45 protein-coding genes (2 of these 45 running past the window's edge) are annotated in these 57,671 nt (G+C 62.3%); 14 read left to right on the top strand and 31 right to left on the bottom strand.

Features of this window, described 5'->3' with window-relative positions; genetic code table 11:
- The 3 genes from HX817_RS02195 to HX817_RS02205 all read left to right on the top strand — a co-directional run.
- Nucleotides 1–318, top strand: the final stretch of a protein-coding gene (locus HX817_RS02195; RefSeq protein ID WP_003217439.1) for an ABC transporter ATP-binding protein. 399 nt of this gene lie to the left of the window's left edge; 318 of the gene's 717 nt are visible here — the last part of the coding sequence; the start codon falls outside the window, past its left edge; it ends in the stop codon at nucleotides 316–318.
- 824 nt (nucleotides 319–1,142) lie between these two features.
- A complete protein-coding gene (locus HX817_RS02200) occupies nucleotides 1,143–1,910 on the top strand; it encodes an SDR family oxidoreductase (RefSeq protein ID WP_003217437.1) in 768 nt (255 codons plus the stop codon).
- A gap of 158 nt (nucleotides 1,911–2,068) precedes the next feature.
- Complete coding sequence (locus tag HX817_RS02205; RefSeq protein WP_177039708.1) at nucleotides 2,069–2,974, top strand: cation transporter; 906 nt, start codon at nucleotides 2,069–2,071, stop codon at nucleotides 2,972–2,974.
- On the opposite strand, the gene HX817_RS02210 is transcribed toward HX817_RS02205, so the two are convergent.
- The 5 genes from HX817_RS02210 to ureE form a co-directional block, all read right to left on the bottom strand.
- The gene (locus HX817_RS02210; protein WP_177039709.1) at nucleotides 2,946–4,076 is read right to left on the bottom strand and encodes an AGE family epimerase/isomerase; all 1,131 of its coding nucleotides are present in this window, start codon (nucleotides 4,074–4,076) and stop codon (nucleotides 2,946–2,948) included. The genes HX817_RS02205 and HX817_RS02210 overlap by 29 nt on opposite strands.
- A 184-nt stretch (nucleotides 4,077–4,260) precedes the next feature.
- Entirely contained in the window at nucleotides 4,261–4,833 is a 573-nt protein-coding gene (locus tag HX817_RS02215) for a HupE/UreJ family protein (protein ID WP_177039710.1), read from the bottom strand.
- A gap of 24 nt (nucleotides 4,834–4,857) precedes the next feature.
- Nucleotides 4,858–5,472 carry an urease accessory protein UreG gene (gene ureG / locus HX817_RS02220; protein ID WP_003217431.1) on the bottom strand — a complete coding sequence of 205 codons (615 nt, stop codon included), beginning with the start codon at nucleotides 5,470–5,472 and terminating at the stop codon, nucleotides 4,858–4,860.
- Nucleotides 5,473–5,495: 23 nt separating this feature from the next.
- Nucleotides 5,496–6,170, bottom strand: a complete 675-nt coding sequence (locus tag HX817_RS02225; protein WP_003217429.1) for an urease accessory protein UreF — start codon at nucleotides 6,168–6,170, stop codon at nucleotides 5,496–5,498.
- Nucleotides 6,167–6,667, bottom strand: a complete 501-nt coding sequence (ureE, locus tag HX817_RS02230; RefSeq protein ID WP_177039711.1) for an urease accessory protein UreE — start codon at nucleotides 6,665–6,667, stop codon at nucleotides 6,167–6,169. The genes HX817_RS02225 and ureE overlap by 4 nt, the downstream gene beginning before the upstream one ends.
- A 337-nt stretch (nucleotides 6,668–7,004) precedes the next feature.
- On the opposite strand from ureE, the gene HX817_RS02235 reads away from it, so the two are divergent.
- Nucleotides 7,005–7,493: a C40 family peptidase gene (locus tag HX817_RS02235; RefSeq protein WP_177039712.1), complete on the top strand. Its 489-nt coding sequence runs from the start codon at nucleotides 7,005–7,007 to the stop codon at nucleotides 7,491–7,493.
- 1 nt (nucleotide 7,494) lies between these two features.
- On the opposite strand, the gene HX817_RS02240 is transcribed toward HX817_RS02235, so the two are convergent.
- Both HX817_RS02240 and HX817_RS02245 read right to left on the bottom strand, forming a co-directional pair.
- Nucleotides 7,495–8,127, bottom strand: coding sequence for a TetR family transcriptional regulator (locus HX817_RS02240; protein ID WP_003217423.1), 633 nt, complete (start codon nucleotides 8,125–8,127; stop codon nucleotides 7,495–7,497).
- Between the two features lie 151 nt (nucleotides 8,128–8,278).
- Nucleotides 8,279–8,728 carry a hypothetical protein gene (locus HX817_RS02245; RefSeq protein ID WP_003217421.1) on the bottom strand — a complete coding sequence of 150 codons (450 nt, stop codon included), beginning with the start codon at nucleotides 8,726–8,728 and terminating at the stop codon, nucleotides 8,279–8,281.
- A 369-nt stretch (nucleotides 8,729–9,097) separates the two neighbouring features.
- Between HX817_RS02245 and HX817_RS02250 the strand changes: the two genes are divergently transcribed.
- Nucleotides 9,098–11,167 (top strand): AsmA family protein, encoded by a 2,070-nt coding sequence (locus HX817_RS02250; RefSeq protein ID WP_177039713.1) that lies wholly within the window; start codon nucleotides 9,098–9,100, stop codon nucleotides 11,165–11,167.
- Between the two features lie 137 nt (nucleotides 11,168–11,304).
- Here HX817_RS02250 and HX817_RS02255 read toward each other — a convergent pair whose 3' ends face one another.
- Nucleotides 11,305–11,835 carry a bacterioferritin gene (locus tag HX817_RS02255; RefSeq protein ID WP_003217418.1) on the bottom strand — a complete coding sequence of 177 codons (531 nt, stop codon included), beginning with the start codon at nucleotides 11,833–11,835 and terminating at the stop codon, nucleotides 11,305–11,307.
- Nucleotides 11,836–11,933: 98 nt separating this feature from the next.
- A complete protein-coding gene (locus tag HX817_RS02260) occupies nucleotides 11,934–12,845 on the bottom strand; it encodes a LysR substrate-binding domain-containing protein (protein ID WP_085984661.1) in 912 nt (303 codons plus the stop codon).
- A gap of 124 nt (nucleotides 12,846–12,969) precedes the next feature.
- Here HX817_RS02260 and HX817_RS02265 point away from each other — a divergent pair, with 124 nt between their 5' ends.
- Together HX817_RS02265 and HX817_RS02270 are read left to right on the top strand one after the other, a co-directional pair.
- Nucleotides 12,970–13,611, top strand: coding sequence for an FMN-dependent NADH-azoreductase (locus HX817_RS02265; RefSeq protein WP_087693121.1), 642 nt, complete (start codon nucleotides 12,970–12,972; stop codon nucleotides 13,609–13,611).
- 1 nt (nucleotide 13,612) lies between these two features.
- A complete protein-coding gene (locus HX817_RS02270) occupies nucleotides 13,613–13,918 on the top strand; it encodes a multidrug efflux SMR transporter (RefSeq protein ID WP_003217412.1) in 306 nt (101 codons plus the stop codon).
- Here the strand turns inward: HX817_RS02270 and HX817_RS02275 are convergent.
- On the bottom strand, nucleotides 13,911–14,807 hold the full coding sequence (locus HX817_RS02275) for a DMT family transporter (RefSeq protein ID WP_177028640.1): 897 nt from the start codon (nucleotides 14,805–14,807) through the stop codon (nucleotides 13,911–13,913). The genes HX817_RS02270 and HX817_RS02275 overlap by 8 nt on opposite strands.
- A gap of 97 nt (nucleotides 14,808–14,904) precedes the next feature.
- Between HX817_RS02275 and HX817_RS02280 the strand changes: the two genes are divergently transcribed.
- The 3 genes from HX817_RS02280 to HX817_RS02290 all read left to right on the top strand — a co-directional run bounded on the left by HX817_RS02280 (nucleotide 14,905) and on the right by HX817_RS02290 (nucleotide 17,278).
- Nucleotides 14,905–15,699: a helix-turn-helix transcriptional regulator gene (locus HX817_RS02280; RefSeq protein ID WP_177022487.1), complete on the top strand. Its 795-nt coding sequence runs from the start codon at nucleotides 14,905–14,907 to the stop codon at nucleotides 15,697–15,699.
- A gap of 63 nt (nucleotides 15,700–15,762) precedes the next feature.
- A complete protein-coding gene (locus tag HX817_RS02285; protein ID WP_003217404.1) occupies nucleotides 15,763–16,077 on the top strand; it encodes a PsiF family protein in 315 nt (104 codons plus the stop codon).
- Nucleotides 16,078–16,264: 187 nt separating this feature from the next.
- Nucleotides 16,265–17,278, top strand: coding sequence for an AI-2E family transporter (locus HX817_RS02290; RefSeq protein WP_003217402.1), 1,014 nt, complete (start codon nucleotides 16,265–16,267; stop codon nucleotides 17,276–17,278).
- Nucleotides 17,279–17,412: 134 nt separating this feature from the next.
- Here the strand turns inward: HX817_RS02290 and HX817_RS02295 are convergent, their stop codons facing one another.
- Nucleotides 17,413–18,681: an Hsp70 family protein gene (locus HX817_RS02295; protein ID WP_003217400.1), complete on the bottom strand. Its 1,269-nt coding sequence runs from the start codon at nucleotides 18,679–18,681 to the stop codon at nucleotides 17,413–17,415.
- A gap of 288 nt (nucleotides 18,682–18,969) precedes the next feature.
- Here HX817_RS02295 and HX817_RS02300 point away from each other — a divergent pair, with 288 nt between their 5' ends.
- Complete coding sequence (locus HX817_RS02300; protein ID WP_008439071.1) at nucleotides 18,970–19,917, top strand: DnaJ C-terminal domain-containing protein; 948 nt, start codon at nucleotides 18,970–18,972, stop codon at nucleotides 19,915–19,917.
- Between the two features lie 2 nt (nucleotides 19,918–19,919).
- On the top strand, nucleotides 19,920–20,228 hold the full coding sequence (locus HX817_RS02305; protein WP_003217397.1) for a chaperone modulator CbpM: 309 nt from the start codon (nucleotides 19,920–19,922) through the stop codon (nucleotides 20,226–20,228).
- A gap of 5 nt (nucleotides 20,229–20,233) precedes the next feature.
- On the opposite strand, the gene HX817_RS02310 is transcribed toward HX817_RS02305, so the two are convergent.
- Nucleotides 20,234–26,149: an NEL-type E3 ubiquitin ligase domain-containing protein gene (locus HX817_RS02310; RefSeq protein WP_177039714.1), complete on the bottom strand. Its 5,916-nt coding sequence runs from the start codon at nucleotides 26,147–26,149 to the stop codon at nucleotides 20,234–20,236.
- A 284-nt stretch (nucleotides 26,150–26,433) separates the two neighbouring features.
- On the opposite strand from HX817_RS02310, the gene HX817_RS02315 reads away from it, so the two are divergent.
- Nucleotides 26,434–31,593, top strand: coding sequence for a dermonecrotic toxin domain-containing protein (locus HX817_RS02315; RefSeq protein ID WP_177039715.1), 5,160 nt, complete (start codon nucleotides 26,434–26,436; stop codon nucleotides 31,591–31,593).
- Here the strand turns inward: HX817_RS02315 and ureC are convergent.
- The 11 genes from ureC to urtA all read right to left on the bottom strand — a co-directional run bounded on the left by ureC (nucleotide 31,590) and on the right by urtA (nucleotide 41,774).
- Entirely contained in the window at nucleotides 31,590–33,290 is a 1,701-nt protein-coding gene (gene ureC, locus HX817_RS02320) for an urease subunit alpha (RefSeq protein WP_003217391.1), read from the bottom strand. The genes HX817_RS02315 and ureC overlap by 4 nt on opposite strands.
- A 129-nt stretch (nucleotides 33,291–33,419) precedes the next feature.
- Nucleotides 33,420–33,725, bottom strand: coding sequence for an urease subunit beta (locus HX817_RS02325; RefSeq protein ID WP_177039716.1), 306 nt, complete (start codon nucleotides 33,723–33,725; stop codon nucleotides 33,420–33,422).
- Nucleotides 33,722–34,252 carry an N-acetyltransferase gene (locus HX817_RS02330; protein WP_177039717.1) on the bottom strand — a complete coding sequence of 177 codons (531 nt, stop codon included), beginning with the start codon at nucleotides 34,250–34,252 and terminating at the stop codon, nucleotides 33,722–33,724. Before HX817_RS02330 ends, HX817_RS02325 begins: the two co-directional genes overlap by 4 nt.
- Before the next feature lie 5 nt (nucleotides 34,253–34,257).
- Nucleotides 34,258–34,779 carry a GNAT family N-acetyltransferase gene (locus tag HX817_RS02335; protein WP_003217385.1) on the bottom strand — a complete coding sequence of 174 codons (522 nt, stop codon included), beginning with the start codon at nucleotides 34,777–34,779 and terminating at the stop codon, nucleotides 34,258–34,260.
- 9 nt (nucleotides 34,780–34,788) lie between these two features.
- Complete coding sequence (gene ureA, locus HX817_RS02340) at nucleotides 34,789–35,091, bottom strand: urease subunit gamma (protein ID WP_003217383.1); 303 nt, start codon at nucleotides 35,089–35,091, stop codon at nucleotides 34,789–34,791.
- Between the two features lie 148 nt (nucleotides 35,092–35,239).
- Nucleotides 35,240–36,079, bottom strand: coding sequence for an urease accessory protein UreD (locus tag HX817_RS02345; protein ID WP_003217381.1), 840 nt, complete (start codon nucleotides 36,077–36,079; stop codon nucleotides 35,240–35,242).
- A 30-nt stretch (nucleotides 36,080–36,109) separates the two neighbouring features.
- The gene (gene urtE, locus HX817_RS02350; RefSeq protein ID WP_003217380.1) at nucleotides 36,110–36,808 is read right to left on the bottom strand and encodes an urea ABC transporter ATP-binding subunit UrtE; all 699 of its coding nucleotides are present in this window, start codon (nucleotides 36,806–36,808) and stop codon (nucleotides 36,110–36,112) included.
- Nucleotides 36,809–36,935: 127 nt separating this feature from the next.
- On the bottom strand, nucleotides 36,936–37,796 hold the full coding sequence (gene urtD, locus HX817_RS02355) for an urea ABC transporter ATP-binding protein UrtD (RefSeq protein WP_003217378.1): 861 nt from the start codon (nucleotides 37,794–37,796) through the stop codon (nucleotides 36,936–36,938).
- Entirely contained in the window at nucleotides 37,793–38,872 is a 1,080-nt protein-coding gene (gene urtC, locus HX817_RS02360; RefSeq protein ID WP_008439056.1) for an urea ABC transporter permease subunit UrtC, read from the bottom strand. Before urtC ends, urtD begins: the two co-directional genes overlap by 4 nt.
- Nucleotides 38,872–40,374, bottom strand: a complete 1,503-nt coding sequence (gene urtB, locus HX817_RS02365; RefSeq protein ID WP_003217374.1) for an urea ABC transporter permease subunit UrtB — start codon at nucleotides 40,372–40,374, stop codon at nucleotides 38,872–38,874. The genes urtC and urtB overlap by 1 nt, the downstream gene beginning before the upstream one ends.
- A gap of 134 nt (nucleotides 40,375–40,508) precedes the next feature.
- Entirely contained in the window at nucleotides 40,509–41,774 is a 1,266-nt protein-coding gene (gene urtA / locus HX817_RS02370) for an urea ABC transporter substrate-binding protein (RefSeq protein WP_003217372.1), read from the bottom strand.
- 297 nt (nucleotides 41,775–42,071) lie between these two features.
- Between urtA and HX817_RS02375 the strand changes: the two genes are divergently transcribed.
- Nucleotides 42,072–47,993, top strand: coding sequence for a hypothetical protein (locus tag HX817_RS02375; RefSeq protein WP_177039718.1), 5,922 nt, complete (start codon nucleotides 42,072–42,074; stop codon nucleotides 47,991–47,993).
- Here HX817_RS02375 and HX817_RS02380 read toward each other — a convergent pair.
- From HX817_RS02380 to HX817_RS02415, 8 genes are all read right to left on the bottom strand, one after another.
- Nucleotides 47,990–49,000 (bottom strand): iron ABC transporter permease, encoded by a 1,011-nt coding sequence (locus HX817_RS02380; protein WP_177039719.1) that lies wholly within the window; start codon nucleotides 48,998–49,000, stop codon nucleotides 47,990–47,992. The two genes, HX817_RS02375 and HX817_RS02380, sit on opposite strands and share 4 nt — an antisense overlap.
- Complete coding sequence (locus tag HX817_RS02385; RefSeq protein WP_008439045.1) at nucleotides 48,997–49,944, bottom strand: ABC transporter substrate-binding protein; 948 nt, start codon at nucleotides 49,942–49,944, stop codon at nucleotides 48,997–48,999. Before HX817_RS02385 ends, HX817_RS02380 begins: the two co-directional genes overlap by 4 nt.
- Nucleotides 49,941–50,729, bottom strand: a complete 789-nt coding sequence (locus HX817_RS02390) for an ABC transporter ATP-binding protein (protein ID WP_102605722.1) — start codon at nucleotides 50,727–50,729, stop codon at nucleotides 49,941–49,943. Before HX817_RS02390 ends, HX817_RS02385 begins: the two co-directional genes overlap by 4 nt.
- Nucleotides 50,730–50,868: 139 nt before the next feature.
- Entirely contained in the window at nucleotides 50,869–52,974 is a 2,106-nt protein-coding gene (locus tag HX817_RS02395) for a TonB-dependent siderophore receptor (protein ID WP_177039720.1), read from the bottom strand.
- 152 nt (nucleotides 52,975–53,126) lie between these two features.
- The gene (locus HX817_RS02400; RefSeq protein WP_177039721.1) at nucleotides 53,127–54,509 is read right to left on the bottom strand and encodes a PepSY domain-containing protein; all 1,383 of its coding nucleotides are present in this window, start codon (nucleotides 54,507–54,509) and stop codon (nucleotides 53,127–53,129) included.
- Nucleotides 54,510–54,624: 115 nt separating this feature from the next.
- Complete coding sequence (locus HX817_RS02405; RefSeq protein WP_177039722.1) at nucleotides 54,625–56,697, bottom strand: TonB-dependent copper receptor; 2,073 nt, start codon at nucleotides 56,695–56,697, stop codon at nucleotides 54,625–54,627.
- Nucleotides 56,698–56,790: 93 nt separating this feature from the next.
- Nucleotides 56,791–57,162: a DUF2946 domain-containing protein gene (locus tag HX817_RS02410; protein ID WP_177039723.1), complete on the bottom strand. Its 372-nt coding sequence runs from the start codon at nucleotides 57,160–57,162 to the stop codon at nucleotides 56,791–56,793.
- 64 nt (nucleotides 57,163–57,226) lie between these two features.
- Nucleotides 57,227–57,671, bottom strand: partial view of a copper chaperone PCu(A)C gene (locus HX817_RS02415; protein WP_177020779.1) — the 3' portion only. Its footprint extends 38 nt past the window's final position; only the last 445 of its 483 coding nucleotides appear in the window; its start codon lies beyond the right edge, outside the window — the gene reads right to left on this strand; its stop codon occupies nucleotides 57,227–57,229.

The raw sequence follows: 57,671 nt of genomic DNA on the forward strand, positions 1-57,671 counted from the left end.
CGGGCGATGACCATGTCCGGTGGTGAACAGCAGATGCTTGCCATCGCCCGCGCACTGATGAGCAGGCCCAAGCTGTTGCTGCTGGACGAGCCGAGCCTGGGGCTGGCGCCGATCGTGGTGAAGCAGATCTTTTCCACGCTGCGGGAGCTGGCGTCTACCGGCATGACCATCTTCCTGGTGGAGCAGAACGCCAACCATGCGTTGCGCTTGTCGGACCGGGCATACGTGATGGTCAACGGCGAGATTCGCCTTACCGGCACCGGCAAGGAGCTGCTGGTGAATGAGGAGGTGCGCAACGCCTACCTCGGCGGGCATTAAGTCGTTCGCAGGTCCAATGTGGGAGCGGGCTTGTGTGGGAGCGGGCTTGCTCGCGAAGACGGTGGGTCAGTCACATGTGCATTGACTGATACGCCGCTTTCGCGAGCAAGCCCGCTCCCACACAAAGCCCGCTCCCACATTTTTTTGCGTCGCCTGCAGGCTTTCCTGAAATTGTGGACAACAAATCCGGGCACCTGCCAAAGCGCGACATATAGCCGCCGCAAATCCCTGTTTTGTCACAGTTTTGACTTGTCCCCAAGCACTGTGGAACCGGCTGTGGGTAACGTGGGAGTAGCTGGCTGGAGGCCTTTGTTTTCGTGGCTTGCAGCGTGGTGGTTGTTTATTGATCAGTGAGTTTTTCGTGACCACCCGAGGGGTTTGTCAACCTGTTTAAAGACACAGGTATATGACCGGAATATGTCACTCCGGCCTGTGGATAAGTCTGTGACTAAACTCTGGAAAGAGTGCCGCAGAGGCCGGAATGACTGGCCTGGAGCCATCGCCCTGGTTGCACCGTTTTGAACCGGGCTACATACGGGCTGCGCAAGGTCAAGCAAAAAACTTTTTGAATCGCGCTGAAAGCCTTGTGTAGCGCGGCTTTCAGCTTTTGTACTTGCCCCCAAAGACTGTGGACGGGGCTGTGGATAAGGTGCGCGCACATGGCTGCACGCCACGGCCTGTATGGCTTTCGGGCGATTGGTTGAATTTCGTACAGCATGAGCGGCATTCACCTGTGTCCACAGCGTGTATCAGTTGCCGCCAGCCCGGCAGCCGGGCATTCTGCTGGCTGATTTTTTACCTCGTAGCCCCGCAAGGAGAACACCATGTCCAATACGCTGTTTATTACTGGCGCGACCTCCGGTTTTGGCGAAGCCTGTGCCCGCCGTTTTGCCGAAGCCGGCTGGAAACTGGTGCTCACCGGCCGCCGCGCAGAGCGCTTGAACGCCCTGTGCGCCGAGCTTTCCAAGCAGACCGAAGTGCTCGGCCTGGTGGTGGACGTGCGTGACCGCAAGGCCATGGAAGAGGCGATCGCCAACCTGCCGCCGTCCTTTGCCACGCTGCGCGGGCTGATCAACAACGCCGGCCTGGCGGTGGGCACCGACCCTGCGCCGAAGTGCAGCCTCGACGATTGGGAAACCATGGTCGACACCAACATCAAGGGCCTGCTGACCACCACCAGCCTGCTGTTGCCGCGCTTGATCGCCCACGGCCGTGGCGCCGGCATCATCAACCTCGGTTCCATTGCCGGCAGCTACCCGTACCCGGGCAGCCACGTGTATGGCGGCACCAAGGCCTTCGTCAAACAGTTCTCGCTGAACCTGCGGTGCGACCTGCAGGGCACCGGCGTGCGCGTGACCAACATCGAGCCGGGCCTGTGTGAGAGTGAGTTCTCGCTGGTGCGCTTTGCCGGTGACCAGGCGCGTTATGACGCGACTTATGCCGGTGCCGAGCCGATCCAGCCGCAGGACATTGCGGATACGATCTTCTGGGTGCTTAACACCCCGGCACACGTGAACATCAACCGCCTGGAGCTGATGCCAGTGAGCCAGACCTGGGCCGGGTTTGCGATTGAGCGTGGCGCCAAGGCCTAAGTTCGTCGAGCTGTTGTGGCGAGGGAGCTTGCTCCCGCGCCACAGGGTTTTGTCAGGCTTGAATATGCGGCAAATCGGCCAAAACAGGACATAAGGTACACTCCACCCCTGAAAACCCCGCCGCGCTGTGCGGTTCAAAGGTTTTGACAGGAGGATATGTGAGTAACCGAGGTGAGCAGTCGCTGCTCAAACAATCGACCATCCTGATGTTCGCCGTGGCGATCGCCGGGATTGTCACAGGGGTGGTGTCGGGCGCCCAATCGATTTTATTCGACGGCTTTTTCTCGCTGATCGCCACCGCCATCAAGGTGCTGATGCTGATCACGGCCAAGCTGATCGCCAAGAAAAGCAACGAACGTTTCCAGTTCGGCTACTGGCACCTGGAGCCCATGGTGCTGCTGATCGAGGGCAGTTTCCTGCTGTTGATCGCCATCTACGCGTTTCTCAACGGCGTGTTCGGCATTATCAATGGCGGGCGCGATATCGAGTTGGGTCTGGTGATCATCTATGCGGCGGTGTTTACCGTCGTCGAGTTCGCCTATTTCTTCTACGTGCGTTACCGCAATCGCACGCTCAAGTCGTCGCTGATCCAGTTCGACAACATCAGCTGGCTGGTGGACGCGATGCTGTCGGTGGGGCTGCTGGTGAGCTTCCTGGCGGCGCTGTTGCTCAAGTCCCAGGGCTATGGGCAGTGGGCGGTGTATGTGGACCCGTTGATCCTGATCCTGCTGGCGTTGAGCATGCTGGCGCCGGCCTTCAAGATCCTGCGCCCGGCGCTACGCGACGTGTTGGGGATTGTGCCGGACCAACTGGACGGCAAAGTGCGCGAAGTGATGGAGGCGGTCGTGGCCAGGCATGGTTTCGATGATTACGTGTCCTACGTGCAGAAGCACGGGCGGGCGCGGTTTATCGAGATTCATGTGGTGCTGCCGGCGGATTACCCGGTGCATAACGTCGCCACCCTGGATGGGCTGCGCGAAGAAATATCCACAGGGCTGGGCAAGCCGGACGCGGCGCGCTGGCTGACGATCAGTTTTACCGGGGATCGCAAATGGATTGCGTAAGGCCCAGGTAGCACGTCGCCAAGTGGTAAGGCGTGGTTGACGGCATATCCCGTCGGCTCACTTGCCCCTTGGCATCCAGGCATTCATTCCAGCCTTTGTCGTGCAGGAAGCGCTGCTGCAACGCCAGCAATTGGCGGTGCAGCACGGCTTCACTGTCGGGCCGCAAGGTCAGCGCCCGCAGGTATTCGGCCTGGGCCCAGATGCGCTGGGTGCCGTCGCGCACGCTGCCGTCCAGGGCGAGCATGCCGCTGACCGCACCGGTCAGGTTATCCACACCCTTTTGCTCGGCATAGGTGAACGCTTTGTTCAGCGATGTGTGCAGCGGTGTGCCGCGCAACAGGTCCGAAGATTCCAGCAGGAAGAACCATTCGAACTGATGCCCCGGTTCAAACCAGTTATCCACAGCGCCCAGCGGTTTTTCCATCATCACCCCGTGTTGGCGGTCGATGAAGCGCTTCTGCATGGCGTTGGCCAGGTCCAGCAACGCGTCTTGGGTGACGGCGTCCTCCCGCACGGCCAGCGTGGCGAGGAAACCTTCGGCAAGGTGCATCAGCGGGTTTTGCAGAGGGCCAGACTTGAGGGATGACCAGTTACGTTCCAGCACCGCTTCGTACAGGCCGTCGCCGGTGGCGAAGCGTTCGGCGACCACTTCCAGGGCGGCGTCGAGTACCGATTCCACCAGCGATTCACGTACCTTGGCCCAATAGTGGGCGCAGGCGAAGATGATGAAGGCGTGTGTGTAGAGGTCCTTGCGCTTATCCAGCGGCTTGCCGTGGGCGTCGATGCTGTAGAACCAGCCGCCGTGCTCGGCGTCGTGGAAGTGCCGTTGCAGGGAACGGAACAGTGCGGCGGCGCGCTCCTCGGCAAAGACTGCGCCGGGCTCGCCGATCAGGCTGGCGAACAGGTACAACTGCCGTGCGCAGGCCATGGCGCGGTAGCGTTGCGGGGGCAACGGCCGATGGTCGGCGTCCAGGGCCTCATAGGGCAGCGCCAGGTCGGCATTCCAGCCCGGGCCATGCCAGAGCGGCACGATCAGGTCGTGGAAGTGCGTCAACACAGCGGTCAATTGAGGCTTGAGGGCGGAGCTTGGAGCGATGGGCATCGGCTGGCGTCGTCACGGCAGGGGTGTTTGCGCGACATGGTATCAGGCTTGGGATCGGTGTTGTCTTTACTGCCGCCTTCGCGAGCAAGCCCGCTCCCACATTCGATCGAGTTCCATTGTTGGAATGCAGTCGACTGTGGGAGCGGGCTTGCTCGCGAAGAGGCCCTCAGGAGCGCTGAAAATCTCAGGGAGCGAGCAACCAAACCCCAGTCGCTGCCGAAACCGCACCCGCCACCCGCACCAACGGCGCTGCCGCCGCCGGCAGGAAACGCACCACGGCATAACCCGCCGCATGCAAAACCGCCGTCGCACCCACAAACCCTATGGCATACGCCCAAGGGCTGGACATGTCCGGCAGCTCCAAACCATGGGCCACGCCATGGAACAGTGCAAACAGCGCCGTCGCCGCCACCGCCACGAACAACGGCGGCCGCACAGCCAGCGCTACCGCCAGGCCCAGCGCCAGCACCGACGCGGCAATCCCGCTTTCCAGCGCCGGCAGTTCCAGCCCTTCAAAGCCCAGCATCCCGCCGATCAGCATGGTGCCGACAAACGTGCACGGCAGCGCCCAGCGCGCCGAGCCTTTTTGTTGAGCGGCCCACAGGCCCACGGCGACCATTGCCAGCAAGTGGTCGATGCCGCCCAGCGGGTGGCTGATACCGGCCACCAGGCCGTTGTCGCCATGGCCGGGGTGGGCGAAGGCGAGGGCGGGGGTGAGCAGCAAGGCTGCGGCAGCGAGAAGTGTATTGAGGCGCATGGACAGGCTCCTTGTGGGGGTTGATCAGGCTGCGGTCAGCAAGCCCTGGCGTTCGATGAAGGCGACGATTTCTTCCAGGCCGACGCCGGTTTTCTGATTGCTGAAGACGAAAGGTTTACCGCCGCGCATGCGCTGGGTATCGCTGTTCATCAGCTCCAGGGATGCGCCTACCAGCGGCGCCAGGTCGATCTTGTTGATCACCAGCAGGTCGGATTTGCAGATTCCCGGCCCGCCTTTGCGCGGCAGCTTGTCGCCGGCCGACACATCGATCACGTAGATGGTCAGGTCCGACAGTTCCGGGCTGAAGGTGGCCGACAGGTTGTCGCCGCCGGATTCCACCAGGATCAGGTCCAGGCCGGGAAAGCGACGGTTCAACTGGTCTACTGCTTCGAGGTTGATGGAGGCGTCTTCGCGAATGGCGGTGTGGGGGCAGCCGCCGGTTTCCACACCGATGATGCGCTCGGGCGCCAGGGCCTGGTTGCGCACCAGGAAGTCGGCGTCTTCGCGGGTGTAGATATCGTTGGTGACCACCGCCAGGTTGTAGCGATCACGCAGGGCCAGGCACAGGGCCAGGGTCAGGGCGGTCTTGCCGGAGCCGACCGGGCCGCCGATGCCGACGCGCAGGGGTTGGGTGTTCATGTGATTCTCCAAGATAAAGTGCCCTAGGAACGGAACAGGCGGCTGTACTGGCGCTCATGGGCCATGCACGCCAGGGACAGGCCAAACGCGGCGCTGCCGTAGTGATTGGGGTCAAGCTGGCTGGCGTCCTGCTGGGCTTGTTGCAGCAGCGGCAGCAGTTCGCTGGTCAGGCGCTGGGCGGCTTGTTGGCCCAGAGGCAGCGTCTTCATCAGCACCGCCAATTGGTTTTCCAGCCAACTCCACAACCAGGCGGCCAGGGCGTCATCCGGGCTGATCTGCCAGGCGCGGGCGGCCAGGGCCCAGCCCAGGGCCAGGTGCGGTTCGGAGCGCTGTGCCAGGAACTCTCGGGCGGCGTCATCCAGCTCCGGTAAACCGTTCAATAGCTGGTGCAGGGAATAGCCCATCTGCCGGCTTTCCTGATAAAGCTCGCGGGTTTCACGGCTGGCGCGGTGTTCCTCGCACAACTGCGCGAGGCGTGGCCAGTCCTGTTCGGCGGCGGCCTGGCAGTGGGCGAGCAGCAGCGGCGCTTCGAAGCGCGCCAGGTTGAGCAACAGTTGATCGCTGATCCAGCGCCCGGCACTTGCCGGGTCGGTCACGCGGGCTTGCTCCACGGCCATTTCCAGGCCCTGGGAATAGCTGTAGCCACCAATCGGCAGCTGCGGACTGGCCAGACGCAACAGCGCCCAGGCTGGGTTCATAGGCGTACGCCGAACTGGTGCAGCTTGGGCGGGTAGTTGAAGTCGTCGTCGCCATGGCGGGAGTGGTGGTGGCCGCCGCCATAGGCGCCGTGTTCCGGCTGGAAGGGGGCCTCGATGGTCTCGGTCGTCGCGCCCAACTGATCGAGCATGGCCTTGAGCACGTAGTCATCGAGCAGGCGCAGCCAACCATCACCCACTTGCAGGGCCACGTGGCGGTTGCCCAGGTGATAGGCGGCGCGGGTCAGTTCAAAGGCACTGCCGCAAGTGACGTGCAGCAGTTGTTCAGGCCGGGCGCACACGCGTACGACACGTCCGTCTTCAGCCTGTAGGAATTCGCCATCGTGCAGCGGCGGTTGGCCGCGCTCCAGAAACAGGCCGACGTCTTCTCCGTCGGCACTGAAACAGCGCAGGCGGCTTTTGCTGCGGGCTTCGAAATTCAGCAGCAACTCTGCGGCCCAGACGGGGTGGGGGGCGATTCGGCGGTGGATCACCAGCATCAGAAAGCTTCCAGCTATGAGCGATAAGCAAGCTAGAGCAAGGGTCTTGCCAACCACGCGGGGAGTAGGAATTCCCTGTAGGCAGGCGACTTGTGCCACCTGATGGCGCAGGAAATTATTCCAAAATGTTTCATTTTGGTGCGTGGTTGGATTTATAGCACCGGATCCGGGCGCTCGGCGTTGAATTCCATTGCTTGGTGCATGAAATTTCTTTCATCTTTTATGAGTTTTGATTGCTTGGGACTTTTCCTACGCACTTGCAGGATTTGCCGTGCGTTGCGTTACGCGCTGTTTCATTAGGATTCCGCTCCGTATTTAATCTTCAGCGGTTTCCACCATGTACAAGTCATTTTTCTGTTTACTCATTGTCAGTTTGTCGCTCGCCATTTCATCTGCTTCGGCCAATCTTCAGCGTGCCCAGGCATTCGCGCCGCCACCTACTATCGACAACGTGATCGACCGCGCCCACGAGCTGTTGGGCACGCCCTATAAATTGGGCGGCGCTTCGGTGAAGCAGGGCTTCGATTGCAGCAGCTTCCTGGTGTACCTGTTCAAGACCGAAGCCAACATTCATCTGCCTCGCACCACCTCGGCGATGCACCGCTCAACCGCGGCCACGGTCAAGCGCAATGCGTTGCAACCGGGTGATGCGGTGTTTTTCAGGGGCAATGGGCGCGGCCAGGTCAGCCACGTTGGTCTCTATATAGGAGAGGGCAAGTTCATCCACTCGCCACGCACGGGCAAAAGCGTGCGCATCGACTCACTGGCCAACAGCTATTGGAACCGGAACTACACCACCGCCAAGCGTTTTCACACCGTGCGCTGAGTTATTCGGTGCTGCCCAGGCCTTGCCAATGCTTGAGGCCGATAAAGATGAAACGCAGCTGCTGGGTGATCTTGGCTTGTGGCGTGAGGTGCGCAGGCAGCGCTTCGGCGGGCGGGTCGATAATGTCGGGCAGGGTGGCGAACACGCTCTTGACGATCAGGTCGGCCATCACGTGCAGGCCGTCGGCATCCAGGTGCTGGAGCTTGGGCATCAGGGTCAGGTCGGCGGCGAGGTCGCTGGCGATGTCTTCGCGCAGGGCACCAATGGCTTGGCGCACGGCGAGGCTGCCACCGTATTGCTCGCGGGCCAGGAACAGGAATTGTGAACGGTTGGCGGCGACCACATCCAGGAAAATCCGTACCGAGGCATCAATGATGCCGCCCATCACGAATTCGTTGTGGCGCACCAGGCGAATCGTCGCGCGAAAGGTCTGGCCGACTTCGCTGACCAATACCAGGCCCAACTGATCCATATCGGCAAAGTGACGGTAGAAACCGGTGGGCACGATGCCGGCGGTCTTGGCCACTTCACGCAGGCTGAGGCTGCCGAACCCACGGCCACACTCCATCAGATGGCGGGCTGCGTCCATCAGGGCGAGTCGGGTCTGTTGCTTCTGTTCGGCGCGGGGCAGCATTGGCAGGCGGGCTTTGTGGACAAGGACAGCGACGCACTCTAGCAAATCAGCTTTGCCAGCGTCGAACTTCAAAAGGGAGAAGGGCGTTGCGGTTCACACAAAGTCAAAGCCCGATCGGCTGATCGGGCTTTTTTCCAGGGCCAGCACGGGCTTAGCTCTGTGCTTGATGCAGTTCTGCCAGACGGTCAGCACCGCCTTCCACTACGCCGTCAGCATAGGCGCGTTTGTTGGCGCGGCTCGAACCATCTTCAACCAGGCCTTTCTGTTCCAGGCGATCACGGCCACCTTCGGCAACAGCGTTGCGTTCCATCAGGCGATCAGCGCCACCTTCAACCAGGCCTTTCTGTTCCAGACGGTCACGGCCACCTTCAGCAACGCCTTCGGTGTAAGCACGTTTGTTGGCTTGTTCCGAACCGTTTTCAGTGATGCTGCCGTTGTAGTCGGTGTTGTTCTTGTCCGAAGCGCCGCTGCGAGCCAGGGTTTGGCTGAAGTGGGAAGCGTCGGCTTTCACTTGTGGGGTTGCCTGTTCAGCAGCTGGCAGGGCAAATGCGCTGGTGGCCAGGAGGGAAAGTGCAAAGCTTGCGAGTATTTGGCGTTTCATGATGGGTTGCTCCTTGGGAGGGCGATAAATTGGGTACAGGGCTAATGCTACTCTTGATAAGTCGATATAAAAGTTCATAAACACAATGGTAATAATCAACAGAATTGATTGTTCCCTGCGAAGGCTCTATCTCGCAGGTCTCAAGCCCGCGCTTTTGCACCGAGGTGGGTATTTTCGACACGAACGTGGGTAACAACGGTGCGTCGTTGATGATTGAAACTGTCTGGTTGGTCAGGAAAGGCGGTTTTTATGAGTAATTCCATCAATGGGGTTAAACCCCCGCGCCGTTTGTCAGTCGTAGCCATATAAGCTGTAGTCAAAACGCGCGCCGCAAAGCGCCCGCTCAGTCGTAACCTGGAGTCCTGTGCAATGACGCGCACTCGTAAAATTCTCGCCTGGAGCTGCGCCAGCTTCGTTTTGTTAATCGCCATTGTGGTGTTGGTCCTGGTGTTCTTTGACTGGAACCGGATCAAGCCGCCCCTCAACGCCAAGGTCTCCGAAGAACTGCATCGACCGTTTGCCATCAATGGCAACCTGGCCGTGGTGTGGCAGCGCGAGCCCGATGAAGGCGGCTGGCGCGCCTGGATTCCGTGGCCCCATGTGATTGCCGAAGACCTGACCCTGGGCAATCCCGACTGGTCGAAAGCCCCGCAGATGGTCACCCTCAAGCGCGTGGAGTTGCGTATCTCGCCCCTGGCGTTGCTGGCCCAGCGCGTGGTGATCCCGCGTATCGACCTCACCGAACCGAGTGCGCAGTTGCAGCGCCTGGCCGATGGCCGCGCCAACTGGACCTTCAAGTTCGACCCCAAGGACCCGAATGCCGAACCGTCCAACTGGGTGGTGGACATCGGCGCCATCGGCTTCGACAAAGGCCATGTGACCCTCGACGACCAGACTCTCAAGACCCAGCTCGACGTCGTGATCGACCTGCTCGGCAAGCCGATCCCCTTCGGCGAGATCGTCGGCGATGCCGACGCCAAGAAAGCCCTGGAAAAAGGCTCGGCGCCGCAGGATTACGCGTTCGGCCTCAAGGTCAAGGGCCAGTACCACGGCCAGAAGCTCGATGGCACCGGCAAGATCGGTGGCCTGCTGGCCTTGCAGGACGCGGCCAAGCCGTTCCCGCTGCAAGCCCAGGCCAGGATCGGCGACACCAGCATCGCGCTGGCCGGCACCCTGACCGACCCGATGAACCTCGGCGCCCTCGACCTGCGCCTCAAGCTCTCCGGCAGCAGCCTGGGCAACCTGTACCCCCTGACCGGCGTGACCTTGCCGGATTCGCCGGCCTATTCCACCGACGGCCACCTGATCGCCAAGTTGCATGAGGCCAGTGGCGCGTCGTTCCAGTATGAAAACTTCAACGGCAGGATCGGCAACAGCGACATCCACGGCAACCTCGGCTACGTCGCCAGCCAGCCGCGGCCCAAGCTCACCGGGGCGCTGGTCTCCAACCAGCTGTTGATGACCGACCTGGCGCCGCTGATCGGTGCCGACTCCAACGCCAAGCAAAAAGCCCGTGGCGGCGAAAGCAAGCAGCCGGCGACCAAGGTGCTGCCGGTGGAAGAGTTCCGCACCGAGCGCTGGCGCGACATGGATGCCGACGTCGAATTCACCGGCAAACGCATCGTCCACAGTGCCGAATTGCCGTTCACCGATCTCTACACTCACCTGGTGCTGAACGACGGGCAGTTGAGCCTGGAGCCCCTGCGTTTCGGCGTGGCCGGTGGCAAGCTCGACGCGCAGATTCGTCTCAACGGGCGCACCACGCCGATGGAAGGCCAGGCCAGACTCACCGCGCGCAACTTCAAGCTCAAGCAGCTGTTCCCGACCTTCGAGCCGATGAAAACCAGCTTCGGTGAGCTCAACGGCGACGCGGACATTTCCGGGCGCGGCAACTCCGTCGCGGCATTGCTTGGCACGTCGAATGGCGATCTGAAGATGTTGATCAACGACGGCGCCATCAGCCGCGGACTGATGGAAATCGCCGGGCTCAACGTTGGCAACTACGTGGTCGGCCGCCTGTTTGGCGACAAGGAAGTGAAGATCAACTGTGCGGCCGCAGACTTCGGCATCAAGTCGGGCCTGGCGACGACTCGCCTGTTTGTGTTCGATACCGAGAACGCGATCATCTACATCGATGGCACCGCGAACATGGCCAGCGAGCAGCTTGACCTGACCATTACCCCGGAGTCCAAAGGCTTCCGCCTGTTCTCCCTGCGCTCGCCGTTGTACGTCAACGGGCCGTTTATCAAACCGAATGCTGGCGTGAAGGCGGTGCCGCTGATGCTGCGTGGTGCGGGCATGGTTGCCTTGGGTGTGATTGCCGGCCCGGCGGCGGGTTTGCTGGCGCTGGTGGCACCGAGCGGCGATGAGCCGAACCAGTGTGCGCCGCTGCTGCAACAGATGAAGGAAGGCAAGGCACCTAAAACAGTGAAAGGCTAGCTGACAAAACCGTGAACCAAATGTGGGAGCGGGCTTGCTCGCGAAGGCGGTGGATCAGTCAAGAATGTTCCGACTGACCCACCGCCTTCGCGAGCAAGCCCGCTCCCACATGGGTTTTGCGGTGTTAGCTGTGTTAGTTACAGGTCCTTCAGAATATCCGCCATGTCGTCGGCGTGTTCTTCTTCCTGGGCCAGGATGTCTTCGAAGATCCGGCGAGTGGTCGGGTCTTTGTCACCGATGTACTGGATGATTTCGCGATAGCTGTCTACCGCAATGCGCTCGGCCACCAAGTCTTCGTAGACCATCTCCTTCAGCGTATTGCCGGCCACGTACTGCGCGTGGGAATTCTTCGACAGCAGGTCGGGGTTGAACTCCGGCTCGCCACCCAACTGCACGATACGCTCGGCCAACTTGTCGGCGTGTTCGGCTTCCTGGGTGGCGTGCTCGAGGAACTCCTCGGCGGCGACATGCGCCTTGACGCCATTGGCCATGAAGTAGTGGCGCTTGTAGCGCAGCACGCACACCAGCTCGGTGGCCAGCGATTCGTTGAGCAGACGCAGGATTTCCTGGCGGTCGGCGTCATAACCTTCGGTCACGGCACCGTTTTCGACGTTCTTGCGGGCGCGGTCACGTAAAGTGGCTACGTCAGACAAATGTGAGTCAGTCATCTCATTCTCCTGGTACTAATCCGGTTTTGCGCCACGCTCTGCCGGCGTGATCGCTCCAAGTTGTGAGTCCCAGGCAACGCAAAAAGTTTTATCGGATTTTACAGAGCATGCCCCGACAGCCGCGCTTCCTCCTGCAACCACTCAAAAAACGCCCGGACCGGCGGGTGCCGTTCCCGTCCCGGTACGCACAGGGCGCTGTAGCCGGCGCCGTTGACGCGGACCTGTGGCCGGTAAGGCACCAGCAACCCGCTGGCGACGCTTTCCGAGACCAGGATATTGCTCGCCAGCACCAGGCCCTGGCCGGCGATGGCCGCTTGCAGGGCGTAGTGTTCTTCGTCGTATTCGCGCAGCGGCGAAGCGGATTGCAACCAGTCTTCCCCGGCCTTTTCGCACCAGGCCTGCCAGCCCAGGGCGTACAGCCTGGAGTTGTGCCAGCGCACGCTGATCAGGGTCGGGGTGCGCTCGCGCGCCAGGGCGACTTGTTCGGGGGAGCCATACACGGCGAAACATTCGTCGAACAGGCACAAACCGTAGAGGTTCGTGTAGTCGTCGATGCTGTAGCGGATCACCAGGTCGACGCTGGCATCCTGCTGTAAATCGACCACGGCGCAGTTGGTGTCCAGGCGCAGGCTGATATCCGGATGGGCGGCATAGAAGCGCCCGAGTCGCGGCACCAGCCACAGAGCGGCAAACGCCGGCGTAGTGGAGAGCGTGAGATTGCCGGCGCTGCGCTGCGGGCGCAGGGTGTCGACGCTTTGCGCGACGTCCAGCAAGGCGCCGTGCAGGCTGTGGAACAGGCGTTCGCCGCGTTCCGTCAGGCGCACCTGGCGCGGCAGGCGCTCGAACAGCGGTACGCCGAGCCAGGTTTCCAGGGAGCGAATCTGATGGGACACCGCCGTCGGCGTGACCGACAACTCCTGGGCGGCGGCCTTGAAGCTCAACAGGCGCGAGGCCGATTCAAAGGCGCGCAGGGCGGTCAGGGGCAGCGAAGCAAACATGTGTGGCTCCATGGATGAATTCAGTTCATCCAAAACAACTATTGCTCATTTGTGAGGGTGGCCGCTCGGCTCTAGATTTATGCGCAACAGAGGCAGCCATTCAGGTTGCCTGAGTCTAGCGTGTGAAGGCCTACAGATGAAAAAAATGCTTGCGATCCATTCCAGCCCCCGCGGCGAACGTTCCCACTCCCGGCGCCTTGCCGAGGTGTTCCTGGCCGCCTGGCACACCGCCAATCCCGACGCGCAACTGACCCGCCGCGAAGTGGGCCGGGCGTCTATCCCCCACGTCAGCGAAGCGTTCATTGCCGCCAGCTTCCACCCGGAGCCGCAGGCGATGCCGTTGTCCATGCACGCCGATTTGCAACTGAGCAATGAGCTGGTAGCCGAGCTCGTCGAGCACGAACTGCTGGTGATTTCCGTACCGATGTACAACTTCGGGATTCCCAGCGGCCTCAAGGCCTGGATCGACCAGATCGTGCGCATGGGCCATACCGTGGACATCACCCAGGACAGCCAGGGTATCGCCCAGTACCAGCCGTTATTGTTGGGCAAAAAGGCCTTGATCATCACCAGTCGCGGCGGCAGCGGCTTTGGCCCGGGCGGGGAAAACGAGGCGATGAACCACGCCGATCCGCACCTGCGGACCGCGTTGGGGTTCATCGGCATTGAAGACGTCACGGTGATCGCCGCAGAAGGCGAAGAGTCCGATCCGAGCGTTTTCCGCCGTTCCTGCGATGCAGTCGAGGGGCAACTGCGCGACCTGGCCGGGAGCTTCTGAAGTGTCGTGGCTGTTCCTGCTGATCGCCGCCGGCTTTGAGGTGACCTTCGCCATGGGCATGAAGTACGCCGATGGTTTCACCCGGCTGTGGCCGTCGCTGGTCACCGTCGTCGCGGCCGTGGGCGGGATCTACTTCCTGACCCTGGCCATGCGTGAGTTGCCGGTGAGCGTGGCCTACCCGATCTGGACCGCCATTGGCTCACTGGGCACGGTGTTTCTCGGGTTCGCGTTGCTGGGGGAGAGCCTGACGCTGATCAAGCTGGTGTCGGTGGGCTTGATCGTCGCCGGAGTGGTGGGGCTCAAGTAGCTTCCTGCGCGCTGACATTGCTGCGAACCGGCGTCGTCCAGCGCTCCGACAAAATCACCCCGCCCAGGGTCAGCAAGCCGCCCACCAGGTGATACAGCGCCAGTTGCTCCTTCAACACCACTGCGGCAATCAACGCGGTGATCAGCGGCAGCAGGTTGAAAAACAGCGTGGTGCGGCTTGGGCCGAGGGTCTTCACCGAATGCATCCAGGCCAGCGGCGCGAGCATCGAGGCCAGCAGGCAGGCGTACAGCACCAGCGGGATATTCGACCAGCCAAGGCCGGCCTTGTCGGAGAGCAGGAACAGCGGAAACAACACCACCACCGCCACCAGCACCTGCAGGTACAGCAACACCAGTGGCGGCAAGCGCAGCTGCCATTTTTTCAGCAGGGTGCTGTAGACCGCGTAGGCGAGGGTGGCCACCAGCATCATCGCGTCACCCATATTCAGCCCGTGTTGCAGCAGGGCGCTGAGACTACCGGCGGAAACCACCACTACCACGCCGGCAAACGACAGCACGGCACCGGTCAGGGCGCCGAACGTCAGGCGCTGGCCAAGGCTGATGATTGCGGCGGTAAGAGCCATCAGTGGCATCAGCGAGAGGATAATGCCCATGTTGGTGGCCGAGGTCAGGTTCGCGGCGTAATACGCCAGGCTCTGGTACACCGCCATGCCCAGCACGCCGAGGATGAAGACCTTGCCCAGGTTGGGACGAATCAGCGGCCAGTTGGCGATGACGGGTTTGAGCATGAACGGGGTAAACAGCAGGCCGGCCAGCAGCCAGCGGTAAAAACCGATCTCGGCAGGGAAAATCGTCCCCACCGCGAGTTTGTTGACCACGGTATTGCCGGCCCAGATAAAAATGGCCAGTAACGGATAAGCGTATTGCATCGAAAAGAACCAATTGCGTCTATGAGCGGTGATTATCCTTTGTCTGGATCGAAGCCTATACTTCGATCCAGCCATCCGACCTTTGTATCCAGACAACATGCTCAAGAAGTACATCAACCTTCCCGATTTTGACCAGTTGCCGGCCCCGGTGTATTTCCGTTATTCGGAATTCGAGGCTGACACCCATGCCAGTGCGCACCAGCATGCCTGGGGTTCCCTGGACTACTCGGCCCGTGGCGTGATGCGCTTTGAAGTGGCCGGCAGTCGCTTTATGTCGCCGCCGCAATATGCGGTGTGGATCCCACCCAACACCCAGCACAGTTCCTACAACGCCCAGGCGATCGTCTACCGCTCCGTATATCTGGCGCCCGCCTTGTGCGAGCAATTGCCGGCGCAGCCGTGCACCCTGACCATCAGCGATATCCTCAAGGCGATCCTCAGTGATTTCGCCGAGCGTGATGTCAACATTCCCCAGAACGAAGCCGACGTGCGCCTGGCCCAGGTGCTGGTAGACCAGCTCAGGCAGGCGCCGGTGCACGATTGTTTCCTGCCGTATGCCAGCCATCCCGGGTTGCTCAGTGTGCTGGAGGGCATGCAGGCCGACCCTGGCGATAACCGCGCGCTGGCCCAGTGGGCGCAGCAGGTGCATGTCAGTGAGCGCACCCTGGCGCGGCAATTTGTGCGTGAGCTGGGGATGAGCTTCGGCGAATGGCGCCAACGCCTGCGGTTCCTGGCGTCGATCGAGGCGCTGGACAGCGCGCGCAGTGTCCAGGAAGTTGCGTTTGACCTGGGCTACAGCACGGCCTCGGCGTTTATCGCGATGTTCCAGCGCCAGGCCGGCTGCACGCCGGAGCAGTATCGCCGGACCCATATACGCGGCAGGAAGGTGTAACAGGGTTTGACTACACTGCTGGGGAGGCCGTGCCCCTCGGCACGGTAACAGGGAGAAAACTCCATGAAGATGCTGCGTATTCCGCTGTTGATGATGGGCCTGCTGCTGTGTTCCCAAGGCTTTGCCGCGACTGCCGCACAGACGGCTCAGCAACAAAAAATGACTACTTGCAACGCCGAAGCCAAGACCAGTGGCAAGACCGGTGATGATCGCAAGGCGTTCATGAGCAACTGCCTCAAGGCGGCCCCGGCGGCCAACGACGCCAAGACCCTGACCCCCCAGCAACAGAAGATGAAAGATTGCAACGCCACCGCGAAAACCCAGGCGCTGACCGGCGATGCGCGTAAAACCTTTATGAGCACCTGCCTGAAGAAATAATGATGCAGAACTCTGTGGGCGCTGGCTTGCCCAAGATTGCGACCTGACAGTCGATGCCTATGTTTGGCTGACCCACCGCCATCGCAGGCAAGCCAGCTCCCACATTGGACCGTGTTTAGACTTCTCGCTTGATTCACCCAAGGCTGGCAGACTGCCCATCCTTTAACGCCGTTCGTTTTGAGGCTGTATGCCAACGTTTTCTCAGCGTCACGTGTTGTTGTTGGTCAGTTGCGTGCTGATTTTTGGCGGGCTGCTGCTGGTTTTGCCATTGAAGTTGCTGCCGAGCCTGCTGGCCGGGCTGCTGGTGTACGAGCTGGTCAACATGCTCACCCCGCAGTTGCAGCGGTTGATCGAAGGCCGGCGTGCGCGCTGGTTGGCGGTAGCGTTGCTGGGGACCTTGATCGTCAGCATCCTGACCCTGATCTTTGCCGGGGCCATCAGCTTCCTGCTGCACGAAGCGGAAAACCCCGGGGCCTCCCTCGATAAGTTCATGGGCGTGGTCGACCGTGCCCGCGGCCAGTTGCCGCCGTTCCTCGACGCCTACCTGCCGGCCAGCGCCGCCGAGTTCCGCGTGGCCATCGGCGAATGGCTGAGCAAACACCTCAGCGAACTGCAACTGGTGGGCAAAGACGCCGCGCACATGTTCGTGACCTTGTTGATCGGCATGGTGCTGGGGGCGATCATCGCCCTGCAACGGGTGCCGGACCTGACCAAGCGCAAACCCCTGGCGGCCGCGCTGTTTGATCGCCTGCACCTGCTGGTCCAGGCCTTTCGCAACATCGTTTTCGCGCAGATCAAGATCGCCGCGCTGAACACCGCGTTCACCGCGATCTTCCTCGCGGTGGTGCTGCCGTTGTGCGGGATCCACCTGCCGCTGACCAAGACGTTGATCGTGCTGACGTTCCTGCTGGGCCTGCTACCGGTGATCGGCAACCTGATGTCCAACACCCTGATCACCATCGTGGCCTTGTCGCTGTCGATCTGGGTGGCGGTGGCGGCGTTGGGCTACCTGATCGTGATCCACAAGGTCGAGTACTTCCTCAACGCGCGGATCGTCGGCGGGCAGATCAGTGCCAAGTCGTGGGAATTGTTGCTGGCGATGCTGGTGTTCGAAGCCGCGTTCGGCCTGCCGGGGGTGGTGGCGGGGCCGATTTATTATGCGTACTTGAAGAGTGAGTTGAAGCTGGCGGGGATGGTGTAGGCATTGATGTTGCCTGGACTGGCCCCTTCGCGAGCAAGCCCGCTCCCACATTTGACCGAGTTCCAACTTTGGAATGCAGCCGAATGTGGGAGCGGGCTTGCTCGCGAAGGGCGCGCCACGGTTTCAGCTAAAACTCAGTAGCCGTAGCGCTTGCTGGCCTCAATCGCCAGACCACTGCCAATACTGCCAAAGATGTTCCCTTCCACATGCTGCGCATTCGGCAGCATCGCCGAGATGCTGTGGCGCAGCGCCGGAATCCCGCTGGAACCCCCGGTAAAGAACACTGTGTCCACCTGGGCCACGTCCACCGAGGCGTCGTTGAGCAGTTGCGTCACCGCATTGCGCACCCGCTCCAGCAAGCCATCGATGGCCGACTCGAACAACGCCCGGCTCAGCTCCACGCTCAACCCCGGCTCGACCCGGTCCAGCAGCACATGGCGGCTGTCCTGCCGGGTCAGCTGGATCTTGGTTTCTTCCACTTCCATCGCCAACCAGTGCCCGGCGCGCTGCTCGATCAGGTTGAACAGGCGGTCGATGCCACCCGTGTCCTCGATGTCGTAGCGCATGCTGCCCAGCGCCAGCTTGGATTTCTGCGAGTACACCGAGTTGATGGTGTGCCAGGTCGCCAGGTTCATGTGGTGGCTGGTGGGCATATAAGCGCCGCTCTTCATGCGGCTGCCGTAGCCGAACAGCGGCATCATGCCGGCCAGCGAGAGCTGCTTGTCGAAGTCGGTACCGCCGATGTGCACACCGCCGGTGGCGAGGATGTCGTCGTGGCGGTTGTCGATCTGGCGGCGCTCGGGCGACAGGCGCACCAGGGAGAAGTCGGAGGTACCCCCGCCGATGTCGACAATCAGCACCAGCTCTTCTTTCTCGATGGTGGACTCGTAGTCGAAGGCCGCGGCAATCGGTTCGTACTGGAACGAGATGTCCTTGAAGCCGATCTTGCGGGCCACGTCCACCAGGGTGTTCTCGGCTTCCTGGTCGGCCATCGGGTCGTCGTCGACGAAAAATACCGGACGGCCCAGCACCACTTCGTCGAACTCACGCCCGGCGGTGGTTTCGGCACGGCTCTTGAGTTGGCCGATAAACAGCGCCAGCAGGTCGGTGAACGGCATGGCCGTGCCCAATACACTGGTGTCGTGCTTGATCAGCTTGGAACCCAGCAGGCTCTTGAGCGAGCGCATCAGCCGGCCTTCGTAGTTTTCCAGGTACTCGTGCAGGGCCAGGCGACCGTACACCGGGCGGCGCTCTTCGAAGTTGAAGAACACCACCGACGGCAGCGTGATCTTGTCGTCCTCCAGCGCGATAAGCGTTTCCATGCCGGGACGAATCCAGCCGACGGTGGAGTTGGACGTGCCGAAGTCGATACCGCAGGCACGGGCTGGGGATGGGTTTTTCATGTCAATCGGGTTCCGGTTGAAAAACGGCCGCGCAGTGTATGCCACCCGCGTGCAGATGCGTAGGCCGACTATCCGCTAAATACAACGCACTTGTTACCTTGAAAGCCCGGCCTTTGCCCCCAAATCCTCCCCATACGGTTGGTGGCTGCAGGATTCTGCCCGCAGCGCCGATAAACTTCTGACGCACCCTTCGGTCACAAGATTGAGATCGGTCAATCCAGACGCCGCAAACAGGCGCATGCTGTGACGCTGGCAGTGCGATATCGATAATGGATGGTGATGCCCCCGATGGACTTCAAAGACTATTACAAGATTCTCGGTGTAGAACCCACCGCTGACGACAAGGCGATCAAGGCCGCCTATCGCAAGCTGGCGCGCAAATATCACCCGGACGTGAGCAAGGAAAAGGACGCCGAAGCCAAGTTCAAGGACGCGTCCGAAGCCTATGAAGCGCTGAAAAGCGCCGACAAACGCGCCGAATACGACGATCTGCGCAAATACGGCCAGCATGGCCAGCCGTTCCAGGGCCCGCCAGGCTGGCAGAGCCGTGGCGGCTACGGTGGCGGTGGCCAGGACACCGGCGACTTCTCGGACTTCTTCAGCTCGATCTTCGGTTCGCGCGGCAATGGTTTTGGTGGTGCCCAGGGCCGCAGTGCCGGGCGTCGAGGGCAAGATGTGGAAATGGAACTGCCGGTCTTCCTCGAAGAGACCCTGTCCAACGAGTCCAAGCAGGTCAACTTCCAGGTGCCGCAATACAACGCGGCCGGCCAGCACGTCAGCAACACCACCAAGAGCCTGAACGTGAAGATCCCGGCCGGTGTGGCCGACGGCGAGCGCATCCGCCTCAAGGGCCAGGGCGCGCCGGGGATTGGCGGTGGTGCCAATGGTGATCTGTACTTGATCATCAAGTTCGCGCCACACCCTAAATTCGATGTGGAAGGTGAGAACCTGATCATCACCCTGCCACTGGCCCCGTGGGAGCTGGCGTTGGGCACGGAAGTGGCGGTGCCGACCCTCACCGGCAAGATCAACCTCAAGGTGCCGGCCGGCAGCCAGAACGGCCAGCGCATGCGCGCCAAGGGCCATGGCTTGTTGAACAAGGCCGGGCAGCGCGGTTACCTGTTTGTGCAACTCAAGGCGGTGATGCCGAAAAACACCGACGACGAGGTCAAGGCGTTGTGGCAGGAACTGGCACAAAAAGCCGCCTTCGATCCAAGAGAATCATGGAGTAGCTAACGATGAGCAGTCCCCGTTTGGTTCAAGTGAACATGGCAGAATTCTGTGAGGCCACCGACCTGTCGGTGGCCTACGTGATCGAAATCGTCGAGCACGGCATCGTTGAACCGGTGGGGACCAGTCCCGAGTCCTGGCGCTTCACCGATTACGAACTGGCCCTGGCCAAGCGCGCCTCGGCGCTGCAAAAGGACCTGGAGCTGGAATGGGAAGGCGTTGCCCTGGCGCTCGACCTGCTGGAGGAAGTCCAGCAACTGCGAGCCGAGAACCAGATGCTCAAGCAACGGCTGGGGCGGTTGGTACAAACGCCCTGAATCCATCAGGTGATGCTGCAGCGCGCCTTGCACGGCACCCAGTCGCGCAGGGTCAGCGAGCGAACCAACTGCCCCTCGTCCACGGCCAGTTGCAGTTGCACATTTTCAGCCTGGGTTGCGTATGCCTCATCACTGAGGGCGCCCGCATCGTGTTCCTCGGATAACGCATTCAAGCGCACGTCATGGGGCTCCCTCAGGACTCTGAACTCATCGTCATAATGGTTGCGAATAAAGGCCTGCCAGAATTCGCGGCCCAGCAGCGACTGTACGAGCTTCTTGGAGTTGTCCAGTTTTTCTATTGTGATGGCGGCATTATTCAGGATCTGCGGCGCTACCTGTCCCGTTGCGAGGTAGCGGGCATCGTTGGGCTGACCGGGCAGGCCGAGGCGGCGGGCCAGGCCCATGCGATAGGCCAGGCGAATTTCAATATCTTCCAGTTTTTCCAGGGCGGCGACTTTTTGTTCAGGGGTCATGGTCGACGTGCGAATCATGCCTTCTCGAACCCGAATGTCTGCGCTGGCTAATTTTTCCACCTCGTCCAGGCGAAAAAGACCTTTGGCCAACGTGTAGAGTGCCGGTCCCGCCTCGCCATCGGCGGCATAGCGCGTGGCTTGCCACGTCAGCACCTTGGTCTCCATGTCACTGAACACCAGGGCCGACCGATCGCCGCAGCGCGGGTCACCCGCCAGGTTGAACAGCTCTTCACGCAAGCCATCGTCCCGGGCCGCATAGAGCAATTGCCACAGGCGCGATTGCAGGTCGGTATAGCGGCTGCGGTACTCCGCCGATTCTTTGAGGTTGTCGAGGATGTCGAGGAAGATCTGCGAACCGGGTTTCTCGGCAATCGACTCCCACAGGCTGCGTCGTACGTCGATTTCCTCGGGTGACAGACCATCCATCCAGTGCTGGTATGCCGGCTCCGGTGTGTCGTCCACGATCTGTTCTTGAGGCGCGTGAACCTCGACTGTAGCGGGCTGTGGCGCCCGATAACGCATCGCGCCGGGCTGCCGGCCCGCTGCTGCCTCGCGGTGGAGCAAGGTTGCATTGCTCCAATACTCGACCAACTGCCTGCGGGCTTCGGTGCTCAGCGGGTTGCCGTCGATAAAGGTGACGTTGTTGACGTAGATGAATGCCTCGGCCTCCTCGGGCAGCGGGTTGACCAGGGACTCGGGCAACTGCGTGATGCGGTTCTGCGCCAGGTTAACGATGTCCAACGCCTGATGTGGCCCCAAGCCCTGCGGCCACTCGGTGATCCCGGTGTTTTTCAAATTCACCCTACGCAGGTTCGGCAGGGTTGCGAAGTTGGGGGGACGCGCCAGGGGGTTGCGGCTCAGATTGATGATCTTGAGTGAGGTGAGCCCCTCCAGCAGATCCACGTCGGCCTCGCTCAGGGAAAGTTGGTTGCTCCTGAGGTCCAGGCGGGTAAGCCGAGTCATCCGGGCAACGCTGGGCGGGACTGAACGCAACTCTCCGTACGACAGGTCGAGCCAACGGGTGTGACTGAAGTGGCCGAGAAACTCATCCAGGCCGTAAACGGATTGCATGCCCTGAAGCTTGATTGACCCAACGTGGCTGAAATCTGCTTCCAGCGCAGGCAAGTCGCCGACTCTCAAACCGAGTGCTTCAAGGGTGTAGCCGGCGGGAGAACCATCTTGGGCCAGCACTTTGGGAGTCATGCGCCGCCAGCACGCCTTGAGGTCTCGAGCGAATTGCTGGCGATGGTTGGCATCCCCTGCACGCAGGTTTTCGCTGTCGGCAGCCACCAGGAACCGTTGTGTGGCCCAGGCGTTCAGTTGGGTGCTCAAGGTTTGCCACTCGCCTTCCAGGCGCGTCAGTTCAGCCGGCGCCCCGTCGCCTGCGTGCAATACGAATTGCTCGTTTTCCTCCTCGCTGTAGCCGGGAAACAGGTCCCTTATCCGCCGCATTTCGTCGGTGTGGCTCAAGGGTACTTCGAAGGCGCCAGGCTGGCCGCCGTTGCGCCAGCCCGGGCGAGTTTGTGCCAGGCGAGCGATGTACGCCCGCATCTGCTGATTGGCTTGTGGGGTGAATGGGTTGTCACGCAGGCGGGTCATGCGGTTGAGACGGATGCTGGCTTCCACGTTTTCGGGGGCTGGGTTGAGCAGGCTGTCGGGCACCGCGCTCAGGTGATTGCCGGACAGGTCGACTTCTCTCAGCTCCGGCAGTTCCAGCAGGCCTGTGGGCCACTGATTGATCCGGGTGTCACGCAGCTCCAGCTTGCGCAGTCGTAGCAGCGGGCTGAAATCCGGCAGGGTACCCAAGGGGTTGTCGTTCAGGCACAGTTCTTCCAGGCGGCTCAGGCCGGCCAGTTGGCCGGCGCTGATTTCGCTCAGGCGGATGGCATTTTTCGACAGGTCCAGGTGCGTCAGCGCCTTTATGGCCGTGATTGCTTCGGGCAGTTCGGTCAGCGTGTGGCGTCCGATACCGCCGACTTGTTTGAGGGTCAAACGTTTCAGATTGGGGAAGTTGCCAAGGAACTGCCTGGGGCCGTCGGTGAAGCTCACGTAGTCGAGAACCAACTCCTCGACATGGCCAAAATCGGCGTTGAGTTTGGGCAGGTTCACCTGGGCGCTGATTTCCAGTCGGCGCCCGGTGTAGGCCCCGGCACGATCCACGGTCTGTCGGCGCCAGCAATCTCTCAACGCATCGGCCACTGACTGCTCCCGGCCTCCCGGGTTTACCTCAAATGGACGCCGGCTCGTATCTTCTCGGGCACTGCGATTCACCCAGTCCTTGAGTGCGCGTTTGAGGGCGGCGTATTGGTCTTCCCGGCGCGTCAATTCAGTGCGCGCATCGCTCCCGAGGGTCTCGATGAAGGCTGTGGCCTGCTCGTCGCTGAACCCAGGATACAGCTTGCGCACCCGCGTATGGGTGCTGCGCAATTGAGTGAGTTTGTGCAGCGGGGAGCCGCCCCGCAGGCGCAGGTCTCCTGCCAAGGGTTTGCGCAGCAGCGGGTATTCCAGCAGCACCGAGCGCAGCTCGTCCCGGGCCAATGGCGTTTGCCGCACCCGTTGCTTCAAGGTGCCGGCGTCCCGTGCGGCTTCGCCAAGTGCTCGACGCTGGCCCTGTTCAAGACGTGCCAGAACGGCGCCATACAGGTCGGTGGCGCCGAACGCCCCGTCTTCACCCATCGCCAGCATCAGCGGCGGTGCGTCGGCCTCTGGACCGACGGCGTCGATCAGTGGCCCCTGTTCGCTGCCCAAGCGGATTTCCACCCGCAGGCTCGGGTCCCAACCCGGCAAGCTGGGCAGGGTATGCAGGGCCAAGCGCAGGCTGTCCGGGCTCTGCAGGGTGTCGAGGAACAAGCCTTCATAGGCCCGTGCCATGCGCACTTGCTGCTGGCTTTCGCGCGCCAGGGCGGTGAGCCTTGGTGACAACTGCTGATGGCCACTCAGCGCAGTTAAATCCGCGTCCGTGGCGGTTTCCAGCAACTGCCTGGCAACCTCCGCCGGCAGGCCGGAAAACCTGTCCATGAGCTGCTGTACCGGGGGCGAGCGAGTCAGGTTATGGGCGCGGTAATCCGCGTCGAACAGCGAGGTCCGACTGTCCCGGGCGGCCTGGGCAACTTCCCGGCGCCACAGCATCGTCTGTTCGTCCAGCACCCGGGGAGTCGGGTCGAGGACCGCCGGATAGGTCAAGCCTCGGTGCGCCACCACGCGCTCGGTGATCGCCGGGTCGGCCAGCGCATAATCCAGCGGGTCGTCACTGCCCATCTTCTCGATAAACGTCTCGATCCGCTGATGGATGCCAAAGCGCGCCAGGCTGTCACTCAACAGGGCGGGCGGCGGTTGCAGGTCCACATGCAGTTGGCGCAGTTGATCGGCGCGAGTGCCACTGGCCAGGCGTGCCTGTTCCAGTTGTGCGTCGCTCAAGCCCCGTGTGCGATAACCCAGGCGGCGCATCAGCGCCGGGCCGTCCCAGGTCAGCGGTTCTTCGCCTTCATGCAGCCAGGCACCTGCGCCGTTATGCGCCACCTGCGGGGCATAAGCGTCGGAGCGTGTGGGGTGTTGTATGCGATAGGTGTCGCCGTCGGGCTCGGGTTTGACGGCATACAGTTGATCGTCGAGGGGCAGCAGCGGCTGCTGGTCGTGGCTGTGCAAGCCCAGGTCGTCAAACGTGGCGTCCTTGGGCAATACGACGGGGCTGCGATAAGGCGTAAGGTCCGGCTTCCATAGCCGTAGCTCGCCACCTGGCAAACGAACCGGCTTGAGCCCTTGTACCAACGCGGGTGTAGGCGGTGCAGTGAGCTTTTGCAGGCCTTTCCCCGCGCCGGCCAGCAGCGCCATGGCGGCCAGGTTTTGCGCGACGTCGAACCAGTGCGCCTTGGCCGTATCACGGTCGCCTTCGCCCCAGTCGATCACGCCTTCGAAGGTTTCGTAGAGCAATTGGCCCGCCATGGCGGCCAGCATGATTTCGCCGAGCACCGGGACGAACGCCAGTCCCAGGCCGAGCACGGTAGCGCCGGCCTCCAGCCAACGGGCGATTTTTTGCCCGCGCACCCGGGCGTCGACATCGGCGGTGGGCACTGCCTGGTCGCGCGCATCGCCGAGGGCCTTGTCGCGGCCATGCTCAAACAGGTTGGCCCACAGGTCGACGTTGTCAGCCCACAGGCCCTGTCTTGAGACCACCATCAGGTACAGGTCGGGAGCGCCCGTCTTCACCACCCTGCAGCCGGCTTTCGGGGGCGGAAGCGACTGGGGCATGACCGTCGTAGTCAATACCGGGAAGGCCAGTTGCAGCATCGTCTGGGTCACCGGCGAACGCGCTACTGCGTCGACGGCGGCGGTGGAGTCCGCAGCGGGTTCGGTAAACCGGTTGAAGAACGCCGGCTTGTCATGCTCATTGAGAAACTGGCTGAAAAAATGCTGGTAGCTCGTGGGCGTCGGGCGGTTGTTATTGCCGGATTCGCTTGGCGCTTTGTCGCGCGCCACCCACTGGCGGTTCAGTTCGGTTTTCAGCGCATCAAGGCTGTTGTAGCGCTTGAGCGGGTGCTCCGGATCGTGGGGCAGGTAGACGATGAAGTCGGTGGCATAGCGATATTTTTCCACCGGTGTAAACACCACGCTCCCCATGAGCGCGCGGTCCATCACGCTCAGGCAACTGAACCACACCGGCTTGCCGCCCAGCGTCGGGTTGCGTTCGCCGTCGACCACCTTGAGCACCATGGTGAAGTCATCCGGGAGAATGTCCTGCTTGAGCAGCGCCAGGTACGCCGCAGCCCTGAGGGCATCCTTCTGGCTGGTGATCACGGCGTCGCGCAACCGGGTGGCGGCCGTCTCGTCGGTGGGCAGTAATGTTTCCTTGAGGTGCGCCTGGTAGCGGGCACCCACGTCCAGCGTACGGCACAGCCTGATAAAGGCGGGTACGGTCAGCGCCGGGCTGATCCTGGGAGAGGCGCCTTCCCGGTCCGGGTATTGGGTGAACCCGGAGGCAGGATCGAATGCGCCGTCTTCACCTTCACTGGCTTCAAAGTTATGCAGGGCAGCCTGCACCAGCGACACCTCCAGTACTTTGTATTCGCCGGCCTTGATCCCCAGGGTGCCGAGCCTCAGCGGCTCATACAAACGAAGAGAGGTGCCTTCGACATCCACGGTGAGGTTGAATTGTTCTTTCAGCGCGCCGTTGAGCAGGCCTATGGCGAAGGGCTTGAGTGCCTGGACGTTGGCCAGGTGTTTATCCACCGCGTGTTGGGATTTGAAACTGGTTTCATTGAACCCCTTCAAGGTTCTTCGCTGCAGCGGCGACAAGCTGTCCATCCACTGCGCCTGTTCGAGCCTGGCCTGTTTCAACGCTTCTATGCGGTGGGCCGGCGCCTGTACCAGCCAGTCCGGAATGGCCTGGCGAATGAACGCACTGTTGTCGTCGGAAGATGAGAGGGGAGTAACGGAGGGGGCATCCTGCATGGGGGCATTCCTTTGGGTAAGCAAAGGAAAAAGGCTACTGAAAACCGCTGTGGATTAATAAGTCGAAAAGCCGCTGGATAGCACGCAATAGTTAACGCATCGGCCCCGGATTACCTATGGATCGACGACTTAATTACCCCATGGAAATCCCCCCGTGTGCATCAAGCCTGCCAGCGCTTTTTGAGTGTTCGTCCAGGGGGGGCAATCCGTTCAAATAGCTACCGCCGAGTGCCGGGGGCGACTGATTAAGGTCATTGCCTTAATTTCCCTATCGGTACTCGTTTATGCCAGCACCTCAAGCCTCCACCTCGCTCCTGCCGGGCGGCGAAGGGCGTCACTATGCACAGATCAAAGCCGCCATCCCCGAAAGCCTGGTCAGCGCATCTCCTGCCCTGCGTGCAGCCATCACGCAGGCCAAGCCAGAGATCCCCGCCTGGTATGCGGCCACCACCCCGGCACAGAAGGCTGCGCTGCAAAACCTGTTGGAGGCGAGCATCAAGTCTCACACTGCACTGGAGCAAGCGACCGGCAAGGTGCAAGAGGTCAACGCCTTCGCCCGGCCATTGCTTGAAGCCGCGTTGAAGGCCGCCGGGTTTGAGCTGGACGTCAACCAGGTGCATCTGCGCCTCTATGTACCGGTCGAAGGTCTAGCGACAGGCTACCGGACCAAGACTTTGTCCCTGTTGCAAGCGGCCTTGAACAATTTTGAAGCGCGCGAGACCCGCGCCGGGTTCTTCGACAGTGCTTCAGGCTTTATCACCGCTCCCGGCGCGGATGGCCGTTTCGAGCGCCATACCACGACCCTGACGATCGAGACCTTCGCCCGGTTATGCCGCGACCTGGACCTGGGCAGGCTGTACCAGGAACACCTCACCACCTACCTGCTGCCCGTGCAAACCGTGTCCAGGAACCTGCTGCGTGAACGCTTTATCACCCGGCAAAAGGACGCCTTCAGAGCCGCCGCCTACGTGGCGTTGCTCAAAGGTGATATTCGCAGCGACGACTACGCGCTACTGCTGCGCATCGCCAATGGCGAGCGACGCATCAAGCACGAAGGCAAGCAGGTCTGGCACCGCTGGCCCAGTATCATGGAACTGCAAATGCACGGCTGCCTCATGATCGACCCGAGCGTGGAGCATGGGTATGGCACCTGGCTTATCGTCTACATCCCCGACCACCCCGAGCACCCCATCAAGCGCTACAAAACCTTTGCCGACTATGCAGAGGAAACGACCCGTGAGCTGACCGCTTACAGGCCAGAGGACTATTGGGACAGCAGGGGGGTTCAGGTCACGGCCCACCAACAGTTTTTCTCACGGTTCATCGGGAAAAAATACCTGGCTTACTACTACGGGCGGTTCACCGAGAAACGCGTCGATGAACCGCAAAGGCGCGTGGCCCTGGGCCCTGATCCAGCGTGGCGACAGTACTACGCAAGAAAATCCCTTACCGAACTCCAGGCGATCAACGCCGTCATAAAGTCCCCGCGACATATCAGCCGCACGCCGCAGGACCAGCCAAACCTGAACCTCAACGCCCACCCGATCAAGGGGCTGTGGATCGACGTCGACCCTTGGGACGAGCTGTACGCCGACATGCGCAAGCGCGCACTCGACGATGGGTTGAGCATGGCGATACCCACCGCTCACACCGACGCGGCTGGCCACGACCGGCGGATGGCGCATCTGATGAACATCGGCCTGTTCACCTTGAACCTGGTGTCGATGTTCATTCCGCCCTTGGGTGCACTGATGGCGGTGGTCACGGCCGGGCAACTGCTGTACGAAGTACTGGAGGGCGTGGTTGAACTCGGCCAGGGTGACCGCGAGGCCGGCTGGGCGCATATCGCTGACGTGCTGGAAAATCTCGCGCAACTGGCGGTGGGCGGCGCTGCGTTGCATATCAGCCTGTCGCCGTTTATCGAAGGACTCAAGGCCGTCAGGCTGCCGTCGGGCAAGGCCCGCTTGTGGAAGCCGGACCTTGCGCCCTATGCGCAGGACATCCGACTGCCGGCAGGCTCGGTTCCCGACCAGGCGGGACTACATACCGTCAATGGGCGCCAGGTCGTGTCGGTGGACGGCAATCGCTACGCCGTGACCGCGCAAGACGAACCGGGCGTGTACCGGGTCCAGCACCCCAGCAGGCCCGAGGCGTATGAGCCTCAGATCGTCAACAACGGTTCTGGCGCCTGGACCCATGAGGCCGATGAGCCCCTGACGTGGCAAGGTGCTCCGCTGATGCGGCGACTGAGCCATGTAATGGAAGGCCTGAGCGATACGCAGTTGGAGCAGGTGCGCAAGATCAGTGACACCGATGAAAGCGTGCTGCGCCGGCTGTACGTGGAAAGCGAGCCGACGCCGGCAATCACACTCGACACGGCGGTGCGCATGCGGGCTTACGGGCGTGCCGAAAGCTTGAGTGGGCAGATCCTTGCGGGGTCGATGTCGATGGACCTGGGTAGCTACGCCGCGTCGTTGATGGTGGAAATGACCGGCTGGCCGCCCGGCAGGACCATCGAAGTATTTGACGGCCAGGGCACCAGCAGGACGGCTGCCCTGTATGGCCAACCTCATGCGCCCGGGACGGAACTGATCAGCATCAGCCGCATAGACCTGTTCGGTGGCAAGCTGCCGGCGTTGATCGTCGAGAGTTTGCCCGAGGAGCAGCTTAAAAACCTGCTCGGCCAGCATATGCCCTACGGGGCCGCGCTGCGTAGCCAGGCGTTGCAGGAACGGCTGGGGATCTATGCCAAACAGTCCCTGCGGCGGGTGTTCGACAGCCTTTACCTCGGGCGGTCATCGCCTGGCAGCGCCGAACTGCAACTGTTCGCGCGCGACTTCAAAAGCCTGCCACCGGTCATGGTCGAGGAACTGCTGGAAGGTGCCAGCCCCTCGCAGCGGGCGAGCCTGGTCAACAATCGCAAGATTCCCCTGGAGCTGGCGCAGCAAGCGCGCCGGCAACTTGGGCATCTGCGTCTGGCCCGGGCGTACGAAGGGCTTTATCTGGACGAGTTGGCCAATGTCGACACCGAAGCGCTGGCGCTCAACACGCTGGAGCGCCTTCCTGGCTGGCGAAACGACTTGCGCATTGAGGTTCGCGAAGGCTCCCTGGCCGGAAGCCTGCGTGCCGGCTATGGCCCACCCGAGTCCGCGCACCGCAAGGTATTGGTGCACAGGGGCGATGGACGCTACGAGGCGTTTGACGCACGAGGGCAAAGCCTGCATGTCGTCGACAATCTGTACGGCGCCTTGCAACATGCCCTGCCAGACACCCACCGCCAGTCTCTGGGATTGCCAGGCATTGGGCAGGGGCCGGAGTTAAGAGGCAAAATCCAGGAACATGCCCTGTCGCGCGGTGCCTTGCGCAAGGTGCTGCAGATGCAACCCGCCCAACCGTTCTTCAAACCGCTATCGCAGTTGTCGGGCGGCAGGCGTGGGTACCCCTTGAGCGGGCGCGGCGGGTGGGCGTTTGAGCGGAGCCTGCAGGCACGCATTCGCAACTTGTACCCGGACATCACCGCCAACGAAATTGCCGAGTTGCGACCTCTCGGCGACCCACTCGATCTCACCTGGGTACAGGAACTCGAAAGCGAATTCAGCAACCTGACTCAGACGTTGCGAACCTGGCAGATTAGCGCTCGCGCAGGCGCGTCGACCAGTGGCCAGGCGGCAGATCGGATTTATCGGGCCAGGGGCCGGATCGTCAAGGCCATTGAGGCGGCCTGGCGCAGAACCGGGGTGCGGGATATCGACGGCAATGGTCGATACCTCGGCCAGGCCATCAAGTGGGATGGGGTCGAATTGCGCCAGCAGTTGCGCACCCTGCCGCCATTGCCGGCCGACTTTGATCACGTCAGTAAGCTGACCCTGCGCAGCATGGCCTTGACCAGTGACGACGTCGACGGGTTTGTTTCCAACTTTCGCAGCCTGCGCAGCTTGTCCGTGCAAGCCTGCCGGTTGACGCGGCTGCCGCCGGCCATTGCCGCCATGCCGCACCTGACCGAGTTGTATCTGGGAGGCAATGAAATAGTCCTGAGTCAAGAGAGCGTCATGGTCTTGGGCAAACTGAAACAGCTCAAGGGGCTGTCGCTTGAAAGCAATCCATTGGGTCTGGCGCCGGACGTGAGTCGCATGCCTGATTTGCGCCAGCTGTGGCTGGCTGAAACAGATTTGGAGGAGTGGCCTGCCAGCGTGTTTCGCCTGCCGCGCCCACGGCATTTCATTCTGGATTTGCGTGAGAACGCGCTTATCCGTGTACCGGTATTTGCGCCGGGTTCTGATAACGCCCGGATCATCGCGCGCACGACGCTCTCCCGAGAGCTACTGAGTACTAAAGCCGTGAGCGATTTCAGGTTATATATCGAGGCAGCCGGTAATGATCCGGATCGTCAGCTTCCACCCAAAGGCCGGGCCGATAGCAAACTCTGGAAAACGGGATTGACCGACGAGGAATGGGAATCCAAGCAGCAATTGTGGCAAAGGCTGGAGGATGCCTTCGGTTCTGAAGCTTTTTTCAACGAAATTCGCTACCTGTCCAAATCAGGGGATGCCGTAGTCGAGGGCAAGCGCTACCTGCCGGAGCTGACTGCGAAAGTATGGCGCATGCTGGAGGCCATGGGCGAAGACGCCGAGTTGCGAGAGGAGCTGTTCCGCATGGCACAGTTCCCCACGGCTTGCGTGGATGCGGGGGCGCAGTTGTTCAATGCCATGGGGGTTGAAGTGTTGTTGCGCTCGGCCTATGCCAATGAAGACGCGAATGCGGTGAGAAGCAGCGTGCTCAAGTTGGCCAGGGGCAAGTGGCGATTGGAGGAGTTGGGGCGGATCGCTCATGCGCGCGTGGCACAATTGATCAGTCAAGGCGCCAGGTATACGGAGTATGACCAGGAGGGCATGTTGGTCTCTCATTACGACAACGCAGGCAATGAGATCCCGCCTATTGATGAGGTCGAGATCTACCTGGCTTACACCTCCCAGCTATCCTCTCGCCTGGACTTGCCGTGGCAGGCCAGAACCATGCTGTACCGCGAAGAGTATGTGACGCCGGCCATGGTAGAGGCGGCGTACGAGCAGGTGACAGCGCTGGACCAGGGTGAGCAGTTGCGCAAGAACCTGATTGAGCAGCCGATGTGGAAGGAATTTCTGGAGCGGGCCCACAAGGTGGAATACTTGAGAATCTTCCGGAAATCTGACGCGTTGCTCGACTACGAGGACGCGCAAGCGCAATGGGCCAGGGATGGCGGCTTGTCTGCCGAGGCCAAGAAGGGCCTGAGCGACACCATCGCCAGGACCGCCGATATCCTCGGTCGGCCGCGCGGTAACAGCCTGCCGGGAACCGTCATGAGTCGGGCTGAATACGACACTTCGCTTGCCAGCATCACCAGCGAACTCAACTCATTGAACACGACACTGACCGACCAGGCGATCAGTGCCGTATTTGGGGCTTAGAACAAGAAGTACCGCTGCGCCATCGGCAACACATCCGCAGGCTCACACCACAGCAATACTCCATCGGCCTTGACCTGGTAGGTCTGCGGGTCAACCTCGATATCCGGCAGGTAATCGTTGTGGATCAAGTCGGTTTTCTGCACCGCGCGGCAACCCTTGACCACGGCGATCTGCTTCTTCAACCCCAACTGCTCCGGCAGGCCTGCCGCCAACGCCGCCTGGCTGATAAAGGTCAGGCTGGTGGCGTGCAGCGAGCTGCCGAAGCTGGCGAACATCGGGCGGTAGTGCACCGGTTGCGGCGTCGGGATCGAGGCGTTGGCGTCGCCCATGAGGCTTGAGGCAATCGCGCCGCCCTTGAGAATCAGCGTCGGCTTGATCCCGAAAAACGCCGGGCGCCACAGCACCAGGTCGGCCCACTTGCCCACTTCAATCGAGCCCACTTCGTGGCTGATGCCGTGGGTAATCGCCGGGTTGATGGTGTACTTGGCGATGTAGCGTTTGGCGCGGAAGTTGTCATTGCCTTCGCCGTCGCCAGGCAATCGCCCGCGCTGTTTTTTCATCTTGTCGGCGGTCTGCCAGGTGCGTGTGATCACCTCGCCAACCCGCCCCATGGCCTGGCTGTCGGAGCTGATCATCGAGAACGCGCCGAGGTCATGAAGGATGTCTTCGGCGGCAATCGTTTCGCGGCGGATGCGGCTTTCGGCAAAGGCCACGTCTTCGGCAATGCTCGGGTCCAGGTGATGGCACACCATCAACATGTCCAGGTGTTCGTCGATGGTGTTGCGGGTGAACGGCCGGGTTGGGTTGGTGGAGCTGGGCAGCACGTTGGGGAAGCCACAGGCCTTGATGATGTCTGGCGCGTGACCGCCACCGGCACCTTCGGTGTGGTAGGTGTGGATGGTGCGGCCCTTGAAGGCGGCGAGGGTGGTTTCGACAAAGCCGGATTCGTTGAGGGTGTCGCTGTGGATCGCCACCTGCACGTCGTACTCGTCGGCGACGCTCAGGCAGTTGTCGATGCTCGCCGGCGTGGTGCCCCAGTCCTCGTGCAGCTTCAAGCCAATGGCACCGGCCTTCACTTGTTCGATCAACGGCTCCGGCAGGCTGGCGTTGCCCTTGCCGGTGAAGCCGATGTTCATCGGGAACGAGTCGGAGGCCTGGAGCATGCGCGCCAGGTGCCATGGGCCGGAGGTGCAGGTGGTGGCGTTGGTGCCGGTGGCCGGCCCGGTGCCGCCGCCGATCATGGTGGTGACGCCGCTGGTCAGTGCTTCTTCGATTTGCTGCGGGCAAATGAAGTGGATGTGGGTATCGATGCCGCCGGCGGTGAGGATCATGCCCTCACCGGCAATCACTTCGGTGCTGGCGCCGACACAGATGGTCACGCCGGGCTGGATGTCCGGGTTGCCGGCCTTGCCGATGGCGGCGATGCGGCCGTTTTTCAGGCCGACGTCAGCCTTGACGATGCCCCAGTGGTCGATGATCAGCGCGTTGGTGATCAGGGTGTCGACCACCTCATGGGCGAGCAATTGGCTCTGGCCCTGGCCATCGCGGATCACCTTGCCGCCGCCGAACTTCACTTCTTCGCCGTAGACGGTGAAGTCCTGTTCGACTTCGACGAACAGCTCGGTGTCGGCCAGGCGGACCTTGTCACCAACGGTGGGGCCGTACATGTCGGCGTAGGCTTGGCGGCTGATTTTCATGTGGTTGCCCTGAGAAATTTGTGTTGAATGTGAAGTCGCTATCGCGAGCAAGCCCGCTCCCACATTTGTTCGGTGTACATCCTTTGGAATGCGATCGAATGTGGGAGCGGGCTTGCTCGCGAAGAGGCCCTAAAGGTCGCCCATGATCCTGCCGGCAAAGCCAAACACCCGGCGCTTGCCACTCAGCTCAACCAGTTCCACTTCACGACTCTGCCCCGGCTCAAAGCGCACGGCGGTGCCGGCCGGGATGTTCAGGCGCATGCCACGGCTGGCGGCACGGTCGAACGTCAGTGCGTCGTTGGTCTCGAAAAAGTGATAGTGGGAACCAACCTGGATCGGCCGGTCGCCGCTGTTGGCCACGCTCAGGGTGGCGGTGCGCCGGCCCACGTTGAGTTCGATGTCGCCAGGCTGGATCTGAAATTCGCCAGGAATCATGCAGGTTGCCCCAGGGTCTTGAAGTAGATGGCGGTCGGGGTGTAGCGCCCGTCCGGGCTTTGGCAGTAGTTGGGCAATTCACCGATCTTGGTATAACGCAGCGACTGGTAGAAGGCTTCGGCGCCGGAGCCGGCTTCGGTGTCCAGATACAGCAGCCCGCGTTTGTACTGGCGGGCGCTCAGTTCCAGGGCGCTCATCAGTTGCTGGCCAAGGCCACGGCGCCGGGCCTCGCTGTGCACCAGCAACTTCTGCACTTCGGCGCGGTTCAGGCCATTGGCTTTCATGCACAGCGCCAATTGCACGCTGGCGATGACGTGTTCATCACGCACCACCACCCACAGCAGCAGGCTGCCATCGGTGAGGCTGGCCTGCACGCCGTTGAGATAAGTGCCGGCCTGGGCTTCATCGAAGTCGGCCATGAAGCCCACCGATGCGCCGTGCTTCACGGCGTCCAGCAACAGCTCAATCAAACCCGGGCGGTAATGGGCAAAACTTTCGGCATTGACTCGACGCAGTTGGGCGTTCATCGGTGTCACTCCTTGGGCGGCACAGCGCCTGGGTTGAGCGTCAGTTGCATGAAGGTCAGGTCCAGCCAGCGGCCGAACTTGGTGCCGACCTGGGGCATCTGCCCGGTGGTGATGAAACCCAGGCGCTCATGCAGGCGGATCGAGGCCTGGTTGCCGCTTTCGATGGCGGCGACCATCACGTGTTTGTCGCAGGTTTTCGCCCGCTCGATCAGCACCTGCATCAGCTGGGGGCCGAGGCCTTTGCCGCGCTGGTCGTTGCGCACGTACACCGAGTGTTCGACGGTGTGGCGAAAGCCCTCAAAGGGCCGCCAGTCGCCGAACGAGGCATAGCCGATGACCTGCTCGTCTTCGACGGCCACCAGGACCGGGTAAAACTGTGACTGACGAGCGCTGAACCAGGCCTGGCGGTTGCCCAGGTCTACCGGTTGTTCGTTCCAGATCGCCGTGGTGTTGAGCACCGCGTCGTTGTAGATATCGCGAATCCCTGGCAAATCGGCGTGCACCGCATCACGAATCAAAAAGGACATGGTCGGGCCTCAGGCGATGGGTTGGTGGACGGTGACCAGCTTGGTGCCGTCGGGGAAGGTGGCTTCCACCTGGATGTCCGGGATCATTTCCGGGATGCCTTCCATCACCTGTTCGCGGGTGAGCAGGGTGGTGCCGAAGTGCATCAGCTCGGCCACGGTGCGGCCATCGCGGGCGCCTTCCATCAACGCGGCGGAGATGTAGGCGATGGTTTCCGGGTAGTTGAGCTTCACACCGCGCGCCAACCGTCGCTCGGCTACCAGGCCGGCGGTGAAGATCAGCAGTTTGTCTTTTTCCCGTGGGGTCAGGTCCATCGTTCAAGGTCCACTATGAAATACATTCGTAAAAACACCGGAGATCCAATGTGGGAGCGGGCTTGCTCGCGAATGCGGTGTGTCAGTGAATGCATCTTTGCCTGACCCACTGCATTCGCGAGCAAGCCCGCTCCCACATTTTTAATCTTCATGTGCTCCAGATTCTCGGTGATACAGCCTCGCGGCCCAGCACGGCCGGGCGCAGCAGGCGCCACAGTGCGATCAGCCAGGCTCGCGCCAGCAGCGCTTCACTGGCCAGGCAGCGGGCCACCAGCAGGCCGGGCAATTGGGTCAGGTCGCCGCGTACCGGGTGGGGCAGGGAGCGACATTGTTCGAGCAGTTCAGGGTCGATTTCGCCGGTCACCAGCAAGGTCGCAAACACCGGTTGCCCGTCCAGCCCGATGGGTGAGTCGAGCAAACCGTCGGCGCCCACAATGCGCTGGCGCTCATGCCAAATCAACTGGCCGTCGCGGCGGATATCCAGGTGCGACTGGAAGTGCCCGAGGTCGAAACGCTCGCCGCTGGCGGGGCGCCCGAGGGCGACCACGTCCCAGTAAAACAGCCGGGCATCGCCTTGCAGGTCGATGCGGGTGGTGAGTTCGGCCTGGGCGGCGCTGAACACGATGGTCTCCTGCGGCAGCCATTCCAGCGTCGCGCCCGCCTCAACCGTCAGCTCCAGTTTCTGATACGCCGGCCCGCCGGCGCGGTACCACTTGGCCGCGCCGGGGCTGGTCAGTTGCGCCCACGCACCTTCGGCGACATGGGCGCTGATATCGAGACGATCACCGCCGGCAATCCCGCCCGGCGGGTGCACGATGATGTGCTGGCACACCTCGGGGCCTTCGGCGTACAGATGCTTTTGCACCCGCAGTGGGCCGAGGTGGCGGCGCATCACTGGGCGCGTGGTGTCGCCGAAACGCGCGTAGCCGAGTTCCAGCTCGGCGTGCCAGCTTGGGGTGAACAGCGCGGTGGGGGCAGGTAGGGTCATGGTCAGTGCTTATCGTTAGGACGCTACAGATTAGATCGTAACGAGCCCGCGCACACCCTCGCTTTCCATATTTTCTCCACGCCCCTGCTGGACGATTTCGCCCCGGGACATCACCAGGTACTGGTCGGCCAGTTCCGCGGCAAAATCATAGAACTGCTCCACCAGCAGAATCGCCATGTCGCCGCGTGCCGCGAGCTTCTTGATCACCGCGCCGATCTCCTTGATCACCGACGGCTGGATGCCTTCGGTGGGTTCATCGAGGATCAGCAGGCGCGGGCGGCTGGCCAGGGCCCGACCGATAGCCAGCTGCTGTTGCTGGCCGCCGGACAAGTCACCACCCCGGCGTTGCTTCATTTGCAGCAGCACCGGGAACAGCTCGTAGATGAAGGCGGGCACTTCCTTGGCTTCGGAGCCGGGGAAGCGTGACAGGCCCATCAGCAGGTTTTCTTCCACTGTCAGGCGGCCAAAAATCTCCCGGCCCTGGGGCACGTAAGCGATACCGGCGTGCACCCGCTGGTGCGGCTTGAAGCCGGTAATGGCGCGGCCTTCCCAGTTCACCGCACCTTCCTTGGCCGGCAGTAAACCCATCAGGCACTTGAGCAGGGTAGTCTTGCCCACGCCGTTGCGGCCCAGCAGGCAGGTGACTTCGCCGACTTTTACCTCAAAGGAAAGCCCGCGCAGGATGTGGCTACCGCCGTAGTACTGGTGCAGCTTGTCGACTTGCAGCATGTTCAGTTCCCCTTAATGATCGTTCCCACGCTCTGCGTGGGAATGCCGCAATGGACGCTCCGCGTCCGCCGTGTGACGCAGAGCGTCACCGGATGCATTCCCACGCGGAGCGTGGGAACGATCAGGTTCAGCGACCGAGGTAAACCTCGATCACCCGCTCATTTTCCTGCACCTGTTCCAGCGACCCTTCGGCCAGCACGCTGCCCTGGTGCAACACCGTCACGTGGTCGGCAATCGAGCCGACAAAGCCCATGTCGTGTTCCACCACCATCAGCGAATGCTTGCCCGCCAGGCGCTTGAACAGCTCGGCGGTGAACTCGGTTTCGGCATCGGTCATGCCCGCCACCGGTTCATCCAGCAGCAACAGTTGCGGGTCTTGCATCAGCAGCATGCCGATTTCCAGGAACTGTTTCTGGCCGTGGGACAGCAAGCCGGCCGGGCGATTGACTGAAGCGGTGAGGCGGATGGTGTCGAGCACTTCGCTGATGCGGTCTTTCTGCTCGCCACTCAAGCGCGCCCGCAGGCTGGCCCACACCGATTTGTCGGTCTTCTGCGCCAGCTCCAGGTTTTCAAACACGCTGAGGGCTTCGAATACCGTGGGCTTCTGGAACTTGCGACCGATGCCGGCCTGGGCGATCTGCACTTCGCTCATGCTCGTCAGGTCGAGGGTTTCGCCGAACCAGGCCTTACCGTGGCTGGGCCGGGTCTTGCCGGTGATCACGTCCATCAGCGTGGTCTTGCCCGCGCCGTTGGGGCCGATGATGCAGCGCAATTCGCCGACGCCGATGTACAGGTTCAAGTCGTTCAACGCCTTGAAGCCGTCGAAGCTGACGCTGATGTCTTCCAGGGTCAGGATCGTGCCGTGGCGGGTGTTCAGGCCTTTGCCGGCGGCCTGACCGAGGCCAATGGCATCGCGGGCGCTGCCTTGGTCTTTGTTCGGTTCAAGAATGGGCTCGAGCATGAATTCCGCCGTCGCTGTAATTCTCATTGGTCGCCCCTTTTCTTCAGCAGGCCAATCACACCCTTGGGCAAGTACAGGGTGACGATGATGAACAGCGCACCGAGGAAGAACAGCCAATACTCAGGAAACGCCACGGTGAACCAGCTCTTCATGCCGTTGACCACACCGGCGCCCAGCAGCGGGCCGATCAAGGTTCCACGCCCGCCGAGGGCCACCCACACAGCGGCCTCGATGGAGTTGGTCGGCGACATTTCGCTGGGGTTGATGATGCCCACTTGCGGCACATACAACGCGCCCGCCAAACCACACAGCACCGCGCTCAACACCCACACGAACAGCTTGAAGCCACGCGGGTCGTAGCCGCAGAACATCAGGCGATTTTCCGCATCCCGCAGCGCTGTCAGCACCCGGCCGAACTTGCTCTGGGCCAGGCGCCAGCCGATGAACAGGCTCGCCACCAACAACACCACGGTGGCCACAAACAGCGCCGCTCGCGTACCCGGCTCGGTGATGCCAAACCCGAGGATGCTGCGGAAATTGGTAAAGCCGTTATTGCCGCCAAACCCGGTCTCGTTGCGGAAGAACAACAGCATCCCGGCGAAGGTCAGGGCCTGGGTCATGATCGAGAAGTACACGCCCTTGATCCGTGAGCGGAAGGCGAAGAACCCGAACACCAGTGCCAGCAATCCCGGCGCCAACACCACCAGGCACATTGCCCAGAGGAAGTGGCTGGTGCCGGTCCAGTACCACGGCAACTCGGTCCACGACAAAAAGGTCATGAACGCCGGCAGCTCATCGCCGGACGCCTGGCGCATCAGGTACATGCCCATGGCATAACCGCCCAGCGCAAAAAACAGGCCGTGGCCGAGGGACAACATCCCGGCATAACCCCACACCAGATCCAGGGCCAGGGCGACAATGGCGTAGCACAGAATCTTGCCCACCAACGTCAACGTATAGGCGGAAACGTGCAGCGGGTTTTCCGGTGACAACAGCGAGAACAACGGCAGCGCCAGCAGCAGGATCAGCACCACTGCACCGACCGCGACGGTCACCTTGGGGCCGGCCTTTTGCGCGGCCGTGAGCATCAATGGCTGGTTCATCAGTCGATCACCCGTCCTTTCAGTGCGAAGAGTCCTTGCGGGCGTTTCTGGATGAACAGAATGATCAGCGCGAGGATCAGGATCTTGCCGAGCACGGCACCGATCTGCGGTTCAAGAATCTTGTTGGCTATCCCCAGGCCGAAGGCGGCCATGACGCTACCGGCCAACTGGCCGACACCGCCGAGTACCACCACCAGGAACGAGTCGATGATGTAGCTCTGGCCGAGGTCCGGGCCGACGTTGCCGATCTGGCTCAGGGCCACGCCACCGAGGCCCGCTATGCCGGAGCCGAGGCCAAAGGCGAGCATGTCCACGCGTCCGGTGGGCACGCCGCAGCAGGCGGCCATGTTGCGGTTCTGGGTGACGGCCCGCACGTTGAGGCCCAGGCGCGTCTTGTTCAGCAGCAGCCAAGTCAGCACCACCACGAACAGCGCGAAGGCGATGATCACGATGCGGTTGTACGGCAGCACCAGGTTGGGCAGCACCTGGATCCCGCCGGACAGCCACTCGGGGTTGGCCACTTCAACGTTCTGCGCACCGAACACCAGGCGCACCAGTTGGATCAGCATCAGGCTGATGCCCCAGGTGGCGAGCAGGGTTTCCAGCGGGCGGCCGTAGAGGTGACGAATCACCGTGCGCTCCAGGGCCATGCCGATGGCGGCGGTGACAAAAAACGCCACCGGCAGCGCGATCAGCGGGTAGAACTCGATGGCCTGGGGCACGTAGCGCTGCATCAGCAACTGCACCACATAGGTGGAGTAGGCGCCGAGCATCAGCATCTCGCCGTGGGCCATGTTGATCACCCCGAGCAGGCCGAAGGTGATCGCCAGGCCGAGCGCCGCCAGCAGCAGGATCGAGCCCAGGGACATGCCGCTGAAGGCCTGGCCGAGAATCTCGCCCACCATCAGTTTGCGTTTGACCTGGGCCAGGCTGGTCTCGGCGGCGGTGTGCACCGTGGCGTCGGCTTCGACGCCGGGAGCGAGCAGGGCTTCCAGGCGAGTGCGGGCCAGCGGGTCGCCGGTGCCCCCGAGCAAGCGCACGGCGGCCAGGCGCACGGCCGGGTCGGGATCTACCAGTTGCAGGTTGGCCAGGGCGAGACTGAGGGCTGTGTGTACGTCATCATTGGTTTCGCCGGCGAGTTGCTGGTCGAGGAATTTCAGCTGCGCAGGTTGTGCACTTTTTTGCAGAGTCTGGGCGGCGGCAAGGCGCACCTTGGGGTCGGCAGCGAGCAATTCCTGGCTGGCTTGCACGTTGTCGATCAGGCCGCGCAGGCGGTTGTTCAGGCGTACGGTCTTGGTTTCGCCGTTGACGCTGATCTGGCCTTGTTGCAGGGCGTCCACCAGCTCGATGCGCGCCGGGTCGGGCTGGGCGGCCCAGTCCTGGAGCAGCTTGGCTTGTTGCATCGGGTTGGCGTTGATGAAGTCTTCGGCGTCGCTGGCGTGTGCGGCGAGGGGCAGCAACAGCAGGGCGGCGAGGATGAAGCGGTATAGGGCAGTGGGCATACAAAATGTCCTGATCATGCACGGACAATGTGGGAGCGGGCTTGCTCGCGAAAGCGCTGGCTCAGTTTCGGATGCGTCGACTGACACACCGCTTTCGCGAGCAAGCCCGCTCCCACATTTAGACCGAGTCGGTCTTAGTTGCTCTTGACGGCGTAATCCGGCTTCTTGTCATTGCCAGGGATATACGGGCTCCACGGCTGGGCACGAATCGGCTCCTGGGTCTGCCACACCACCGAGAACTGCCCGTCAGACTGGATCTCGCCGATCATCACCGGCTTGTGCAGGTGGTGGTTGGTCTTGTCCATGGTCAGGGTGAAGCCGGACGGCGCGGCAAAGGTCTGCCCGGCCATGGCTTCACGCACTTTGTCGACGTCGGTGGACTTGGCTTTCTCCACCGCCTGCGCCCACATGTGGATGCCCACGTAGGTGGCTTCCATCGGGTCGTTGGTCACGGCTTTGTCCGCGCCCGGCAGGTTGTGGGCCTTGGCGTAGGCTTTCCAGTCTGCGACGAATTTCTTGTTCACCGGGTTCTCCACCGACTGGAAGTAGTTCCAGGCGGCGAGGTTGCCCACCAGCGGCTTGGTGTCGATGCCGCGCAGCTCTTCTTCACCCACGGAGAAGGCGACGACCGGTACGTCGGTAGCCTTCAGGCCCTGGTTGGCCAGCTCTTTGTAGAACGGCACGTTGGAGTCGCCGTTCACGGTGGAGATCACTGCGGTCTTGCCACCGGCGGAGAATTTTTTGATGTTGGCCACGATGGTCTGGTAATCGCTGTGGCCGAACGGGGTGTAGACCTCTTCGATGTCTTTATCCGCTACGCCTTTGGAGTGCAGGAACGAACGCAGAATCTTGTTGGTGGTGCGCGGGTACACGTAGTCGGTGCCCAGCAGGAAGAAGCGCTTGGCGCCGCCGCCTTCTTCGCTCATCAGGTATTCCACCGCCGGGATCGCCTGCTGGTTCGGCGCCGCACCGGTATAGAACACGTTCGGCGACATCTCTTCGCCTTCGTATTGCACCGGGTAGAACAGCAGGCCGTTGAGTTCTTCGAACACCGGCAATACCGATTTGCGCGACACCGAGGTCCAGCAACCGAACACCACGGCGACCTTGTCCTGGGTCAGCAACTGGCGGCCCTTTTCAGCGAACAGCGGCCAGTTGGAAGCCGGGTCCACCACTACCGGTTCGAGCATCTTGCCGTTCACGCCGCCCTTGGCGTTGATCTCGTCGATGGTCATCAGCGCCATGTCTTTGAGCGAGGTCTCGGAGATCGCCATGGTCCCGGACAGCGAGTGCAGGATGCCGACCTTGATGGTCTCGGCGGCCTGCACCGTCCAGGTCATACCCATCGCGGCGATGGATGCCGACAGTGTGAAAGCCTTGATCAAGCTGCGACGCTTCATTGTGCAATCTCCATGACTCAATGATGTGATGAGGGAGTGATTGCAAAGGCTGTGCCGGGGCGCGCAATCGTGGTGCGCGCGAGCCGTGACCGGGCTGTGGGGGTGGGCGATGCACCAATGCGGCGCCAATCAACGCAGGCTGTGCGTGCAGGCGCACCCTGATGGTGCCTGGCGCCCCGAGCCTTAACTATCTAATGCCTGCGTCCGGCCAAACCCTTGAAAGTGAAGCCTGCCTGGTGCCCCCGGCAACCCAGGGACGGCGCCAGTTTTCTTAACTTCACTCAAGTGACGATGAACATGGACAGTACTCACATTCAAGACGATCAAGCGGCGAGCACGCGCAGGCCGGTTCCCCATCTGGGGCCGGCGTTCGTTACCGATCACGATGCCGCCCATTGGGCGCATCAACAGATCGGCAACCGGCGCGAGACGGTATTTGGCGGGCTGGTTTTCAAGCGTGATGACGGGATGTACCTGCCAAGCGTGCCGGTGGCCGGCACCGCCACTGCATTCGATTTCCAGAGCGACCTGCTCAAGGTCGATGCCAACAGGAATTTCCTGGCGTACGAGGGCCACAGCGTTCACGCCCTGTACAGTTCGCGCGGCGAGGATGGCACCCGACGCTCCGCGCAGATACAGCACTGGACAGGCGCGCAGCGGCGCCTGGATCGCAGCTTTTTCCCCATCAATATCCTGCGCATCATCATCCAGGTGCGCATGCTGTGCACCCGTTACTACCTGTCCGGGTTCTATGGCTCGCTCATCCAGTATGAAAGCAGCGGCTCTGCGACTGAGGCCAGCTTCTTGAACCAGTTGATGGCGGCCAAGCCTGCGGCCGATTTCGACGACTACATCGCCTTTATCAATCAGACGGCCAGGGCCGGCTACCTGCGGGTCATCGTTGCCAACGCCGAGCTGGGTGGAAAGCCTGGCCAACTGCTGGCGCCGTGGACCCTCAATCAGACCCTGTCGCAAATCGGGCAGGACGCACTGGCGCCTCTCGCCAGCCAAGTCAGCCGCCGGTGGCAGGACGCGGTGCGATCAGTCTTGCCGCCGCTGGGGTTTGCACGGCAGGAGAGTCTCTTTGGCTACCTGTACAAAAGCGCGTCGAACCAGTACGTGGCCGAATTTCCGTCGGATGAACTCAAGGCGGCGTTTGCGCTGACCAGTGGCAAGTTGTCACTGCCAAAAGTGCACAAGGCGGACAGTGAGTTTTTGACCTTCGGTATTTACTGCTCCCTATCACCGCAAGCGAAACCGACCGTGGCGAAAGAGTCGTGGCTGGCGGAAAACTTCTTCACGGCTTCCGCGTTGGCTGCCGTGGTGATGATGGCGGGGACCGACGACCTGGGCTTGCACTTTTACTTGCGCGCCAACGACGGCGCGCTGCTGATGTACCACTGCACCGGCTCGCAGGCGCAGTCCCAGCTGTTCGCCAATCGCGGCGCGGATCTCGACGGACGCTTGAAGGACGCTACCTTGAGCCCTTCCGAGTTTGTCCGGCAAGTGGCTGCCGTGGGCACGCTAACGGTGGTTGAGCCCGGACGGATATGGGACAAGGCCGGAGTGGTAGGACCGCAATGGAGGGCCTTCGCGAAAGTCCATGCGTCGCTGAGCCCTGCCTTCGTCACTGCCGATGATGTCGCACGCTACCTGCATTACAAGGTGGGTTCACCCCACGGTTCTTTTCTCCAGGCTTACATCTTCAAGCGCAGCGATGGGCTGTTTGTGGCCTCCAGGCTGTCAGACCCTGACAGGTGGCTGTCGTTGTGGGGCGGGGCATTGCCCACCGACAACGCTCTGACGCGGGTCGAGCTTGAAGGGCACCAAATGGTTGGCGAGTTCAATCGACCTGTCTACGACCTGGCCGAGGTGCGTGCCAACTATCCTCAAAAAACCTCGCGACAGCTGGCGTTCCTGGTCAGTACACCGTCGACTCAAGCAATCGACATGACGCTGGTTTTTTCCGATCAGATCAAGGTGCTTTACACCAGCGGAACGAACGGTACGTTGATCAAATACGCTGTCAGCGGTTCTCGGGCCGAGCGTGAATTCGGCGAGTACCTGGCACAAGTTGAGCGCGATGGCCAAGGTGTGGCCCGCGTACAAGGTTTTGACGGCACGCGTGAAGGGCTGATCAAAGAGCTGGTAAAACTCGGTGAGTTGACGGTGCTGCTGGCGGATGAGACCTGGTACAACGTCCAGGGCCGGGTCCCGGCCACCTGGGAGCCCGAAACGCCTTTCGCCGCCGCAGCCCCCATTGATACGCCACTGAGCTGGGTTTTCACTGACCTGGCAACCGCCGCCCGTTATGCCCATGACCGTATGCAGGCAACGGCGGATGGCCGGCGAGTCGGTTGCATCCTCAAGCACTCGAGTGCAGAGCAGTATGTGGTCAGCGAGCCTTGCGCACCGATACCCGCCGGCAAAACCCTTTTCGTGTTGGCGAATGTTTTTGGCAATGCCAGCCTGCCGCCAGGCTTCGCCCTGCGTGGCTGGTACTGCCGCAGCGCACCGGACGCCACCGGCATCGGCGCCGAACCCTGGTTGTACGAGGGCTTTATCGACACCACGGATTTTGCCCAGGGGATTGCCGCGCTGCGCATCCACCCCGAGAGCAATCTGGCCTACTACCTCAGCACGGCGGACGGCGCTCAGCTGGCCTATGACGCTTCCGGCTCGGCCGAGGAAAGCCAGCTCTACCAGGTGCTGCCCGATGGCCGGGTGACGGACAACGGGCTGGGGGATGAACTGCGGGCCGCCACCGTGACGCCCCACGAGATGATCCAAAAGATCGCCGCCGCCGGGGCGCTGTCGGTGTTGCAACCGGGCACGTTGTGGGATGTGGCGGGGCTGGTCGCCGACACCTGGCGACCTTACGCACTGGCACCCCGCCCGCAACTGAGCCGCGGGTTTCTCCAGGTAGAAGACGCGGCACGCTATGCCCACGGGCAAATCGGCAGCTGGCGTGAGGGCGAATACTGCGGCTATATCCTGCAGCGCCCGGACGGTCTCTACGTGGCCACTGAGCCATTGTCGGCCAGCGACGCCGGGCGCTTTGCCCTGGGCGTTGTCTACCCCCAGGACGTCAAGGGCCGCTCACTGCTCCCGCCCGGTCACATGCTGAAGGCCGTGTACGGTTCCAGCCGCGGGGTTTCGTTGCTGGAACCCGAGCGCCTGCAGCGCCCGGGCTGGTCGCGGGACGATGCCTGCCTGGAGGCGCAGATGTTCAGCGCCCTGGACGTGCACACGCTGATCCGCAATCGCCAACAGGTGTCCGTGGCCTACCTGTCGGGCGCCGAAGATTGTTTGCTGGCGTATGACCTGATCGACTCTGCCGCCCAGGCGAACCTGTTCAAGGCGCTCGACCCCTTGCCCCATCGCAGCCCAACGGCCCTCAACCTGGCCAGCGGCACGCTGACGGCGCGGGAGTGGATCAGCCAGGTGGCGGCGGCCGGCAGCGTGCGGGTGGTGCAGGCCAACCCGTTGTGGGGCGCGCCGGGGCTGATCGCCGAACACTGGCGGCCACGCCTGCCGATACCCCGGCGCGAACGTCCGGAGCAGATTGCCTATGGCCCGGTCTGCGCCAGTGCCGCTGACGCGGCTCGGGCACTGCACGCGCGCCTGGACCATGAAGCACCGACGCAAACCGGTTTCGGTTTCATGCTCAAGCATCGCGATCAGGACGCCTTTGTCTGCTCCGAGCTTGTACCCGCCTGGGATAGGGCCGGGCTGTTCGCCTTGAGCGCCGTGTTTGCCGTGGATGACGAAGGCGAGTTCATCTACCCCGCGGGTTATCAACTGCACGCCTTGGTTTACCGGCGCAACTGGATGCCACAGGGGCTGACCACCGCCGAACACTGGCTGGCGCAGCATTTTATTTCGGCCGGGGATCTGGCCAGTGCCACCGTCGAGGCCAAGCGCCAACGAGAGACAGGCGCACTGACGGGCTTGCCGGTGTTTATCTCGACACTGGACCAGGCGTTGCTGCGGGTACAAACGCCGGTGGCATCGACGCTGTTCAACCCGGTCCGCCAGCCGTCGGGGGTCTATGAAGACGTGCAGACCTTGATGGCCAGCGGGCAGCTCTCGGCGGTCGGGTTTGTCAACGAAGTGGCGAAGTTGAGCTGGTTGAGCGTTTTGGTGCCGAGCGAATGCTGGGCGTTGGCGGGTAAACTGGATGTCAGCCAGGCCCCATGGACCGCCTTCGCCAACTTTATGCGTCGCCCATTGAGCCCGCTGTTCAGCAACCAGGCCGATGCGGTGCGTTACGTCCAGCAACAGTTGGGCACACAGCGCGACACGCTGCAAGGCGGGCTGGTGTTGCAGCGCAACGGCAAGTTTGTCGCGACCCTGGCGGTGCCGGTGTTGAGTGAAGACTTCGACCCGAACGTCATCCTGCCGGGCCTGGACGTCAGCCAGGCGCTGCTGGCCCCTGGTTGGAAAATGGTCGCGCGTTACCGGTCACGTGTCGCCCGGGTGCTGGAGTTCTGGTTACCCTCTGAAGAAAACGCGGTGTATCAAAACCTGTTCTCGACCAAAGTACTGGAGACCGCCCTGAAGTCGGGTCACCTGTGGACCCACGAATACCTGCTGACGCCCGACGGCTCACTCATCGGTTTCAGTACCCAGGACGCCGAGCGCAGCTTGCTGGATTCGGCCCGGCGCAACGAAGCGACGCAGTTGCTCAGCCACCTGGAAACCTCCCTGGCCCCCAACAGCCTGGCGTTGCACGACCCTTACAGCAATGCCGTCGAGCAGCAGATGCGCAGTGGCCGCAAGAGCCCCACCGAGCTGGTCAATCAGCTGGCGCGGGTGGGGACTTTGCAAGTACTGGAGGGCGGCCCGTTGTGGGGCACTGCCCAGCGTGTGCTGCCGGGCTGGATGCCCGGCCTGGCCTACGTTGCGCCGCAGGCGGCGGTCCATGCCGTGGCGGATCGGCAGCTGGGCCCGGTGTTCAAGCATGCCGACGACGCGGCACGCCATGGTCATCAATACGCCCATGCGCGCACTGAACTGAGCTTCGGGGTGATTCTCAAGTCCTCCGACAATGGGCATTTTGTCGCCTGCGCACCGGTCAAGGGCGACGACCTGGGCTTTGCCCTCGACCGGGCGTTCCTGCGCGGGCAGTTGCCGAGCGGGTACAGCCTGCAAGGCCTGTATCTGAGACTGCCGCAGCGTGCTGCGCCCGAGTTGCCCCAGGCCGAAGGCTACGCGCAACTGATGGCTCCGGCCGTGGTGCTGGCGGCGCTGAGCTTTTTGCGGGTGGCACAGAGTGAGCGGTTCCTGGCGTTGCATGTGTCGTGTGCCGACGGCTCACTGTTTCGGTACCAGGCGGTGAGGATCGACCCGGACTGGGATTCCAGCCGCCGGCAGGCGGCGTATCTGAAACACCTCAACAGTCGTGGCAGCATCGACAGCCATGTGTTGAAACTGGTGGAGTCCGGCGAGCTGCGGGTACTCGACAGCAGCCCGTTCTGGGATGCCTTGTTGCCCCGGATAAAGCGCCTGGCCACGACACTGGCAGTGCGCGATACCCGCATGGCCCTGGGCCCGTTGTGCGCCCACCCGGACGATGCCGCGCGCCAGGTATGGCAACAGGTTGTGCCGCTGGAGCACCAGGCGCGGCTGGGAGCGGTGCTGGGCAACGGCGACAGCGACACCTTCATCGCCGTGCAACCGGTGGCAGACCCGGGCCCCTCGGTGGCCGTGGGACTGCGGCCGGACACACCGGCCTACAAGGCATTGTTCGAAGGCATCATGAACCTCGGCTACCCCGGCACATCGACCCGCTACCCGGCGGGCTACAAGGTGATGGGCGTCCAGCAGTTGTTCAAGCTCGACACCGAGCGCCAGCATCTGGCGGATCGCTACGAAGAAGGCCTGGCCCACAACTTCATTGCCCAGAAGGAAATCCGCGGGTTCATCGAGATGCTGCGCCAGGACAAGATCGCGGGGGCGCGTTACTACTTCACCCCGGTGCACGGCGCGTTGATTGTGTATGAGCCCAGCTATCACGCGGACGAAAGCCAGTTGCTGCGCGATGACTGGATCGACGAAGACACGGGTGTGGTGAAGGTCAAGCCCAGCGAGGTGATCCGCCGGTTGGCGACCTCGGGCAAGCTGACCATCCTGGAAACCGATCGCTTCTGGCAACCCCGCAGCCAGGTGGCGCGGCGCTTGTTGCATGCATTCAAGCAGGCCGACCAGGGGGTTTAACGCCGCCGCATCAGCCCGATAAAAAACAACCCGCCAATGGCCGCCGTGGCCACGCCGATGGGCAGGTCTTCGGGGGCAATCATCGTGCGGGCCGCCACATCCACCCACACCAGGAACACACTGCCCAACAGCACGCACACCGGCAGCAAACGCCGGTGTTCGGCACCTACAAGGCGCCGGGCAATGTGCGGCACCATCAGCCCGACAAAGCCGATGGAGCCGCTGATGGACACCAGCACGCCGGTCATCAGCGAGGCGATCAGGAACACCTTGAGCCGCACATTGCGCGCGTTCAGGCCCAGGGTCACGGCGGTCTGTTCGCCGGCCATCAGCGCGTTCAACGGGCGAGCCATCCCCAGCAGCAACACCAGCCCCAGCAACACGGTGGCGAAGGGAATGGCCAGCAGTTCCCAGCGCGCCAACCCGAGGCCGCCGAGCATCCAGAACATCACCGCCGAGGCGGCGCGATGGTCGCCCATGAACAGCAGCAAATTCGCCACCGCCATCATCACGAACGACACCGCCACCCCGCACAGCAGCAGGCGGTCGCTCTCCAGCCGACCGTTGCGACTGGCCACCGCCAGCACCACGATCATGCTCAGCAACGCACCGATGAACGCCGCGATGGGCAGGGTCAGCAAGCCGATCACTTCACCCACATGCAGCACCACGATCACCGCGCCGAGGGTGGCGCCGGAGGTCACGCCCAGCAGGTGCGGATCCGCCAGCGGGTTGCGCGTTACCGCCTGCAACACCGCACCGATCAACGCCAGCCCGGCGCCCACCAACGCGCCGAGCAGCATGCGCGGCACGCGGATCAGCCACACGATATGTTCCTGCCCCGCGCTCCAGTGCACCTCGCCAACGGCGAAGGCTTTATGCAGCAGGATCCGCCACACCACGTCCACCGGTACCCGCGCCGAGCCGAACCCCAGCGAGACCACGCATGAGATCAGCAACAACGCGCCAAGGGCACTCAGCAGCAGGGCATAGCGACGGGTAATCATTCGCCGTGAAACCCCTTGGCCAGGGTTTCAACCGCCAGTACGTTGTCGATGCCCGGCGTGGCCTGCACGTAGGGGATCACGATAAAGCGCTGGTTCTTGATCGCGTCCACCGATTGCAGCGCCGGGTTGTTCAGCAGGAACTGCTCTTTTTGCTCGGCGGTGATTTCGCTGTAGTCGACGATCACGATGACCTGCGGGTTGCGCTCCACCACGGTTTCCCAGTTGACCCGGGTCCAGCTGGCGTCCACGTCATCGAGAATGTTGCGCCCGCCGGCGGCGTCGATCAGCGCCTGGGGCATGCCCAGGCGGCCGGAGGTCATGGCGCGGTCTTCGCCGCTGTCGTAGAGGAACACGCGGGGCTTGTCGGCCGGCAGGTTTTCCTGCACTTGGGCGACCTGTGCCTGCATCTGTGCGATCAAGGCATTCGCGCGGTCCTGCACATCGAAGATCTTGCCCAGGTTGCGCAGGTCGTTATAGGTGTCTTCCAGGGTGGCCGCCGGGCGCTTCATCACGAAGGCACAGGACTCGGTCAGCTCGTAGACGTTGATGCCCAACGGTTGCAGGGTTTGCGGGGTGAGGTCGCCACCGACGCGCATGCCGTAGTCCCAGCCGGCGAAGAAGAAGTCGACGTTGGCGTTGAGCAGGGTTTCCACCGACGGGTATTTGCTCGCCAGTTCCGGCAGGCCGTCGAGGATCTGCGCCATTTCCGGCGTCACGGACTTCCAGCCGGTCACGCCGCTGTAGCCGGCCATGTGCGACTTGAGGCCCAGGGCAAGCATCATCTGGGTCATGTTGATGTCGTGGCTGACCGCGTGTTTCGGGGCCTCGGCGAAGGTCACTTCGCGGTTGCAGCTCTGGATTTTCAGCGGGTAATGGGTCGCTTCGGCGAACGCCTGGGAAGTGCCGAGCAGCAACGCGAGAGACAGCAGGGAGCGCAGGATCATGGTTGGGTTATCCAGGTGATTCGGGGGTAGCCGGACAAGGGGTGAGTGTCGATCAATGCTTCAACGCCGAACACTTCGCGCAGCAATTCGGCGGTCAGCACTTCGTGAGGTGTGCCGCTGGCGACGATGCGCCCGTGGTTGATCACGTACAGCCGATCGCAGAACGCCGCGGCCAGGTTCAGGTCGTGAATGCTGGCCAGGGTGCCGATGTTCAGGCGCTTGACCAGTTGCAGCAATTGCAGTTGGTAGCGCGGGTCGAGGTGGTTGGTCGGTTCGTCGAGGATCAGCAGTTGCGGTTGCTGGGCCAGGGCGCGGGCGAGGATCACCCGCTGTTTTTCTCCGCCCGAGAGGGTGGCGAAGGCGTGGTCTTCAAAGCCCAGCAGGCCGACGGATTCGAGGGCCTGGCGGATCAGGTTCTGGTCTTCAAGCGTATCGCTGTCGAACAGGCCCTTGTGCGGTGTGCGGCCCATGGCGACCACTTCATCCACCCGCAGGCCGAAGGCGTCGGGAAACTCCTGGAGCACCACGGCAATGCGTTGCGCGCACCACTTCGAGGATTGCTTCCAGACGTTCTGGTGTTCCAGCAGCACCTCACCGTCAGCCGGTTTGCTGAACCGATAGGCGCAGCGCAGCAGGCTGGTCTTGCCGCTGCCGTTGGGCCCGATCAGCCCGACGAACTCACCGGCGTTCACGTGCAGGCTGGCGTCACGCAGTTGGAACTGGTGATGACAGTGCTCGTGGCCTGGTGGGGTCCAGGCGAGGGCGGTGAGGTTGAGTGAGGTCATCTTTACTCTCAGGTCCAACACAGGACAAATGTGGGAGCGGGCTTGCTCGCGAAAGCGGTGGATTAGTAACAGATACAGTGCCTGACACACCGCATTCGCGAGCAAGCCCGCTCCCACATTTGGACAGTGTTGCGTTCAGTTAGAAGGTGTAGTCCGCCGTCACGAAGAACGAGCGCGGCTCGCCCAGGATCCATTGCTGGCCGTCGTTGTATTGGCTGACGGCGTAAGTGCGGTCGAACAGGTTATTCAATTGCAGGCCCAATGTCGTGTTGCGCATGGCTTTCCATGAAACGCTGGCGTCGACCACGGTGTAGCTCGGCACTTCGCTGGTGTTGGCGGTGTTGGCGAAACGCGAGTCTACATAACGCACACCCGCACCGGCACGCACGTCGTCAGTGATGGCCTTGCTCAGCCACAGGTTGGCGGTGCGACGCGGCACGTCGGTGGGGCGGTTACCGTCGCGGGACACGGACTGGCCGTTGACCACTTCGGAGAAGTCGTCGTACTGCGCCCGCACGATCGCAGCGTTGGCTTGCAGTTGCCAGGCATCGGGCAGTTGCAGGTCGAGGCTGGCTTCCAGGCCGTTGGAGGATTGCTGGCCGACTTGTTCCTTGAGGGTGGTGCCTGGAACGCTCACCAACAGTTTCTTTTTGACGATGTGGTAGGCCGCCAGGGTCCATTCACCACGGGAATCCCAGAACGCCTGCTTGAGGCCGATCTCGGTTTGCTTGGCGGTGGACAGGCCGAACTGCTGCTGGCTCGGGCTCAGGGTGATCAGGCTGCCAACGCCGTCAGTGCTGGTGGCGTACTGGCCGTAGACCGAGGTGTCCGGGGTGATCGCGTAGACCAGGCCGGCTTTCCAGTTGTTGCCGGTAAAGGTCTTGTTGGCGTCGCTGCCATCCACCAGGGAGTCACTGTCGATGTGCAGGTAATCGCGGCGCACGCCGGTGATCAGCGACAGTTTATCGTTCAGTTGCAGGCGGTTTTCGGCGAACGCAGCCAGCTGTTTGGTGGTGCTGACGGACTGCGGAATGAAGGGGCTGGCGCTTTCAAACGGCTGCGGTACCGGGTGGTTGATGTCCACCGGTTGGCCGGCGTTCGTCAGGTCATCGAACGGCGAGTTGCTGGCCAGGCGGAAGCGAATGCGGTTGTACTCCACCCCCGTCACCGTCTGGCTGTCGAGGCCGAACAGCGTGTGCTTGAAAGTGAAGGTCTGGCGGTCGCCCACCTGTTCCTGGTTGTGCTTGATGCCCAGGTAGCTCTGGCGCACCAGGCCGCCGTCGACGTAGTTGTAGCTCTCGGCGTTCTGCCAGCGCCGCTGGTTTTTCAGGTAGGACAGTTCGTTGGTGGCGGTGACGTTGTCGTTGATCTGCCACTCGCTGGTCAGGCGCGTCCACTGGTCGTTGTAGTGCTGGATATCGTTGCTGACGTTGTAGTTCTTGTCCCGCAGGCCCTTGTGCAACTGGCCGTTGATCAGCGGTGTGCCGTAGTCGTTTTGCGGGGTCTGGTCGCCGTAGTCGGAGGCCAGGGTGAAGCTCAGGTTATCCGCCGCCTGCCAGCGCAGGGCACCGCTGACGAAGTCGCTGCCGGACTCGCCGCGGTCGATGAAACCGTTGCTGCGCAGGCGGTTGATGTTCAGGCGATAGCTCAGGGTGTCGGTCAGCGAGCCGCCGCTGTCGAGGGCTTGCTGCTGGCGGTCATAAGAACCGTAGCCCAGGCGGATATGGTTTTCGATCTCGCCCTCGAAGGGTTTCTTCGCGATGGTGTTGATCACCGCGCCGGTGGCGCCCTGGCCGTACATCACCGAGGCCGGGCCGCGCAGTACGTCCACCCGCTCAACGGACCAGGTGTCCACCGGGAAGGTGGAAGTGCCCGCGCCATCGAACATGCGCGCGCCGTCGTACAACTGCAGCACCGAGCTCTGGCCGGTGAACCCGCGTGCCGACAACGAGGTACCACCGTCGCCCGGCGTGCCGGTGCGGCTGATGCCGGTGGCCCGGGAAATCGCGTCCTGCACCGTGGCATCGCCCCGTGCGCGAATCTGCTCGCCGGTCTGGCTCTCAACGCTGCCCGGGGTTTGCAGGGCCGTGAGGTTCAGGCGTGAACCTGCCGTGGTCGGGGTGTTCAGGTCGACGCGCTCGTCGTCGACGGCGGGGGCGGAGACGGCACTGGCGGGAAGCGTCAGGGCCTGGGCAGTGTTTTGCAGGGCGAGCAGGCACAGGCCGGACGCAAGGTACTTGTTCATCGGACGATAAATCGCTTCTTCGAGACGGTACTCGCCGCAGGGCGCGGCGAGTGGGAGAACACATTAAGTGTTACAACATAACACTTTGTGCGGCGTGGGCGAAAGCCCGCGTAAGACTACATAACGCCTCTAGGTAGGGCATCTCGTCTGTTTCACGCTGAACCTGAGGCAGATTCACGTTGGCCAAACCACCGTGAAAGCACCAGGCGATCCAGTGCCCAGACCACGATCAGCGAGGCGCCCACCAGCGGAAAGACAATCGCCAGCCCGAGCATGATCACCATCGCGGTTTTCCATTTCGGCAGGTCATGGCGCAACGGTGGAACCCCCAGGCTGCCCTGTGGCCGACGCTTCCACCAGATCACCACACCGCTGACGGCGCTGAGCAGGATCATCAGGCAAATCAGCAGCACGATGATCTGATTGACCACGCCAAACATCTTGCCTTCGTGCAGCATCACGCCCGATTCGGTAACCCGCGCCACGCTGTTGTAGTGCTCCCAGCGCACATCGGCCAGGACCTTGCCGGAGTATTGGTCCACATGCAGGGTGGCGTCATTGCGCGGGTCGTTGGCGAACACCGCGAGGGTGAACACGCCTTCGGCAGTGGTGGGGAAGGTGATGCTGTAGCCGGGTTCGACCTTGCGTGAGTTGGCGAGGTCGACCACCTGCTGCAGGCGGATACTCGGGGCTGCCGGGCCCTGGCTCATGCCGGCGTGCTTCATGTGCTCGGCATGCTCGCCAGACATCGGCATCGGCGTGTTTTCCATGGCCCACGGCACGGTCTGTTGGCTCGCGGTGTTGAGGCTGCGGGCCTGCTGGTCGGACTGCGGCACGTTGTTCCACATGGCCGCCGGGAATTTATTCCACAGCTCGGCGTATTGCTTGCCCCAGAAGCCGGTCCAGGTCATGCCGCTGAGGAGCATCACCAGCAGGAACGCCGCGCCCCAGAAACCGGCTACCGCGTGCAGATCGCGCCAGAACAAGCGACCGCGACTGCCCAGCCGCGGCCACAGAATGCCCGCCGCCGACTTGCCTCGCGGCCACCACAGATACACGCCCGAAATCACCAGCATCACGCCCCAGCCGGCGGCCAGTTCCACCAGGCGATCACCGACGGTGCCGATCATCAACTCGCCATGCAGCGCGCGGGCGATGGCTTGCAGGTTGTACTTGGCATCCTGTTCGCCGAGCACGGTGCCGCGATACGGGTCGACGAATACAGTCACTTCCCGCCCGTCGTTGTGCATCACGAATTGCGCGCTGCTGGTGGCGTCGGCAGGTGGCAGGTACTTGCTGATCTTGCCTTGTGGATAGGCAGCCTGGGCACGTTGCAGTTGCTCGTCGGCACTCAGCGCGTGTTCGGCGCTTTGCACGGTCAGCAGGTTGCCGTACATCAGCGGGTCGAGTTGGGGTTTGAACAGATAGATGATGCCGGTCAGGGCCAGCAGCACCATGAACGGCGCGACAAACAGCCCGGCGTAGAAATGCCAGCGCCAGGCCAGGTTGTAGAAGGAAATCTTCGGTGGGTTCATCAGGGTGCTCCGCAAAGGCTTGGATTTTTTGTGTTATCGAGGACGCCATCGCGGGCAAGCCCGCTCCCACAGGGAATGCATTGCAACTGTGGGAGCGGGCTTGCCTGTGATGCGCTTAGAAGCTCATGTCCACCTTGGTCCAGAGCGTGCGCCCCGGTTCCTTGATGGCTTGCGGGTCATTGGCCGGGTAGCCGAACCCGGCGTTGCCGGCCAGGTTCAAGTGCTCGGCGTACGCCTTGCCGAACAGGTTGTCGACGCCGGTGCTGACCTTGAAATTCTTGTTGATGCGATACGCCGCGTTCAGCGAGAACACGCCAAACCCCGAGCTCTTGTCGAAGTCCTTGCCCACCACGTTGCCCTTGTTCTGGTCGATGCGGTTTTGCGCCGCGACCACCCGCCACAAGGCACCGGCGCTCCAGTCGTCCTGGCTGTAGGTGAGCCCGAAGCGCGCATCCAGCGGTGGGATCTGCGGCAGCGGTTTGCCGTCGCTGGTGTTCTTGCCCCAGGCGTAGGCGAAGGTGGCATCGGCCTTCCAGTTGGCGGTCAGCTTGTAGGCTGCGCCCAATTCACCGCCCATGATTCGCGCGTCCACATTGCGCGCCTGGGAGGTGGTGCCCATCATTCCCGGCTGGTAGTCGAACAGGATGAAATCACGCACCTGGCCGACGTAGCCCGAGGCCCAGGCGTCGAGATCGGCGGATTTGTATTGCAGGCCAAAATCCAGCTGGGTGGTTTTTTCAGGCTTCACACCGTCGAAGGCATTCACGGAACCGACCGACCCGGTGTCGGGAGAAAACAGCTCCCAGTAATCAGGGAAACGCTCCGAATGCCCAAGCCCTGCGTACAGGGTGGCAGGGCTGTCCGCCAGATCGTGCTCGTAGCGCACAAAGCCCGACGGCAGCGTATCGGCGCGGGTTTTACCGGCGGTGGGGTTGGGGCTGCTCATCATCCCGGAGCTGATGGTTTGCCGGAAATCCTTGGCCGAGGCGCGGTCGACGCGGGCGCCGGTGATCAGGCGGTCGCGGTCGGCGGCGTACCAGGTCAGTTCGCCGAACACCCCGTAGTTGTGGAAGTTGGCGTCCTTGCTGCGGGGCAGGTCCTTGTAGGTGTCGACGCCCATGGCGCTGCGTTCGCGGTGTTCGTTGGTTTGTGCATCAATGCCGCTGATCAACTGCACATCGGCCCAGCGCCAGGTGGCCTTGATACGGGCGCCGAGGGTGCGGCGGTCGACGTTGGCCGCCATGGGACCGGCCATCATCCCGGTGCCCGACGGGACGCGCAGGGTGTAGTTGTCCATCACGTGGTCGGCGTAGTTGTAGTAGACCTGCGCTTCGACCTTATCCAGCACCTCGCCGATGTTCGATTTCTCGACGCGCAATCCGAGGCTCTCGCGCAAAAACTGCGAACCGTCCATGCCACGCCCGGCGTAGCGGGCTTCGCCATCGCCACGGCCGGCGGTGAGTTCCAGCAGGGTGTCGGCGTCCGGGGTCCAGCCCACGGCCACGTCGCCGTTCCACTTGTCGTAGCGCGAGGCGACGGTGTCGTTGTTGCCGTCCTTGTAGTCATCGGCGTGGGCCTGGTTGCCGATCACCCGCACATAACCCAGCGGCCCGCCGGCTGCTGCGTCGACGACTTTGTCGAAACGCCCGTTGGAGCCCGCCAGGATGCTGGCGTTGACCCGCGTGCCCAGCTCGCCGAATTGCTCGGGCTCGCGCTCGAACAGGACCGTGCCGGCTGAAGCGCCCGGGCCCCAGAGCACGGTTTGCGGGCCTTTGATCACGGTGAGCTTGTCGTAGGTTTCCGGTGAAATATAGGAGGTGGGCGCATCCATCCGGCCGGGGCAGGCGCCGAGCATCATGCTGCCGTTGGTGAGGATGTTCAGGCGTGAGCCGAACATGCCCCGCAGCACCGGGTCGCCGTTGGTGCCGCCGTTGCGCACCAGGGCGAAGCCGGGGATGGTCTTGAGGTAGTCGCCGCCATCGCTGGCGGGCACCGGTTGGCGCGGGTCTTTCGGGTTGGTGACGACGGTCAGTGGTGAGCTGGGGGCAATGGCGGTGATCACCGTCGGGCTCAGTTCGTTCTGGTCGGCAGGCTCGTCGGCGTGGACCTGAGGAACCAGCAGCGCGCCACACAGAACGGCGAAAATGGGAGTACATCCCAAACGGGTGTCAGCAGAAAACCTGGACATGAAAAATTCCATCATTCATTCGTAAACAACACGGCCAGCAGCCTGCGGCTGTCTGTCTAAAGTCGGCCGGGGTGAAGTAACGGTGTGAAGTGCTTACGCGATGATGGGCGGGGCGCGGCTGCGGGCGCCGGGGAACACGGTTTGCCGGGCATGGCCCAGGCGTGGGGCGGGGGTCAGGGCGTTGGCGGGCGGCGGGCTGCCGAGGGTGACAAACGACACGCTGCCAGGCAGCGCCGGGCAACTGAAGAGCAGGCTGCAATAGCCGCACTTTTCCCAGAGCACGTGGTGTTCGTCGGGTGCTTTGTGGTGATCGGTCGCAGGCTTGGTGTCGCCATGGCAGCTCGGCGCGTCCATGGACATTTCCATCGACATGCCGGCGTGATGATCCATCGGCATCGCTTGGGAAATCAGCGGACCGATAAAGATCATCAGCATGGCGAACAGGCTGATCCAGCTGCCGCGCATAAGGCCTACAGGCTTACGGCGGTGCGGGGACAACCTGGCGCGTGGGGCGCCCATCAAGGTTTATCTATTGGGCGTGCATGTGTTCGTGGCCGGCCATGGGCGGCTGCTTCTGCACTGACACTTCCACCTTCACTGGCCCGGCCTTTTCAAAGTTCAGGGTCAGCGGAAAATGCTGGCCGTCGCGCAAAACGCTGCGGTCCTTCAGGTCCAGCAGCATCACGTGGTAGGCCATGGGCGCGAACGCCAGGTCACCTTTGGCCGGCACCGCGACGCTGGTCACCTGCTGCATCTTCATCAGATCGCCCTGCATCACATGCTCATGCAGTTCGGCCTTGGCGGCCACGGGCGTGTCGACGCTGAGCAAGCGATCCGCATGCTCGCCCTGGTTATGAATCACGAAATACGCCGCGACGGTCGGCGCATTGGGCGGCAGTTCCTGGGACCAGGGTTCGCTGACCACCAGTTCGCCGACCTTGAAGTCTTCGGCATTGGCAGCAGCACACACCGGC

Source organism: Pseudomonas sp. C6002 (assembly GCF_013385805.1).
Classification (GTDB): domain Bacteria; phylum Pseudomonadota; class Gammaproteobacteria; order Pseudomonadales; family Pseudomonadaceae; genus Aquipseudomonas.

Bases quoted from the DNA above. Each gene is read 5' to 3' on its own strand.
- HX817_RS02275 (WP_177028640.1), bottom strand. From the start codon at position 14,807: ATGCAATACGCTTATCCGTTACTGGCCATTTTTATCTGGGCCGGCAAT.
- HX817_RS02210 (WP_177039709.1), bottom strand. From the start codon at position 4,076: ATGCCCATCGCTCCAAGCTCCGCCCTCAAGCCTCAATTGACCGCTGTG.
- HX817_RS02245 (WP_003217421.1), bottom strand. From the start codon at position 8,728: ATGAAACGCCAAATACTCGCAAGCTTTGCACTTTCCCTCCTGGCCACC.
- HX817_RS02250 (WP_177039713.1), top strand. From the start codon at position 9,098: ATGACGCGCACTCGTAAAATTCTCGCCTGGAGCTGCGCCAGCTTCGTT.
- HX817_RS02215 (WP_177039710.1), bottom strand. From the start codon at position 4,833: ATGCGCCTCAATACACTTCTCGCTGCCGCAGCCTTGCTGCTCACCCCC.
- urtD (WP_003217378.1), bottom strand. From the start codon at position 37,796: ATGAGAATTACAGCGACGGCGGAATTCATGCTCGAGCCCATTCTTGAA.
- HX817_RS02225 (WP_003217429.1), bottom strand. From the start codon at position 6,170: ATGAACCCAGCCTGGGCGCTGTTGCGTCTGGCCAGTCCGCAGCTGCCG.
- ureA (WP_003217383.1), bottom strand. From the start codon at position 35,091: ATGGACCTGACCCCACGGGAAAAAGACAAACTGCTGATCTTCACCGCC.
- HX817_RS02390 (WP_102605722.1), bottom strand. From the start codon at position 50,729: ATGACCTCACTCAACCTCACCGCCCTCGCCTGGACCCCACCAGGCCAC.
- HX817_RS02375 (WP_177039718.1), top strand. From the start codon at position 42,072: ATGGACAGTACTCACATTCAAGACGATCAAGCGGCGAGCACGCGCAGG.
- ureG (WP_003217431.1), bottom strand. From the start codon at position 5,472: ATGAACACCCAACCCCTGCGCGTCGGCATCGGCGGCCCGGTCGGCTCC.
- HX817_RS02200 (WP_003217437.1), top strand. From the start codon at position 1,143: ATGTCCAATACGCTGTTTATTACTGGCGCGACCTCCGGTTTTGGCGAA.
- urtA (WP_003217372.1), bottom strand. From the start codon at position 41,774: ATGAAGCGTCGCAGCTTGATCAAGGCTTTCACACTGTCGGCATCCATC.
- HX817_RS02280 (WP_177022487.1), top strand. From the start codon at position 14,905: ATGCTCAAGAAGTACATCAACCTTCCCGATTTTGACCAGTTGCCGGCC.
- HX817_RS02395 (WP_177039720.1), bottom strand. From the start codon at position 52,974: ATGAACAAGTACCTTGCGTCCGGCCTGTGCCTGCTCGCCCTGCAAAAC.
- HX817_RS02405 (WP_177039722.1), bottom strand. From the start codon at position 56,697: ATGTCCAGGTTTTCTGCTGACACCCGTTTGGGATGTACTCCCATTTTC.
- HX817_RS02315 (WP_177039715.1), top strand. From the start codon at position 26,434: ATGCCAGCACCTCAAGCCTCCACCTCGCTCCTGCCGGGCGGCGAAGGG.
- HX817_RS02385 (WP_008439045.1), bottom strand. From the start codon at position 49,944: ATGATCCTGCGCTCCCTGCTGTCTCTCGCGTTGCTGCTCGGCACTTCC.
- HX817_RS02345 (WP_003217381.1), bottom strand. From the start codon at position 36,079: ATGACCCTACCTGCCCCCACCGCGCTGTTCACCCCAAGCTGGCACGCC.
- HX817_RS02310 (WP_177039714.1), bottom strand. From the start codon at position 26,149: ATGCAGGATGCCCCCTCCGTTACTCCCCTCTCATCTTCCGACGACAAC.
- HX817_RS02410 (WP_177039723.1), bottom strand. From the start codon at position 57,162: ATGCGCGGCAGCTGGATCAGCCTGTTCGCCATGCTGATGATCTTTATC.
- HX817_RS02305 (WP_003217397.1), top strand. From the start codon at position 19,920: ATGAGCAGTCCCCGTTTGGTTCAAGTGAACATGGCAGAATTCTGTGAG.
- HX817_RS02325 (WP_177039716.1), bottom strand. From the start codon at position 33,725: ATGATTCCTGGCGAATTTCAGATCCAGCCTGGCGACATCGAACTCAAC.
- HX817_RS02260 (WP_085984661.1), bottom strand. From the start codon at position 12,845: ATGGAGCCACACATGTTTGCTTCGCTGCCCCTGACCGCCCTGCGCGCC.
- HX817_RS02335 (WP_003217385.1), bottom strand. From the start codon at position 34,779: ATGTCCTTTTTGATTCGTGATGCGGTGCACGCCGATTTGCCAGGGATT.
- HX817_RS02240 (WP_003217423.1), bottom strand. From the start codon at position 8,127: ATGCTGCCCCGCGCCGAACAGAAGCAACAGACCCGACTCGCCCTGATG.
- HX817_RS02330 (WP_177039717.1), bottom strand. From the start codon at position 34,252: ATGAACGCCCAACTGCGTCGAGTCAATGCCGAAAGTTTTGCCCATTAC.
- ureC (WP_003217391.1), bottom strand. From the start codon at position 33,290: ATGAAAATCAGCCGCCAAGCCTACGCCGACATGTACGGCCCCACCGTT.
- HX817_RS02295 (WP_003217400.1), bottom strand. From the start codon at position 18,681: ATGAAAAACCCATCCCCAGCCCGTGCCTGCGGTATCGACTTCGGCACG.
- HX817_RS02235 (WP_177039712.1), top strand. From the start codon at position 7,005: ATGTACAAGTCATTTTTCTGTTTACTCATTGTCAGTTTGTCGCTCGCC.
- HX817_RS02265 (WP_087693121.1), top strand. From the start codon at position 12,970: ATGAAAAAAATGCTTGCGATCCATTCCAGCCCCCGCGGCGAACGTTCC.
- urtE (WP_003217380.1), bottom strand. From the start codon at position 36,808: ATGCTGCAAGTCGACAAGCTGCACCAGTACTACGGCGGTAGCCACATC.
- HX817_RS02300 (WP_008439071.1), top strand. From the start codon at position 18,970: ATGGACTTCAAAGACTATTACAAGATTCTCGGTGTAGAACCCACCGCT.
- HX817_RS02380 (WP_177039719.1), bottom strand. From the start codon at position 49,000: ATGATTACCCGTCGCTATGCCCTGCTGCTGAGTGCCCTTGGCGCGTTG.
- ureE (WP_177039711.1), bottom strand. From the start codon at position 6,667: ATGCTGGTGATCCACCGCCGAATCGCCCCCCACCCCGTCTGGGCCGCA.
- HX817_RS02285 (WP_003217404.1), top strand. From the start codon at position 15,763: ATGAAGATGCTGCGTATTCCGCTGTTGATGATGGGCCTGCTGCTGTGT.
- HX817_RS02255 (WP_003217418.1), bottom strand. From the start codon at position 11,835: ATGACTGACTCACATTTGTCTGACGTAGCCACTTTACGTGACCGCGCC.
- HX817_RS02290 (WP_003217402.1), top strand. From the start codon at position 16,265: ATGCCAACGTTTTCTCAGCGTCACGTGTTGTTGTTGGTCAGTTGCGTG.
- HX817_RS02400 (WP_177039721.1), bottom strand. From the start codon at position 54,509: ATGAACCCACCGAAGATTTCCTTCTACAACCTGGCCTGGCGCTGGCAT.
- urtB (WP_003217374.1), bottom strand. From the start codon at position 40,374: ATGCCCACTGCCCTATACCGCTTCATCCTCGCCGCCCTGCTGTTGCTG.
- urtC (WP_008439056.1), bottom strand. From the start codon at position 38,872: ATGAACCAGCCATTGATGCTCACGGCCGCGCAAAAGGCCGGCCCCAAG.